Below are 57671 nucleotides of genomic sequence, written 5' to 3'. Positions count from 1 at the left end.
TTCATGTTGATAACTTTTGTGTTATTTTTAGTTTGGTTCTGGTTTTTTGCATCATACCATTATTTACGGCACTCAATTGGTTTACTTGAAATGGCTGTTATATCACATGATGTTAGAGAGTCTGTTGGTATAAAAACTGAAATAAAAACGTTGCCAATCTTAGAACTGACTAATTCTATTAACACAATGTTGTTTAGGATTAGAGAAAAGTATGAAAATCAAAGTTGCGAAAATTCTATTGAAAACATAACTAGACTTCCAAACATAAACTGGGTAGGTAAAAACTCAAATCACGTAAGTGTAGAAGCATTTGTTATATTTGAAATTGAATCAATTAACGGTGAAATTGAGAGTTTAAAATATATTGAGTATGAAGTGTTTATACGTGAATTTATATCTGCATTAAAAAGTGTGCTCGGAGAGGATGTTTTAATAATATATGTTGAACAAGGTAAGTATGCAGTAGGGTTAGATAGTTGTTTTAGAATTGAACATTTTGTTGATCTAATTAAAAGTATTGGTACTTTTCCATTTGAAGTGTCTGGAAATCAAATATATGTGAACTTTTGGTTCGGTTCATCTGCTAAGACTGATATTAGTATGCGTATGGTTGATTTACTTGATGATGCCAAATTGTCATTGTATGAATCTAAACGAACTATGATTAGGCATGTTCATTTTGAATCCTCTATGCGTTATAACAGTCAACTTAAAGTCAGTAATTATAATAGATTAAAGAGTGCGATATTAAATAATGAATTTATGCCATATTTTCAACCGATTATAGACTTAGAAACTAATTCTGTTGTAGGCGCGGAATCGTTGGCTAGATGGATAGACCCTGAACGTGGAGTTTTAGGTCCTATAGAATTTATTTCTTTATCTGAAGATACTGGACTTATAGATCTTATCGGTTTGTCGATTCTAAGAGAATCACTAATTTGGTTTAAAAATAACGCTCAGTATGTAAAAGATGCTAATGAATTTAGTCTTCACGTTAATGTCTCAATAAAACAATTGATGAATAGAAATTTCTCAAAAGACGTTAAGGATATGATTTTTAGTTTAGGTTATTCTTATAAGAACGTTCACTTTGAGTTTACAGAGTCTATTTATATGGAGTCTGAAATGGTCATGAATAACTTAAATGAACTTTCAGATCTAGGAATTAAGTTTTCAATTGATGACTTTGGTACTGGTTATTCATCTTTCTCATATCTACGAGATATTAAGTTTGCGAGCCTAAAAATAGATCGTTCATTTTTATCTTCTGAGAACATTGAAATATTAAGGGCGATGATAACTATGGGTTCTTCGTTAGGGTGTGACATTATTTCTGAAGGTGTCGAGTCCAAAGAGCAGTGTGACATATTAAAAGAATTAGGTTGTAAGATGGCTCAAGGATTTTATTTCGAAAAGCCATTGTCAGGAAAAGAATTTTCCGAATTTATAGAAAACTCAAATTGTACAACATTGTAATTTAGAGTTTGAATCGAATTTAATTTATGTGTTTTTAAGGTTATTAAAGGTTGAGTTGTAATGTTCTCTTATTTGAATAAAAATGAATCAGACTTAAAAATGTCTGAACTTAAACAGTTATTAGATGATAAAGATCGGTTAATTTTAAGTTTGAAAAATGAAATCGAACAAAGTGATTATGTTTTGAAAGAATCTAATAATCAAAATTACATCCAATCATCGATCGTTAGTAACTTAATTAGAACTATGGGGTCATTGAATAGTATAAGAGATAACATTGCTCAATCAGCTAATGGACTCAAAGATTGTTTGGAGAATCACGTTAATGAACGTAGATCTGGATTAGACATATTGAGTGGCTTTAATGTTTCTATTGAGTCACTTATGAATCATTTAGATGAAAATAACGTTGCTATTGACGAATTGAATTTTAGCTCTCAGTTAATTGATAAGTTGGTTATCAACATTACAAGAATTTCAGAGCAGACAAATCTTTTGGCATTGAACGCTACAATAGAAGCGGCTCGAGCAGGAGAACACGGCAAAGGGTTTACTATTGTTGCTGGAGAAATAAGAACCCTAGCATGTAATGCATCTAAGTCAGCTAAACAGATTAATGATGTAGTTGAAACGATTAAAACCAGTTCAAGCTCCACCTCTCGTAGTTTTCGTATAATGGATCAAGAATGTAAAAAACTACACGCAAGTATATTAGAGTTGATGGAAATTGTTAGTTCGCTCATTATTAAAGCTGAAGACTTATTCTCTCTAGTTGAAACTAGTTACAGTTCTATATTTTTGCGACTGGTGCAATTGGATCATGTTGTATGGAAGATTAGTATCTATCAAGCCATTGACAATGGTTGTTTTGATAGCATTAATTTAACTAATCATAAACAATGTCGTTTGGGATGTTGGTACTATGAGGGTAGAGGTAAGCAGTATTTCCACGACTGTAGATCGTATAAGCAGTTAGAAAAACCACACGAAGAAGTCCATCTTTATGGTAAAAAAGCACTATCTTATTTTGCAAATAATGATCAAATAACAGGAATGGAGTATATCCATAAGATGGAGTCAGCAGCTGATATGGTTATGCGTTATTTAGATAAGCTCGAATTGGAAATCAATGCTAAACGCTGAGGGATCCCCTCATAATTTCCCCAAAGCACAACCATGTTTGAATAGATTTTGAGCAAGCAGGGTTGCAGCCGCGAGCAAGTCTTCCCTCGTTATTGTGTAGCCAGAATGCCGCAAAACTTCCATCCCTAAGCGCACTGTTGAGAGTACATTTCGATTTTTGACAGTGTTAGCTTGGAAGTGCTTATCCCAACCTTGTTTCTGACCATGAACTCCAGCAAGCCAAAATGTCAGTTGAAGCATTAGGGCGATTAGCAGCATGATATCAAAGCGCTCTGAGCTGCTAGTTCGGCTATGACGGAGGCCTAAACCGTAGGCTGGGCTTTTCAAGTCTCGGAAGGTTTCTTCAATTTGCATACGCTTCGAGTAGAGCCTAACAAGTTGCTTTGGTGTTCGGATTTCAACGGGCAAGTTAGTCGCTAAAACCCATGGTTCTTTTGTCGAAGCGGAGTAGATTTTAGGTGACGGATGATGACAATTAGTCCGTGTCGAACGCTGATTTTTTCGGCCTTTAGGACGTGATTTATACAGTGCAATTTGACATGAAATTGGGTTGCTCTTAGTCAACCTCTTATAGCCTAAAGTCTTTGAGCGACTTGAGGATATGCTATGTAAGTTGCTGATAGGTTGCCAGTTTTCCGCACCTAAATCTGCATATTGCACTTTCCCTCTGACTCGACTTAACCAGTACCAACCTAGCTTTTCAACGGATTTATACCATGGCACTTTAAAGCCAGCATCACTGACAATGAGCGGTGTAGTGTTACTCGGTAGAATGCTTGCAAGGTCGGCTAGAAATTGGTCATGAGCCTTCTTTGAACATTGCTCTGAAAGCGGAAAGGCTTTCTCATAAAGAGTAATAGAACGACCATGTAGTGCCACCGAAGCCCGCAATACCATAAGCCGTTTTTGCTCACGAATATCAGACCAGTCAACAAGAACAATGGGCATCGAATTACCTGAACAGATAAAGCTGGCATGCCAACGGTATACAGCGAGTCGCTCTTTGTGCAAGTGACGATTACCTAACAATCTGTCGATTCGTTTGATGTTATGTTTTGTTCTGGCTTTCGTTGGCAGGTTACGACCAAGTTCGGTAAGAGTGAGCGTTTTACATTCAAGTAATGCGTGGCAAGCCAGCGTTAAACTGTTGAGTCGTTTTAAGTGCAATTCAGGGCAGAATTGGTAAAGAGAGTCGTGTAAAATATCGAGTTCGCACATCTTGTTGTCTGGTTATTGATTTTTCTCAGAACCATTTGATCACATGACAAGATGTGCATCTACCTTAAATTTATGATTTTTATCAAAATCATTAGGGGATTCCTCAGTGCTAAACGCTAAGACTCATACTTAGTTTTTATCTATATAACTTAGCTAACTATTGTATTTCTAGGACAATCTAATAGAATTAGATGTGATTCATTGAAGGGCATGTGACTTTTCCTATTCCAACGGAAAAACTTCCATTGAGTCAAAGACTTTGATTTTTATAGGTTTCAGTGTAGATAGTTTTCAAATCCCTATCTCTCCGCCACATTCTAAGCCCTAGCAGAAATGCTGGGGCTTTCTCGTTTCTGAGTCTAAGTTTTTATTGCATGTTGTTGCCAATACAGGAAGTCGTACATTTCGATAATGCGTAAATAACGCGTTCGCTATTTCACAACGAAATTAAGGGGTAAACGCATTACCGACTGTAACTAAGATCAATGCGTTGCAGGTTGGCATCAATGTTTTGATCGCCTTTTAGGCGCTGCCACAGAGTTTCTAACTGCTGTAAACCTCTATCAGTTGGATAACGGGTAGGGGATTCGAGCAATTGCCATTGCCCCTCATCATCCATGGTCGCTAAAACAAATTGGAACGCGAGGTTGTTCGCCATACCAAGGCGTAAATCTGTCACGATCAGTTTGCCGTTTTCTTCTCGATAGTTGAGGAAATTATGCGAAAACGCTTTTAGGCCTTGCAGCGTTGGTGGCTTTTCTTCTAATGGCCAAGCTCCCAGAGGTCGAGAGATAAAATCGATATGTTGGTCGTGGTCTAACAGCGAGGCTAAGCCTTCCCAGTACTGGTCACCGTCTCGCACAATCACTCGCCATAACACGGTATTAAACGGTGTAGGCATTATAAGAACATGATCTGCGGGAATGTTTTGTGCGGATAGGTTTTGTTCTACTCGATCGTTAATATTTTGCTGTGCGACATAACCCCAACCCAGATAAAGAGTAGAGATCAACACAACGGCTTGGCACCATTTTCCACCTTGAGTTTTTGCTAGTAGGGCAACGATAATGGCGGCAATTAATGGCAAGGTATAAATAGGGTCAATAATAAAGATATTGCTGACTTCAAAATAGCCTTCGATTGGCCACAGTAGTTGCGTGCCGTAGGTTGTCATCGCATCGAGCAGTGTATGGGTTACCAGCACACTGATGGTCAGTATTGAGACTCGAGTGAAGGTCCAAAAAAGGTCGGGGCGTAGGCGAGTGTAGACCCACGCAAGCAGTAACCCAAAAGGGGGAAGGAGCAGCAGTGAATGGCTAAAACCACGATGTTTAATGGTATTGCTGATCGCATCGCCATAATCGAGTAGTACGTCTAAATCTGGCAATGTGCCAAGCGCTGCGCCCGCAAGTAATACTTTGGCATTGCATTTTTTGCCTGCAATCGCGCCAGCAACGGTTGCGCCAAGTGCGGCTTGGGTTATCGAATCCATGCGTGGTCTTCTCTTAATCGTTTTCTACACAAAAAGTAAAAATAAGGTGGCAGGTTGTGCTCGTCAATCTGTCGAGCAAAGAAGCCTGTTATCTTTACCTGATTTTACGTTGGGAGAACAATGAACCAATTTAATCGTATTGAAATGGTATTAAACCAGTCCTTTCAGTTTTGCTAAACCGTAAGCGGCGGTAGTCACACAGTCTTTTATTTCGCCGTTAATTAGCATCTGTTCAAACTGGTTAATCTCAAATGCTTGGCTGATGAGATCTTCCTCTTCTTGATCAAGTTGAGTGTTAGATTGGGTCAGTTCAGTGGCGAGGTAAATATGACAGGTTTGATTAAGAAAGCCATAGGCGATGAATTGCGAGCCTAGGTAAACCATCGTGTTGGCGATTAGCCCGGTCTCTTCTCTAAGTTCGCCCTTGGCGAGTTCAAGATGATCGGCATTTGGATTTGTTTCCCATGCACCTTGAGGCAGTTCCCAGTAGTTGCCTTGCACGGTATAGCGATACTGGTTAACCAGATGAATCTTGCCATTATTAATGGCGATAATGGCAGTACAATCAGGCTTGTCGACTACGCCATAAATGCCTTGTTTGCCACTTGCGCGTTCAATTTTATCTTCTCTCACGGACATCCAGTTATTTTGGTAAACGACGGTGGATGAAAGTTGTTTGATCGGTGGCATAGGGCGTCCAGTGGTTGTCTTTAATGGGCTTGGTAGTAAAACATATTATTGAATTGGGGGATAAAGGCTATTTTCAGTCTTAGTGATAATTTGTGATCTTGTGTTGCCACTTAGTCTTAGCAAAAAGCCACGACAGCGCAGTCGCATTTAGTCTCTTGGATAGACATCAAGCGCCGCTAGGCGCTTGATATTTTTTTATCTCTAAAGCAGCTATCTCTAAAGTAATTATGTTTAAAACAACCAGTGTGCAGTGCTAACTTACGATGCTTTGGCGGCAGTCATAATCGGCTGATTCTTACGCATCGCATACAAGCCGAATAGCAAGAACCAAGCGCCACTCACCGCAACCCCAATCCATGCAGAATGTGTGTAGCCAATCGCGATGTAGCCCAGTAGGGCGCCGAAGGCCACTGAAGTCGCATATGGTAGCTGAGTTAGGACGTGATCCATATGGTGGCAGCCTGCGCCAGTGGCTGACAAAATACTGGTGCTTGAGATAGGAGAGCTGTGGTCACCAAAGACCGCGCCGGCTAATACCGCAGCAAGCATCGGCAATAGCATTTGGATGTCACTGGCAGCGGCAATATCACCCGCCAATGGTAGCATGATGCCAAACGTGCCCCAACTGGTGCCTGTTGCAAAAGCCATTGCACAAGATAGGACAAATACGACGGCTGGTAGCATTTCAACTGGGATATTACCGTTTGCCATAGAGGCAAGGTACATACCCGTTTTCATGTCACGTACTACTGCACCGATAGTCCATGCAAAGAACAGAATCACAATCGCCGGCATCATGGCACTGATGCCTTGAGGCGCAGCCTGTAGCCACGTTTTTGCACTGAGTTTCAAGCGCAATGCCAGAGCGATAGAAACGACTAAGCTACACATCGCACCATAAACCAGAGAAGAACCGACATTGGTGTTCTCAAATGAGCCGATTACGCTAAATGATAGGCCTTTCTCTGTCAGTACTGCCGCTCCTGAGTCGATCATGAAGTACACGGTCGCCAATGTGAGCGTTAGGATCGGCAGAACCATATCGATCATGCCGCCGTTGCTGTTTTCAGGTGTTTCAATGTCTAGACCGGTTGGGCGACCACGAGATTCATCCCACAATTTACCTTCTAATGCCCATTCTTCATGCTTGCGCATTGGGCCGATGTCGAGCTGAAATGCAATTACGCACAGCACCATCACTAAAGTAAACACCGCGTAGAGGTTCATTGGGATCATTTCGACGAAGGCTGAAATTGGGCTTTGGTCGGTCACGCTATGTGCCGCCATGATGCCGCCGATCAGCGCGATGATGTAAGCGCCCCATGAAGAAATCGGCATCAAAACACACACTGGCGCAGCGGTTGAGTCAAGCAGGTAAGCCAGTTTGGCTCGTGAGATTTGGAAACGGTCGGTTACAGGGCGACAAATCGCACCCACAGAAAGGCTGTGAAAAAAGTCATCAATAAAGAAGATGAACACCATCAAACCGGTTAGAGATTTTGCACTGCGGCGATCTTTACAACGAACCGCCGCCCAGTCTGCGAAGGCTTGAGTCGCGCCAGATACGCTCATCAAGCTGATCAACGCCCCTAACAACAGCATGAAGATGATCATGTTGGCGTTTTCGCCGTTCAATGCCCCATCGGCCCAAACGAGGTTGAGCACCTTATCGAACAAGTAATGCGCGGTTTCAAGTGGGGAATACTGGTTTAACATCAGTGCACCCGCAGTGATGCCAGCTCCGAGCGACAGCAATACGCGACGCGTCGTCACGGCCAGAATGACCGCTAAAACTGGCGGCACAATAGACAATAAAGAGTCTGAATAATTTATGAGGTTCATAATCTCAACACCTACAACAACAAGGTGGAGATCTACCGAAAAGAGGTGTAACGAAGACGTCAGAAGGAATGACAAAGACTTGTTACCCCTTCAGGTAGCGCTCCATAGGAAAAATACTATGGCAGTTCTGTGCCTATTCGACACAGACCCAGCAACTGAGCGTGATAACTGCAGCCACTTCGGCGCTGACTCCTTTCTCCGGCATCATCGGGATCATCCTCCGCACGGGTACTGATAGGCAGCGCGCCTCTACTGATTAAGGGTTTACCGCGACATAATAGCAGCCAAGTGGCGCAAAACAAGCATTATGTATTGCTTGGATAGAACAATAACTGAAAGCGCTGATTGCTGAACTTAGCATAGGAAGAGGATTTGGTGTTCTCTTCAAGTTTGTACTGGTGGGCTTTATTTTAGTCGACAAGAATACTTATGGTGCTTCTTAATCTTCTTCTATGTTTGTTCGGCATATTGAATGATCAATTTTTGAGCTTGGTGTTCATTCAGTTGTATGCGGTTGATAAGCCTTTGTAATTGTTCAGGTCTAGGTGTCTTACTCTGCTTGATTTGTTCTTCTATTTCCCGTGCCTGATTGGCCAAAGTGGGTAAATCAAAACTTAGTGCAATCCCTTTGGTGGCATGCAAGGTGGTCTTGAGTGATGTTAAGTCTTTGGCGATAAAGAAAGTAATCAGATCATCTATTGATGTCTTAAATTCATTTACGAGCCCTTTGAGTAAATTCGCCAAGGCGTCAGGACTTTGTGAAAGAGAGTGAATCACTTCTGAGTGGCTTAATTCTTCTTCTACAAGGCTCAGTTTCTCAATTGTATGGCGCTGAAGTTGGTCTTGACTTAGGTGGCTCTTGGTCTGATAGTCTTTATTTTGATTGGGTAAGCGGTAGCCAAATAGCGCTAGTGCATCGATAAAGTTTTGTTGGCGCAACGGCTTAGTTAATACATGATCGGCACCCGCTTTGATAAAATCATCGTGTGTCTCACTAAAGACATCCGCGGTATAAGCGAACAATAGCGTTTTTATGCCTAATGTATCGCGAATAAAGCGTGTTGCATCGACGCCATTCATCTCGGGCATATGGTTATCCATTAGGATGATGTCATATTGATTTTCTTTAGCTTTCTGTATTGCTATTAGGCCGTTATCCGCAATGTCGACGGTAAAACCGAGTGCTTCACAAAAGCCTTTTGCGACGACTGCGTTTACGTGATGATCTTCGACCAGCAAAATATGCCCGCTGATTTCATTTAAGTGCTTAATAGCAGGTTGTTCGACCTGTTTTGTTGCCGCTTGTTGTTGGCGCCAATGGAGAGGTAAATCAATACAGAATTGAGTACCACTTCCTTCAATACTGTTTACGGTAATGCTACCGCCCATCAAGTCAATCAGTTGTTTTACAATCGCTAATCCAAGGCCTGTACCGCCAAACTTACGTGTCGTTGAGGTATCAGCCTGCTCGAAAGGGTTGAAGATTGATCTTTGTAAGTGCTGTGGAATACCGATACCGGTATCTTTTATCGAGATGATTAGATGCTCTTTTTCTTTCTCGTGTGTGATTTCAATTAAAATATGACCAACGAGGGTAAATTTGACTGCATTACCAACTAAGTTGAATAAAATTTGGCGTAGTCGCGCTGCATCACCAATAAATTCGATATCGTCGGCTATGTTACTTTGAATCAATAAGGTGATATTTTTTTCATCAACAAGTGGTTGAATGGTGCTGCGAACGGGTTCGATAATTTGTGCTAACTTGAAAGGGCTGTTTTCTAACTCCAGTTTGTTTTCTTCCACTTTGGAAAAATCTAGAATGTCATTGAGTAAGGTCATTAAGTGACGACCAGAATCGAGAATTAAATCGATGCGCTGCTTGGTTGAGGTTTCTTTAGTCTCATTGGCAATGATTTGAGAGAGTCCTAAAACACCGTTCATTGGTGTGCGTATCTCGTGACTCATTGTGGAAAGAAAGTCTGTTTTAGCTTTAGCGGCGGCTTGCGATTTTTCACTTTCCTCCTTTAATTTCACTGTGTAGTCACGCATCTTTTTATCATTTTTAACTAAATTTAATGACATGAGTCTAAAGCTGCGACTTAGCTGAGATATTTCATCGATTCCACCTGGTTGCTCAACCAAATCGAGCATTGAGGCACCTTTATCCAGATTGCCGAGAGAGACTTGTTGTGTCGCATCGACGAGTCGATTAATGCGCCGCTTTATACGAGAAGCGACCAAAATAGCCACGATGATTGAAACGCCTGCCGATAAAAAGGTGCCAATAACCAGTGTTAAGCAAGTCTTGTGAGCGGATTCTTCCGATTTGGTGGTTCGAATCGTATTGAGTTGTTTTTCTGTGGAAATAAATTGGTCAATTTTTTCACGAATAGTATCCACTAGATGCTTGCCGGTTTTGCTTTGAATCAAATCAATGACACTTTGCATTGACGCTTGCTGTTCACTGACAAGGCGACGTTGATTGATTTCCGCTTCACCAGCCATTGTTAGCCATTGGCGGTACAATTCATTAATAGCCTTTAGGCGTTCAACTTGTAATGGATTATCAGAGACTTGCTGTGAAAGGGTTTGCCATTTTGAATCCCAAACCTTACGGGCATCCTTATAGGGGGCTAAAAAGTCATCATTTCCGGTAATCAGATAACCTCTTTGACCAGTCTCCATGTCAATGATCAGATTTAACAGTTCATGAGCCCGCGTTATTGCGGTATGGGTATGATTAACCCAGCGTTGATCTTCAACCATTGAGTTAGTGTTGTTGTATACGGTAATGGAGACCAAAACCATCAGTAAAACAGGAAAAGATAGACTCGCTAGTAATCTTTTCTGGATGGTTAGATTATCAAACCAACGTGAAAACCGCATACTCTCTCCATGTGTAAGGCAGGCTCATCAGAATTGTAGGATAAATATATAGTTTTGTTGAAATTTTATGAGTGATTATGTATATCAATAGCGTCCTCTTTATCCTTTAAATATGACTAAACTTGGCTCTAATTAGTGTATTTAGTAGGAGATTTGGTGAAAGTCATTCTATTTAGCTTCGTTGGGGGGAGAAAAAATTAAACAGAGTGCCGATCTCTATGGTTAGTGCTCCCCTTTGGCAGGATAGTTGGGACGAACCTGAACCTTAGTTAGCGATATTAGTAGAAGTATATTGGCAGGTATCACCAATGTTGATGCAGGAACAAAAGAAAAGCCCGCGATAAAGTTAGCGGGCTTAAAGGTTTAGACCAGTCGAATTGTCTATCGTTCGAATGAGTATTGACTCAACCTTCGCTAAGTAATCCCTTAGTTAGGATTGCAGAGTTATTCTCGTGCGAGTAAGTCTTGCAGTGTCGGAAGGGCTGTCATTGCGCCTTTTTGCGTGGTTGCTAACGCACCACAAATATTGCCCCAGCGCACAGCCTTCTCGATAACTTCGGTGTTGCACCAACCAGAATGCTGCGACAATTGTGCTAACACACCACAGACAAATGCGTCTCCCGCTCCTGTGGTATCAATCACATCAACAGAAATGCCACTGATGACGCGTTGCTCACCACTAAAGACCACAAGGGCGCCTTGTGAGCCTAAAGTCACGATCACTAAAGGTATATTATAAAATTCGATGGCGGCTAACCCTTGCGCTAAATCGGCACTGTCGGTTAAAAAGAGCAGCTCTTCTTCGGAAAATTTGACCACGTCCGCTAAAGCTATAGCCTGCATGACAACGTGTTTTATCTCAGAGGGATCTCGCCAAACTTCATTACGCAAGTTTGGGTCAAAACAAACAAATCCGCTTGCAGCTTTGATGGCAGACAGTGCGTATAGAGTCGCGCTTCGGCTCGGTTCATTTGCCAAAGAGATTGAGCAGGTATGCAACCATTCTCCTGCTGAAAAAACGGGAATATCCGACTTTTCGACAAACTGGTCGGCACTTGGTTTGACCATAAAAGTGAATGTGCGCTCTCCGGTGTTATCCAAATCGACTAATACCGTTGAAGTGCGTTGCGCTGTATCTAGCTGAAGGTGAGATACATCGATCCCCTCAGCGCTTAATGTTTCACGCATAAATACACCAAATGGATCTTGCCCAACTCGACCAAAGAAGGCGCAATCACCACCTAAGCGCGCAATACCCACGGCTACATTGGCAGGCGCACCACCGGGGCATTTTAAATAGGTCGTTGATGTCTCAGGTATCAAATCGACGACGGCATCACCTGTTAGCCAAACTTTATTCATCTTATTCTTCACTTTAATAAAGCAGCCCAAAAGCGACGTTTTGGGCCGAAACAATGTCGTTAAAACAATAGCTTATAATAGGAGTTATTGGCTGTTAGTTTGATCTCTTAATGGGATTATAAATGCGCGTTAACATAAATGAGGTCGCAAATGCGCTTACGATCACCGCTAAGTAGCCAAGTACTGCTGTAAGGGAATTTGAGTAGAGCAAGATACCTGGGATAAAGGTAATGCCCATACCCGTTGCGCTGATATTTAGCACGTAAGTGACTAATCCACCAACCGCGCCACCAATCATGCCGAAGAAAAACACTTTGCCATATTGCAGGTTTACCCCAAACAATAGTGGTTCAGTAATACCAAACAGAGTCGACATGGATGCGCCATACGCATTGCTCTTTTTCTGTTTGTTCTTTAACAGTGTCGCGACCGCGATTGCAGCCCCAAATTGACCTGCCATTGAAGCCGTGCCAAGCGGTTGTAGTGGGTTTAAGCCCGTGTCATTCAACAAACCGATTTCAATCACCCCCAGAGCATGATGGAGGCCAGTAATGACAATCATCTGTTGGAATGCACCATATAGGATGTAACCAAAACCGAGTGGTAAGTCTAACGCCATGCGAACAAGCGATGTGCAGCCATGCTCAATGCTTTGCAGTAGAGGACCAAAGCCAAATAGGATCACTACAATCGCAATCGTAATGGTCATAAACGGGGTAATAATTAGGTCCATACTGGTTGGAACAAATGTGCGCAGCTTTCGCTCTAGATAAGAGGTGAACCAACCGGCGAAGATGGCGGGTAAAACCGTACCTTGATAGCCCACCAATGGGAAAGAGAACCCAAACAAAGTGACCATCATTGGTTCTGCGCCACCACTGGCAACCGCCCATGCGTTTGGCAGTTGTGGGGCGACCATCATCAAGCCAACCACGATAGCGATAACAGGGTTACCACCAAATTTCTTCGAGGCAGAAAAAGCAATCAACACCGGTAAGAAGGCAAACGCAGTGTCCGTTAGCATGCTAAATAGGGCTAATAATTCTGGTGAGAACTCAACACCGGAATGCAGCAGCATGCCACGCAAGCCCATTAGCAAGCCCGTTGTCACGAGCGCTGGAATAAGTGGAACCAGAATGTCTGCGAGCGTGCGAACCACTTTTTGGCTGGTGGTCATATCAGAAAATGCGTCTTGCTTAAAATCGGTGCCTTCTGTGGCACCGCCAAGCTTTTGTTTCAATGCATTATAGACGTGAGTGACCTTGCCAGTACCTATAATGAATTGGTGTTGGCCTGATTGATAAAAGTAACCACTGATCTGCTCGATGGATTTGGCTTCGTCAACATTGACTTTGTCATTGTCTTTCAAAATTAAGCGTAAGCGTGTTGCACAGTGCTCTGCGTTTTTAATGTTACTAATGCCGCCGATACTATTAAGTACTGAGGGATCCCCTCATAATTTCCCCAAAGCACAACCATGTTTGAATAGATTTTGAGCAAGCAGGGTTGCAGCCGCGAGCAAGTCTTCCCTCGTTATTGTGTAGCCAGAATGCCGCAAAACTTCCATCCCTAAGCGCACTGTTGAGAGTACATTTCGATTTTTGACAGTGTTAGCTTGGAAGTGCTTATCCCAACCTTGTTTCTGACCATGAACTCCAGCAAGCCAAAATGTCAGTTGAAGCATTAGGGCGATTAGCAGCATGATATCAAAGCGCTCTGAGCTGCTAGTTCGGCTATGACGGAGGCCTAAACCGTAGGCTGGGCTTTTCAAGTCTCGGAAGGTTTCTTCAATTTGCATACGCTTCGAGTAGAGCCTAACAAGTTGCTTTGGTGTTCGGATTTCAACGGGCAAGTTAGTCGCTAAAACCCATGGTTCTTTTGTCGAAGCGGAGTAGATTTTAGGTGACGGATGATGACAATTAGTCCGTGTCGAACGCTGATTTTTTCGGCCTTTAGGACGTGATTTATACAGTGCAATTTGACATGAAATTGGGTTGCTCTTAGTCAACCTCTTATAGCCTAAAGTCTTTGAGCGACTTGAGGATATGCTATGTAAGTTGCTGATAGGTTGCCAGTTTTCCGCACCTAAATCTGCATATTGCACTTTCCCTCTGACTCGACTTAACCAGTACCAACCTAGCTTTTCAACGGATTTATACCATGGCACTTTAAAGCCAGCATCACTGACAATGAGCGGTGTAGTGTTACTCGGTAGAATGCTTGCAAGGTCGGCTAGAAATTGGTCATGAGCCTTCTTTGAACATTGCTCTGAAAGCGGAAAGGCTTTCTCATAAAGAGTAATAGAACGACCATGTAGTGCCACCGAAGCCCGCAATACCATAAGCCGTTTTTGCTCACGAATATCAGACCAGTCAACAAGAACAATGGGCATCGAATTACCTGAACAGATAAAGCTGGCATGCCAACGGTATACAGCGAGTCGCTCTTTGTGCAAGTGACGATTACCTAACAATCTGTCGATTCGTTTGATGTTATGTTTTGTTCTGGCTTTCGTTGGCAGGTTACGACCAAGTTCGGTAAGAGTGAGCGTTTTACATTCAAGTAATGCGTGGCAAGCCAGCGTTAAACTGTTGAGTCGTTTTAAGTGCAATTCAGGGCAGAATTGGTAAAGAGAGTCGTGTAAAATATCGAGTTCGCACATCTTGTTGTCTGGTTATTGATTTTTCTCAGAACCATTTGATCACATGACAAGATGTGCATCTACCTTAAATTTATGATTTTTATCAAAATCATTAGGGGATTCCTCAGTATTAAGTATCTCATTGGTAATTGCATCATAGTTCATAGTGTTTACCTAAATCTTATTAATATATTGTAGGGTTGCTTTTATCTCAGCAGTTTCATCAAACGTTATTTTTAAATATTGATTTCCGTTTGATGGGAAAAATAGTGACGTAAATACATTTCGTCCTTGGTCTGAAAATAGTTCGATAATACTTTGGTCACAGGATAGGGTTAGAGCACTGCTTTTTTGAGTTAATGTACAAGAACGAATAGAACCAAATTCATATTCTTTTGAATTATGATTGTAATTGGTTCGATCCATTACAAGCTTGTTGTTTTCATTGTCGACAGTGAAAATAAATTCATGGTCAAAATCATCAAAAATAATAATCGATAGATTTGATGTTTGAGCGTAATCAATGTCGAGTGAAAATGACAAAGACTCCAATCTAATCACTTCACCACTTGCTAGTTCTGAACTTGCCAAACTTGGCTCGGCATTGTGTTCATTCATCGGCACTAGGGTTTGATGAAGCTTATTATCTTGAATCGATAATTTTCTTGGTGCAGTTAAGCAGTTAACCCAACCATATTGCTCTGATGGCAAATTATTATCTGTGCCAGCCCAGGCGATTAACGTTGGTTCAATGGGCGAATTGGCCATTGTTTGCGGTGCATAGAAATCAAATCCACGGTCAAGCTCATCCCAGTGAGTAACGGTGAAAGTGAGTGATGCCCAATCAATCTTGCCAATGCAGTACACAACGTTATAGCGGTTGTGGAATTTTTCTTGCTTTGGTGAAATGCCTTGCGGAGAAAAAATCAGAACATCTTGGCCATCAACCTCAAGTAAATCAGGGCACTCGAACATAAATGCTTCATTAAAGTCGGCATCAATATCGATTGATAACTCACCTTTTAAAGACCAATCAATCAAGTTATTTGAGCAATAGATAATGATTGAACCTTTTAAATCTTTTTCTCGCTGTGCGCCAAGTAGCATGTAATAAAGATCGTCTTTCTTAACGATTTTAGGGTCTCTTACATGGCCGGTATAACCTTTCGGGAACGACGAGATAATCGGATTATGGGACGATTTTTCGACGCGATTATCTTTATGCAAAGCCGCAAGGCATTGATTCGCATCACGCTCATTACCGTGTTTTACGTTGCCGGTATAAAATAAATATGCTGAATTATCTTCAATAAAGGCCGCACCGGAATAAGCCCCATGTGATTCGTATTGTTCAATCGGTGTTATTTTACTTCCATGCTCTTGCCATGAATATAAATCATGTGAGGTTAGATGCATCCAATGTTTCATGCCGTGAATAGTGCCAAATGGATACCATTGGTAAAATAAGTGATATTCATTGTTGAAATAACAAAATCCATTTGGATCGTTTAATAGCCCATGAGGAGGAGTGACGTGAAAGATTGGACGATATACGCTGTTGCAGCGAATTTTGTCAAAATTTTCATTTTCTTCTCTGGTAGCACTATTAATTGTTTTGTATTTTTCTAAATCCACTGTGATACCCGATAACTAATTTGTTTGGGTGATAATAGGCATTCCTTATCGCTTTAGAAACCAGTTGCCAGAATCTATCGTTAAGTAAGTTATCATTACCGTGGGTTGGTGATACATCTGTGATGTAACACAAAATTTTGTTACATCATTCATCGTATGATGAGCACCATTATCCGAAATCCCATCATGAGTTAGAGAATGACTATCAGAGATATTGCTAAAGAATCGGGTGTTTCAATTGCCACAGTATCTCGAGTGATCAATAACAGCGGTAAGGTCTCTGACGCCGCCCGACACTCAGTAGAGGCCGCGATTGCAAAGTTTGATTACCAAAAACCAGAGCCAAAGAAGAGAAAGGCCACTAAGCTGTTTGGTGTTATTGTGCGCAACATGAGCAATCCATTTTTTTCTAAATTAATTGATGTATTAGAAGAAGAGGCTTATAGGCACGGGCGCAGCATTTTACTGTTCAATAGCCGCAACAACTTAAAACTGGAACAGACCTTTTTAGAAGAGTGCAAGCATCATCGTGTAGATGGTGTGTTTCTGATTCCACGTTCGTTAAAAGAGCAACACATTGCGCCTTTGCAAAATCCCCCTTTCCCAGTAATTTTGCTTACGGCGACGTCTCCTTTGTGCTTGAGTATTGGCACTCATCACCAACATGGTGGTCGTTTGGTTGCTCAACACTTTATTAAGCGGGGTTATCAACGCATTGGGTTTATTGGCAGTACAAACCAGCAATCAGACCGATTTATCGGTTTCAAAAGTGCCTTGTTAGATAGCAACAGAATGCTGAGCGATAAATGCATTCTTACGCCTTATACAACGCAATCCCTTCAACAATTCGTTGAGCAACAGATACTGCAGTCAGAGGTCCCTTTAGAAGCCATTTTCTGCTCTGATGATATTTCTGCCAGTCATCTCCACAACCAACTGAATCACACCCAAATGAGTAAGCGTGTTGAGATTGTGGGATTTGATGATACCTATATTGCGCAATCTCTTGGTTTTTCGAGTGTTCATCAGCCAATGCACCAGATAGCATTGCGTGGTTTTGAATTGATGCTTGATGCGCTTAAAAATGGTTACCACGAGCAGAGGATTGCTAATAAAGCAGTTGAGCATTTGTTAGAACCGACATTAGTACTGCGTTCTTCCCCAACGATTGCGATACAAGATCGTCTTTACGAGATCCTTAAAGAGCCGTAATAAGCGAGGGTAATCTGCTGATATTTCACTTTGCACTTCTGTCTGAGTCTCGCTGTTATATCGACTCTTATGGGAGCAATTCAGCTGCAGTATGTCTTTTAAAAAGCGCAATGCGCAACCAGTGGTGAACCAGCCAGATCACCATTGCGGTTAATGTTACTGCGACAAAAATAGAACTGAAGCGATATAGGATCGAGAATAGGGCATCTTTTTGCTCGGGAACCAAAGAGGTTGTTAAAGGGACTGAGAGTGCCGACATCGCTGAAAACGCAATGGCGGCTTTCACTTGCCCTTTGGTTAGCCAAAGGCAGAATGGCCCCATCGCGATGGTAAAGGCGAGCCAGAATAATAAGCCATTGCTAAACCAATGCCCCAAAATTAGTTGAACCCCCAAGCCTGCGATGCAGCCAAGCGCCGTACCTATGATACGAATTTTCGCCATGCCCATCGCTCCCGCTAATGTCATCGGTGTGAGAATAATTAAGATGGAAGCCTGTGCTGAGAGAGAATCATATAAATCCGCTACTTGAAATAATACAAAGGCGACCATCGCAACCACCCAACCCATGGCGACTTGGCTGATGTAATCAATATCACTTTTAATCGGGGTTGTGACTTCTTCTTGGGAAGGGGAGTTTGTCTTTTCGGGAAACAACCAATACGCCAAGGCGCAAACAATGATGTTGCTGGCTGCGATAACCCAAAGATTGACGTTAAACTCTTCAATATCAATAAAGCCATAGCTGGCAAAATTGAGCACAATCGATCCTACTAGCAGTCCCATATAGCCAAATAAATAGGTTTGCGGCTTCATCATGGCGATGCATTTGAATAGCATCATGACCCCAACTGCGACGGTCATGATCAATGGGTGAAACTGCAAATACTCTAAAATGAAGGTGGCTTGCAGTGTTGTCCATACTGCTGAAAATAAGATGCTGAGCACCATCGGTAGATGGAATTTGTCCATGCGGCCAAGTACAAACAGGGGCAGCATGATGGCAAAAAAGCCATAAGACCAATTGAATAACATGCTCAGAGCAAGGCCTGCTGAGCAACCAAACCAAATACGTAACACCTTCATTTGTTCGCCTTTACCTGCTTAGTAAACATAATGAAGCCAGCTAGCTAGATGAACTTGCGCTTCTGCCATTGCTTGCCAAAAAATGCTATTGCTCGGATACAAGACCACGGTAGCGCGAGAACCAATAAAGAGGGCTGTAGGCAGTGATTGTTCGCTGGTTAAATTCACGCGAGTTCGTTGTGCATCACGTACCCAGCGGTTATTTACTTCCACTTTGGTTAATGCCCCATTTGGTGTCTGTTGTGCCGCGGCGACGCCATAATCTCGGCTGGTGAGTGCAAAGTTATACACTTGGCTAGGTAGTGCATCAAAGGCGATCAATGCTGCATATTGTTCTGTTACTTGGGCCACCGATTTTTCGCGAAAATCTGCAGCGACCCACATGGAACCGGTTGGAATAAAGGTCAGTAGCGGCATATTGGTATTAGCGGTCGTCCCTTCTTCCAACTGTACGTTGGTCACCACACCATCGCTTGGTGCGACGATTGACGTGTTGGCAAGATCAAGCTGCGCTTTAGCGACCTCATTTAAGGCAAGTTGTACCGGAGTGCTTTGTCCTTTGCCATTGCCTAATTGAGTTTCGATCACTTTTAAGGCTTGTTGTTCTGCTTTTAAAACGGCTCGTGTTACTTGATCTTGGGCGAAAGCGCTATCAAGACTGGATTGTGAGATGATGTTTTTCTTCGATAGAGTTTGTAAGCGTAAGTACTCATGATGAGCGTTATTAAAGGTTGCGCTGGCGCGAGCAATATTGGCCAGTGCCGCATCACGTTGAGAATACAAACTGGCTTCTTTTTCATAAGCCGATTGTAGGGATAACTGAGCTCGCTCGAGTGCAATTTCATATTTGCGAGGATCGATGGTAAACAGCGCTTCGCCTTTCTTAACCGTTTGGTTGTTGGTGACCGTTACTGAGGTGACTTTCCCATATACTTCTGGCGCAATCTGAACAACGTAGCCTTGTACGCGTGCTTCTGTAGTGAGTGGGACATATCGATCAGCAACGATGATGTATAAAAATAGAACAATAAATAGGACAATTAGTATGCGCATCCAATGCTTGAATTTCTGATCAGCCGTCATGGTATTTCTGTGGTTAGGGAGGTGGGGGTGAATTATAGAGATCGGCGTCACATTTCGGTAGAATCATAAATACCACATGAATGAGCTAAAAGTAGGACAATGAAAGCCAGTATTGATGATATCTACCTATTTACCCAAACGGTTCTCCATGGTGGGATCAGCGCGGCTGCTGAAAAAAATCAGCTACAACGCTCAAAAGTTAGCCGACGCTTACAAGAATTGGAAAAAGCGATGGGATGTCAGTTGTTGATACGGACCACTCGTACCATTGAATTAACCGAACATGGTAAGCGGTTGTTCGAACTGATGGCGCAGCCGATTGAGCATATTCAGCAAGGGGTTCGCTTGATGAGCCAATATCAACATAAGTTGGGCGGTAAGGTACGCTTGGCGATTCCTGCGGCATTGATGGCATCACCAACGCTTACCGCGATCATCGATGAATATACGTCAAGTTTTCCTGATATCAGTGTGGAAATTGAAAGCCATCAAGAAAGTGTTGATTTAAAGCGGCAGGCGTTTGATATTCAGTTATTACCAAGCATGGTGAAGGTCAATGATGATAGCTATGTACAGTTCAGCTTACTGCCTTATCGAAGCCACTTTGTTGTGGCTAAAAGCTATTTTGACCATCACCCTGCGATTAACTCGATCGAGGACTTAGCCGGCCATCGTTTACTGACCAATCGATATAACGCCGATTTACTCGATCCGTCGCTACCCATCGCATTGCGTTCTGATGATCTCAATTTATTGCGTTCGATGGCGATAGCTGGCAACGGCATCGCTTTTCTTCCCCATGTGCACGCCAAGCCAGCCTTAGCTGAAGGGCTGCTGGTGGAAGTTCTGCCTAATTACCGTCATCCACAACAGCACTTAACCTTAATTTACCCTTCCGCGATGTTCTTACCCAACAAGGTCAAAGTTCTGATTGAGCTTTTTCGGGAGAAGTTTGGGTAATAATTATCATTTGCAACCAGTTGGCGGTTTATTTATGCTTTTGTCCAGACTCCAATGGAATATGAGTAGCAGATGAGCGGAGATGCCTTCTTTGAGCAACTTTTTAAACGATCACAGCAGTTAACCCCCTACTTGCATGGGGCAATAAAGCCTTGTGTAAAAAATGACGATGTTGAATTGTCTTTAATCCATATTGAGCAATCAAGTTCAGAATTAATTCATGATCTTTACCTGAGTTTGAAACATGCTCATCCTGAAGCTGGTGCACCTTATTGGCTAACTCGAACTTGGACATTGCTCTGTTGGCAGCCAATTTATGTTGCTTTCATTGCCATTTACGGTTGCCGAGGATTGCCAAAATTGACAACAATGGCTCAGCAAGTGGTGCCGAATTTTGTAACTGGGTATCAATTTTCATCCAATGAGTATAGTCAAGGGAGTGAGCGAGAGTTGATTGCTCGTGCTGGGCAAGATCTCAATGTTCTGTTTGATTATTTCCGGCAAGAGATGACTCATTGGACACGTATTCGCCCTGGTTTTACACAACATCTATTTGCTGATGCTGTCCTTGCTTGCATCGTCAAACTGCACCAATTTGCTCCTCATTTATCTTCAAAGTACCTGTTTGAGCAAGCGCGATACTGGCTAGCAGCTTGTGATTTGCCTGAAAAACTGATCAATTCTCTTTCTTATGATGTTGATATCCACCAACTTAGCTTAGTGCGAACCAGTTGCTGTTTAGTGATAAAATGCCAAGGGCGAAAGCTGTGTTCTGATTGCCCAAGACATCCCAGTAATACCCGCTAAATATGTTTTTTTACATGATGTTTTCTCTGTGTACCACAAAGTACGCGGTTGTAAGGATCAGCAGTGCGAATACGATACATAGGTAGATAGGGTATAGCGGTTGTTGTGTTGCTGTGAACGCTAATAAGGCCGCGAGCCCATAGCCCATAGTGTGGAACATCGATATGTCTCCTGCCACCGCGCCAGTATTTTGCGAGTGTTTTTCCGTGGCAAGTGCTGTGTATGCGGGAACAAGTAATGCTGCGCCACTAGATGCGATAGCCATAGCAGCGGCAAACATCCAGACACTGGGGAACAAGAAAATTATGAACCCAACCATCAAGTTTAATGCACCAATGCGATACATTATCAAGGGGGGGATTTTGTATTTCAGAGCGCCCATTTGCGTGATGAGTGTACAAGCAGCACTGAGTATCAATAGCATACCAATAGCATCACTGATTTGCCCTGTTGCCAAGTCAGCGATGGATGCTATTAAGGGCGTAAAACTGTATTGCAGTAAAGCAATTGAAGTACAAAGCAGTAAACCGCTGAGCAAGAAAGGCAGTAGCGTTTTTTGTGGTAACCAGGACTGCGATTTGCTTTGTATAGTCGTGCTATCACTGTTTTGTGGATTGGTTATAAAAAGTATGGCTAGTAGAGCGAGACAAGGAAGGGCGATCATCACCATTAAAGGCGAAAAAGGTGAGATCTTTAAAGCGACAATGGCGATCAATGGACCAAGTAATCTACCGAGGCTCAATCCGACGCTTACTGAAGTGATTGCTTGCAGTCGTTCAGCGTCACTATGTAAGTTGATTGCCCAGTTCTGACAGGCTGGCACCAGACCTGAAACCGTTAATCCATAAAGAACTCGAGCAATAAGTAACCCGATAAAGCAATCGGTTACAGAGATATCTTTACTGCTGTTGATTGAAAAATAACTGAGTATTGAAAAACTTACCGCCATGCCCGACAAAGCGAGAATGATGACTTTCTTTGGGCCATATTGATCGCTATACCGTCCCCAGTAAGGGGCTGATGGCAAAAAGATAAAACTTCCGATTGCGATAAGAACCGACCAAGTAGACAAACTTAAAGGGGACTGCTCAACCAGAAAAGGTAAAGAAACCAGTAAGCCGTTTTGGCCTAACCCCATCAAAGTAGAGATCAGGCCAATTGTGATCAAGTGAAATTTTTTATTTTGTTTTACGGGCATAAGGTTGTCGATGTAACAAAAGATTAGATAGCGCCAAGACGAGAAAACCCCCTTAATAGTAATGAGATTGACTATGATATCAATTATCATTTGATTTATATTGTGTTAACATTAACGTCTCTTTGTTTATAACTCAACGTCATATTTCATCATGTACCAACTTACCAATGCATCGTTCGACATTGACGGTAAGAAGATTCTTGCTCCGACGACCCTCACTTTTCAACCACACAAGATAACGACTTTGCTTGGGCACAACGGTTGTGGAAAATCCACACTAATCAAACTTTTAAGCCGTCAGAATTCCCCAACTGAGGGGGAGGTCTATTTTGATCGACGACGCATTTCCACTTACAGCGACCTTGAGTTTGCTCATCGAGTTGCTTATTTGCCACAACATCCGCCCATCACTGATGGTGTAACAGTTCGTGAGTTGGCTTGTTTTGGTCGTTACCCCTGGAAAGGGGCTTTTGGGCGTTATAGCCACCAAGATTACGCGATTGTCGATGAAGCGATTGAAAAAGTGGGCTTGTACCATTTTGCGGATCGATTTGTCGCCACGCTTTCTGGTGGTGAAAGACAAAGAGCATGGGTTGCAATGCTGCTTGCTCAGCAGAGCCAGTGTATTTTGCTGGATGAGCCTACTTCTGCGTTAGATGTGGCTCATCAACATGATCTATTAGCGCTAATAAGAACGCTTAATCAATCTTTGGGGCTAACAGTCATTATGGTTCTTCATGACGTTAACATGGCGGCTAAATTTAGCGATCAGCTAATTGCACTCCATTCGGGAAAGGTGATTGCCGTGGGCCCACCAGAAGAATTAATGACACCAGAAGTACTCAAGCAAATCTACGGGATGGAACTTGCGCTATTTAAGCACCCTGAAACAGGGCAACCAATCAGCTATATCCCATAAAATAAAAGGAATTTGTTGTGCTAAAACTCATTATGCTACTGCTCGCTACATTCACTTGTCATAGCAATGCCCTTGAGATTCGTCATGAAATGGGAACCGCTACTTTTGAGGTTCCGCCAAAAAAAGTGATCGCTTTAGATTGGGCGTTGACTGAAACCGTATTGAGCTTGGGTGTACCGCTTGAAGGGGCCGCTGATGCGAAAGGCTATCAAAAATGGGTGGTGGAGCCTGTATTACCGATTACCGTTACCGATGTGGGTTCGCGTCGAGAGCCTAATTTGGAGTTACTGACAGAGCTAGATCCTGATGTCATTTTGATTAGTCAGCATATGGCAGCAGCTTACCACCGATTGACAAAAATCGCGCCAGTATTGGTTTACACACTCTATAGTGAGCAGAAGCAACCACTGCAGTCAGCTATATCTGTCACACGATCATTAGGGAAACTGTTTGCCCAAGATCAACGTGCCGAGCAAGTGATTGCAGAGACGAAACAACGTTTAAGTGAGAATGGAATAAACATACGCGCAGCAGGGAAATCAGATAAACCTCTGTTATTTGCACGTTTTATCAATGACAAGACATTGCGTATTCATAGCCAAGGTTCATTGGTACAAAGCACATTAGAGGTAATGAAGCTGGAAAATGCTTGGCATGAGCAGACCAATATGTGGGGTTTTAGTACGACGGGAATGGTTAAATTGGCTGAGCACCAACAAGTCAATCTGATGCTTTTTGGTCCAATCAAAGAAGACGACCGTCAACAACTTACTCAGTCTTCGCTTTGGCAAGTGATGGCATTTACTCGCACTGATTCGGTATACGAACTGCCTGCTATCTGGACGTTTGGTGGTTTGATTTCTGCTCAAAGGTTGAGTGATCACATTGCTTTTCAATTGACTGATCAGCAATCAATTCCTCAGAGAGTGGAACAAACACTCGTTCAGATAAGCTCGAAATACGAGACGGATTAATCATGTCAGCACTCCAGCTCTCGCCGTTATCAATTCGCAGAATCAACCATAAAGGCACTGCGCTCGTCGTTGCATCTGTGTTGATGATTATTGTACTGCTTCAAGTTACGGCTCCATATGCACAAGGTGTAGGCTTGATTTGGGATGCGATTTTTCACTTTGACGTTACCAACTATCAGCATCTGATTACCCGTCTTACTTATTTACCTCGGCTTATGGTCGCGCTTCAATGTGGCTTTGCGCTTGCCGTTGCAGGCTGTGTTATGCAGTTTGTGTTACGCAATCCAATTGCTTCGCCAACGACGCTGGGTGTAGCGGCTGGCTCAGAGTTAGGCATGATCATTGGGATACTATTATTGCCGCCAAGTCTCGGTATTTCGGGGTTCATTCCCGCCTTCGTAGGAGGATGTTTAGCGACAGCTCTGGTATTTGGTTTGAGCTCAACTCGGGGGTATTCCCCTTTACACATGGTGCTTGCGGGTATGGTTGTGAGTCTGTTTTTAGGTTCACTCAATACCATGCTTTTGATGTTGCATGAGCAACAATTGACCAGTCTATTTGTTTGGGGCGCGGGTGTTCTGAACCAAAATGATTGGTCGAGTGTACAGGCATTAATACCTTTAATTTTAGTGCCAACTGCGTTGTTGTTGCTATTACAGCGACCGTTGGCTGCTCTTCAGTTTGGCGACAATGTGGCTACCTCTCTAGGTATTAATATTAAGCAAACTAAACTGATTTGTTTGTCGTTAGCGATCTTTATAACCGCTGCTGTGGTGAGTGAAGTTGGTTTGATAGGTTTTGTGGGTATTGTGGCTCCTGCGATAACGAGAATGCTGGGTGTAAGAGGATTGGGTAAACAGATCGTTGTCAGTGGTTTTGTGGGGGGAGGGATGTTACTGATGGTTGATTTGCTTGTGCAGCCTATTTCTGGGTTTGGTGGTGAGTTGTTACCGACAGGAGCAATGACGGCATTGCTTGGTGCTCCTTTTCTATTGTGGTTATTGCAACGCACAAAATTACATTCAGAACTCAAGCATCGTACTGAACCAACAGAACATTACAAGCTGGTTAAGCCGCGTAATATTCTGCTTTTGCTCTCTTTGGTACTGGTCGTAGTTTGCGTGCTTGCTGCGCTACTGGGTAAAAATCAATTTGGTTGGCGCATGGAGTTAAATCTTGCATTGATTAACTTGCGTGTTCCTCGGATATTGATTGCTTTGTTGGCGGGGATAGGGTTGGCGTTTGCTGGGATCATTATTCAACGAATTTCAAGTAACCCAATGGCGAGCCCTGAGGTTTTGGGTATTAGCTCTGGCGCGGCACTTGCAATTGTCATCGGTACGATTTTTGGCACCGCTGTAGACAGAGAGCAACAAATGCTGCTCGGTACTCTCGGGGCGACTTTAGTGACGATTTTGGTTTGGTTAATCGGGAGAAAGCACAACTTTGCGCCCACTCAGACTCTATTGGTTGGTATTGCGCTTAGCGCGGGTATCGATGCATTACTCCGCATCGCAATGACTTCAGGAACGGATAATACAACGGCTTTGATCACATGGCTCTCCGGTTCGACTTATCTCGTCGCGGTCGAAGATGTTATTTTACTCGCAATTGGTGTGATGATCGTCGGTATGATCGCTTTGTTACTGAACCGCTGGATTGACCTGATTGGTTTGGGGGATGTGGTTACACGAGGTATAGGCATGAATACCGTCATGATACGGTTGGTATTGTTATTGCTGGTGGCTGCGCTCACGACATTGTGCACGATTGTTATTGGTCCCCTTAGCTTTATTGGTCTCTTAGCTCCTCATATGGCTCGATCACTTCATCAATACCGAGCGATTTCACAGATGTGTACGGCAGCCTTGTTAGGTGCCATTATCATGGTGCTAGCAGATTGGACCGGACGGACATTATGGTTCCCTTGGCAATTTCCCGCAGGGTTATTAGCATCGATATTGGGAGGTGGGTATTTCTTGTATTTGATGAGACGCTAAGTCGACATCGTTTTAAATTTTGCCTGAAATTGTTGCGTTCACTTTAGTGCCTATTTGCCGAATACTATTATGCAACGAGTTAAATCGTATTTAGTACAGCGATAAAGCGGTGTAGATCAAAAATATAATTGCATTTTGGTTGCAAAAACACAATTTATGGCATTGATGTGAATCTATGGTTACCATAAAAGCAAGATCAAATACACGAATGAGTTTCATGGACACAACAGCAATTACTCAGTTGCAGAAAGATTTGTTATTCAAGGTGATCACAATGCTAAAAGCCGATGATGCTAGAGCAGGGACAAGCTTGAATGAATCTTCGCTTGCACAACAATTTGAAGTATCGAGGACCCCTTTACGTGCCGTACTAAAACATTTGTCGGAACAAGGAATCACGAAGGCTGTTCCTTATAAAGGTTTTGTGTTGCAAGTAGACGCGAGCAGTATCGATACCACAGAGGGTACGAGCAGCGAGCAATCTCGCCAGGAGCAGTTGTATCTTCGAATCTTGATGGACCTGTTCTTTGGTGAACTGGGGAGCACATTCTCTGAAAAAGAGCTTCAGGACCGTTATGAGGCTAATCGTGGTGAGGTTCAGCATGTTTTACGTTTACTCGAAAATGATGCAATTTTTCGCCGCAGTCCTGGTTACAAGTGGCAACTCGATGGCGTACTTAATACGTTAGAAAGACACACTGAGAGCTATCGTTGTCGATTGATTTTCGAACCAGCAGGCTTACTAGAAACAACGTGGCAGCTTGATCGTTCAGCGCTTGAACGTTGCAAAGAACATCATCTACGAGCCATTGCCGCTCCTCAATTAGTAACAGCAAGTGCACTTTTTCGTCTTAGTGCAGAGTTTCATGAATTGCTCGCTGCTTGCTCGGAAAACCGTTTTTTATTGGCGACGATGCAACAACATAATCGCCTGCGTAAAGCGACTGATCTGGTTTCAATGCACATCCAGTCCTCGGTGAGTAAATCCTGCCAGCGTCGTTTAGAGATCATTGAACAAGTGCTATCAGGCAACAACCAAGCTGCTGCGGCAAAGTTAGCGCAGTTATTGGAAAATGATGTTCGTGTGATGACGCGTACTTATAACGATGTAATGAATACATCGCAGAAGCAACGTGAACATCTAATTAATACCCTTCTGAGTAAAAACCATTGATGTGAAAGGCAGTTTATAAGTGGCTGCCAATCCTATCTAAATTCCTTTATTAAGATATAAATCCTCGTAATTTTCTCGCATCAAAGATTCCGCTTAGGAATACCGCAAGACAGTCAACGATATGGTCTTTTTTGCTATTCGATCGAAAAGAAAAAACTCATCAGAAAATAAATAGCAATGACATATTGTTTTTTCACCGCAAAAACACAATAATAATGATTCGTATTTGTATTAAGTGTAAAGGGAAGATTTCACTCTTTGATTATCGTAATTAAGGTTCACACGCAACATATGTTGCGGCGAATTAGAAAGTTAACCCGTTTGATAAGACGTCAGTGTTCTCATCTTTATAGATTGAATAAAGATGGTTGCTGTTTACTTAGAAAGAAGTCCTAGCGCAAGAACTTGTGCTCCTTTGACTGACTAACATAGAGAAGAAAATGAAACTCGAAAAAGGAAATTTCAAACGTTCCACTGTTGCTCTCGCGATTATTGCAGCCAGCACAGTGTTTCCAACTCAAGCTCAAGAATATACGACTGAAGATAAAATGGTCGTCGTTTCTAGTCGCACCCCCAAAGCAATTAGTGATATCCCTGGTACGGTTTGGTATATCGATTCGGCCCAAATCGAACAAGAATATCGCGGCGGCAAGTCATTGGGCGAAATTCTTGCTGCGAGTATTCCTTCGTTAGATGTCAGCAGTGGTGCGCGTACTAATTACGGTCAGAATCTGCGTGGGCGCAAAATGTTGGTGATGATTGACGGAGTCTCATTGCAGTCTTCTCGTCAGATCAGTCGTCAATTAGATTCAATCGACCCGTTTAATATTGATCGTATTGAGGTGTTATCGGGTGCTACATCAATTTATGGCGCGGGTGCATCCGGTGGTGTGATCAATATTGTTACCAAAAAGGCGCAAAGCGAAGAGCTCGAATTTGAATCGTTTGTTGGTGGAACATCGGGCTTCAATTCGAGTGAGGATTTTGACTATAAAATCGCACAATCTCTCGCGGGTGGAAATGATACGTTCAAAGCGCGCACCTCAGTGGTATACACTGAAACACAAGGCTTTTATGACGGTAGTGGCACGATTGTAACACCGGATATTTCTCAGGGTTCTCAACAGTTTAATACGACGCTAGATTTTTTGACCACCGTTGATATCAATCTCTCGCCAAATAAAAACATCAACTTGTTAGCGCAATATTATGATAGCCAGCAGGACTCACCTTACGGGCTTTATATCATAAACCATAAGTTTATTGATGTTAGAAAAGGGTTCGATTCTGATCGTGAGCACGGTACGAAACGCATGATGTTGAGCGCCTCGTACGTAGATCAGCAGTTCTTGGGTCATCAACTGATAGCTGAAGCCTCTTACCGTCAAGAAGATCAAACTTATACCCCATATTATCAATCATCCGGTCAACAACAGACGGACGTCGTTTCGCTAAAAGTAGCGCTGGCAAAAAGCTTTGAACAACTTAATGTTGTTTACGGTGTTGATGCCTACCAAGATAAATTGGATAGTAATCAGGCACTGTATAACCCGACAATGGCAAACAATTCTGGCAATCTAGTCAATAAAACCTACGCAAAAACAGGTCGTTATCCCGGAGTGGAAGTTAGCTCTATTGCCGGGTTTGTGCAAGCCGACTATGCGATTACAGAGGATTGGTCTGTTGAAGGTGGTTTTCGTTATCAATACATGGCGAACAAGATTGACGATTTTGTAGGCTACAAGCAGCAAAAGAAAATTGCGACCGGCAGTGGCACTTCAGCAGATGCCGTACCGGGTGGTGAAACTAATTACAGCGTTGGTTTATTTAACTTAGGTACCATTTATCATCTCAACGAGGGTTCTCAGTTGTGGGCAAACTTTTCACAAGGTTTTGATCTGGCTGATCCCGCTAAATATTATGGACAGGGTGATTATACATTAGTGGGTGACCACTGGCAGCTTAACGATAGTATTAACGTCAGCGACTCCAAAATGTCAGGAATTAAGACCAACAGTTTTGAGTTAGGTTACCGCCTTGATACTGATGCGTTGAACTTGCAAGCAGCGGCGTATTTGTCTCTGTCTGATAAGTCAATTAAGTACGATAAAAATACCTTGTTGATTGAAGATGTTAATGACGAAAAGCGTGTGTATGGCGTAGAGGCGATGGTTTCTTATTGGCTTAATAATAACGTTCAACTGGGGGCTTCTGGCCACTATGTGGTATCTGAGTTGAAAGGAGAAGATGGATGGGACGATTTTACCGCGGGTGAATCAAGCACTTCCAAAGCAAATGCGTGGGCAGGTTGGTACGGTTCAGATTTAGCCATGAAAGTGCAAAGCCAGACAATGTTTAATTACGAAGATGATGCGCAGAATGAGCTAGAAGGATATACCGTGTTTGACTTAGTCGGTACTTATCAATTGCCAGTCGGTAGCTTGGGTTTTGGAATTCAGAACCTATTTGATAAAGATTACACAACGATTTGGGGACAACGAGCTCAAATCGTTTACGGTGCTCATTATGATGCCGCAGCATATGACTACAAGGGCCGAGGTCGTACTTACACGCTTAACTACCAAATTAAGTACTAGTTCTGATTGTTTAATTTGTTTAAAAAGAGCCACGTGAGTGGCTCTTTTTATTTGGGCTATGTTAGCTCAATCTCCGGGCACAAATTCCCATTTTGCTACGGGGCGTAAGATAAGCATCACGGAGTCTTGATGGAATAGAGTGGCATAGTCGGAAGCGATGGCTTCAACGTCTGTGATTTGTTGCTCGGATAATACAATGGTAACGATCTTGGCTCGCTCTGGTTGCCCCTGCCAAAATCCCATTGAATCGGCGATATTAAAACCATCAAAACGGGGCGTGATGTGATTCTCTATAAAGTTGTTCCATTCACTTAATGAAATAGCGTGGCCACTGGGGATCGACATGCCAAAGAAGAGTTGAGCATGGAATATCTGTGTTTTCTGCCGACTCACGGCAACAAGGCTCTCCAATTTATACCATAAGCGATTCAGCCCTTTTCGTGTTGTAGAGGCTTGCTTCTCGATAGGAAATGCAGTGCTTTCGATTCGTTTGAGTGAGTTTTTGAGTTGCAGGCTCACGCTAGATACCCCTCAAATTGCCACGTTGACGTCCACATTCCATTTCCCATTGCACACCGTATTGGTCGCGCCAATAGAAAAATGACATCGGAAATGGTGAGAGCAGCATAGGTGGTGTTGTTTCATCATCGCTATGTCCGTCTGGGTAGCGCACAATTTCAACGCCAGGTTGGTCTTTTAAATAATTGAACGCTGCCATAATATCGCTCACTTCGAGTGCGGTATGACGAATACCGCCCATATCATTGGTATTTTTGACCGTTATTGATTGTTCGCCTTTTGGAGTGTGGTAACACATTAGCTCTAAATACAATCCTGCATTTGGGTGGTGTAGGAAACGAATATCCACATCGACTTTGCCATCTAAAAAGCCAGCGTCTTTAGCAAATGAGGCGAGTGTAAGGTGAGGGTAGTCCATGATGGTACCATCAGAGTCGAAAGCTTGTTCGAAGCCAAGTGTTCGTTTGTAAAATGCGGTCGCCTTTTCGACATCATCAACCACAATATTAAGATGGGAGACCGACGTGACGTACTTGGAGGGGTCATTTGGGCTAATGATATTATTGATCAGCGATTGTGAAAAACTCTGTTTAGCCTCCTCTACAAGGTCGGTGCACACCATGGCGGTAAAGCGGCTTTCTACATTGTCACTGGCGATTAAATAGGGCTTGTAACTATTGCTCTGTCCAAATTGGTGTGATTTCGTATCATCTTCAGCAATGGTAATGTCTACGCCGACTTGCTGAGATTGGAATTGATTTGGGTTAATAATATAGCTAGCTGCAAGCGCATCGAATGGGTTAAATCCCTGCGCACCAAAATCCTCGCACCACATGTTTAACCACGGTTGGCTATGCTGGTTTAGATAGCGCCCAACATTCGGATTCGCCTTTAGCGCATCGAGATCCTTGCTCGTTAACCAAAATTTATTGGCTAGCTCAAAAGGAATGAAGACAAGTGGAATATCATTTTCTAACAGAATACGAAGCGCATCAGGGTCCAGATCGAAGTTAAGGTCGCGAAATGGGGTGGTTTGTTTTGACCCAGCAATAAAGTGACAGTTGGTACTACTGCGACTAGCAACCAGCACGACTTGTTCAATACGTTCGATGAGCTCAGGATGTAGCAAAACCAAAGAAGCAATGTTAGTGGCAGGGCCAATTGCCGCGATCGTTAATGAGCCTGTTTGTAGAGCTTTGGCGAGTGCGTTGGTTGCCTCGTTGGGTTGTACGTCATTGATATTAAGAGGCTGATGTGCGCCTTTGGTCACTGGGAGAGCGATTGGACCAAATCGATTGGAGACGATTTTGGCTAATTTGAATGCGCTATCGGTATCGGTGTTACCGAACACGCTACTGACCCCAACCACTTTTAAATTTGGCGCATTAAACAGACTGAGCATGGCGTAAGCATCGTCAACATCACAAGGTGTACCCGTTTCAGAGGCAAGACCAATTGAGATATCGGTATCAATCCAAACGCGTTTCTTGTCTAGAGCATCGAGGATCGTTTTTGTTACTAGCTTAACTGACGCAGGGTTTTGTCCAGTGATAAGTCCCTTTTCACAGACCACAAAGGAGGCATTTGGTTGCTTAGCATCGAATCGAGCGCCACTTTTTACCAATTCATCTTCGATATGGTAAGGAAGTGCTTGGATATATTCTGGCGGGGTGAGTTGCTCTTCTGCATCGGTAAATGAGGTTAATTTGAGTCCCTCAACGAGTGGTGAACCATTTGGCTTTTTCGCTGAAAGTAAACCCGTTGGGCCATGGCAAACTGAACCAATCAGTTTGTTGTCGGCATAAAACTCACTGGCGATTCTCGCCAGTCCTTTACTTTCCTTGAAGTCCCATAGTGTTCCGTGACCACCACACAGAAATAGAGTGGTATATCCACCAGTGCGAATGGTTTCAACGCAAGGGGTATTTTCCAGCAGACTCATTGCAACCTTGGATTGAATGAATCGAGTCACCTCTGGGCTAACAAATTCACCTTGTTTACTCAGTGGATCGGGAAGGGCATCACCACCTTGAATTGAGGCAATAGTTATCTCGTAGCCGGCATCATAAAACCCCCAAAAAGGGGTGGCGAGCTCATCAAACCAAAATCCAGTTTTCTTTCCTGTATCACCCAGTTCAGTGTGGCTTGTGACAATTAATAGCGCTTTTTTTGCGTGACGGTTATTACTCACTCCTTGAGTAGAATACATTGGGATACTTCCTTTAATGCTTATTATATTTTAATGATGACTTGGTTTCGTCCATTGTGTTTGGCTTCATACAACGCCTGATCGACCCGATTTAGAACCGTGTCTATAGAGTCTTTCAGCTGACAAGATGTCACACCGACACTCACGCTGACGTTACCTGCTTCCAATAAGTCAATTTTTGCCATATTGCTTCGGATTCTTTCAGCGCGTTCGGCGGCGAGTTCAATATTGGTTGAGCAGAGTACAATGAACTCTTCGCCTCCCCAGCGTCCTTGGATATCACCCGGTTGGGTTGAATTAATGATGGTATCGGCAACACTAACAAGTACCTTGTCGCCCATGTTATGGCCGTAGGTGTCATTAATGGCTTTAAAGTGGTCGACATCCAACATCAGAACGCAAATGGTCTGGCTGCTCTCTGTCAGAGAATCGATAGCTTGATCTATATGTTCTTCCACATAGCGTCGGTTATAAAGGCCGGTAAGTTGGTCTGTCGTGGAAAGCTTGTAGAGAGAAGCATTTTGCTCTGTTAATGTGTCGTTTGCGTCATGCAGCGCTTGAGTACGCTCTTGAACAATAGCTTCTAGATTTTGGTTTAAACGGGCAAGATCTTGATAAATAGTAGCATTTTCGAGCGAGATGGCCGCCTGAGAGGCAATGATTTTCAATGTCTGTACTCTGTCGGCGTGGAAAGCATCGGCCATGTGATGATTCTCCAGATAGAGCATACCAGACATTTTTTTGCCGCGTAGAATCGGTACGCATAATACCGAAATACCTTCTTTTGCTGCTAAGTATGGGCAGCGGTCAAATTGTTCGTCATGATTGGTCGGGGTGTAAACCACGGCTTCACCAATGTTCACCACATAACGAATGACGGCACGTGAAAATATGACATCCGTAATACCTGGTGAGGGAGAATTTGAGTGCAGAGGCGAATCTTCAGAGCAACTTACTCTGCTACCGACGTTATTCCCAAAGGTTAAGTCTTCTACGATCAATTCGTCAGAGTCGTATGAGGATTCAATTTGATGGGTCACAAGAAACTCGCCGTTTTTCTCCAAAAGCAGTAATCCACGCGTTGCTCCTGCATTTTCAACCGCTAAACTAAGCAGTTCTTCCGCGAGTTTCTCAATATGGATATGTTGCGAAACGGCTTGTGAAGCTTTCACGACGGAAGCCATATCCAGCGTGGCTGAGAAGTCTTCTGTCCCTAATGTTGAACTAATCTCGGTACCTAGTGGTTGGGGGGGCTTATCTCTTGCAGATTGAAGATCAGGATAGTGTTCAATGAGCGAATTAACCTTACCGGTGGCTCCCCATTGCTCGTAGCCTGCTAAGGCGCGGCTGAAATAGGTATTGGCTTGATACGTTTTGTTCTGCTGTTGCCAAAATAGTCCCGTGAGTTCGTCGGCTAAAGCCGCATCGAGAAGAAATCGTGATTCGAGGGCGTTATCTCTTGCCTGTTCAAAGTAGTCAATGGCTAGCATCGGCTGATTATTAAGCCTTGCGATTTCAGCTTTTAACAACAGATACTTATGTCGATAGTTAGTAGGGCAGAGATCGGCCCAAAGCTCAAACTTAGCCAAAATGCCACTTATCGACGTTAGTAAATCCTCCTGTTCTTGACCGATTAACGAACTGCAATTGGCAGTCAGGTGTAGCCCAGTATAGAGGTAACTATCGACCAAAATAATCTGTGCTTGTACGGTATTCTCTATGACGGGAAGCCATTCAAGCAACTGACTTGTTGGTTGAATTTCCCGCGCAAGTAGTGTGGCTCGTAAAACCGAGTAGACAGTGTGACCAAAAAAGAAAGGGGCGTCTTTAAAAGCGGCCAAGGTGTCAGCGGTCGAAAACTGGTCATCGTCGAGAGAGGAGAATCGGTGGGTTTCTCCTTTTAGATGGCGTAGAGGCTGATTGACAATGATGTTGAGTAAATCAGCCATGTCATTCAATCGGTTTGAAGAAAGGTAGCTTAAACTATCTTCAGCTTGTGATTCGACAGCCTTTAAGTGCGCGCCTGATGCCAATAATAAGTGAGGAAGTTGTAGAAACACCCAGCCAGCATAGGGAGAACCCGATTCCTGTGACAATTTTGACGCTTCAAACCAATAGTGATAGCTCGAATTTAGTGGCGCCAACCAGTGATTAATTCCCAACGAAAAGACATGATAAGTGTAGTTTTTGAATGCTGGATTTTGATACTTATCTGCTAATTTTATCGCTAAGCTGCCAATCGCGTGGCCTTGTTGATACTCACCACTAGAGCATAAAACGGTCGCGTAGTTGATGTAACCAACAGATGTAATAGGGCAGTTTCCTCCTTCAATTGAAATCCGAGCGCTAATGGCAGCCGCAACGGCAATGAGTGGTCCTCTCCCAAGTAGATAGGCGTCACCGAATAGGTCAAACAACAATTCTTGAGTGAGCATGAACTCAGCATCATCGATTTCAGGCTGTATAAATAGCGCGTCTAGTTCGGTTTGTTGGAGTTGTGCTTCTATTTGCTGTTTTTCACTTGCAAACAGCGCCAGTAGCGCTTCATCATTGTCTGGTAAATGAATGCCAAGCAGTGAAAGAGCTTCGCATTCAAACTCGACAGATTTTTGATATAAGCCTTGGTGATGGTACTGTTTTGCTTGAATTGTCGCGAGGCGAAGCTTATCTCTTTTGTTTTTTAACGTCTCTCTAAGCTGCTTGTACAATGTTTCAGCTTTCTCAAATTTCGCCACTAAATAACACGCTTGGGCATAAGCTAAATTCACTTCAACAGAAATGTCATCAGCGACGTTTTCACGGTTAATCGCGACTAATTGATATGCATTATCTAAACAGGAGTAAGCAACACTATACGCCGCTGACTGATTGGCTTTTTTACCTGCTCTTAGATTCAGTTCTATCAGCGTTAATTGCTGCTGACTGTTGGCATTACTGCATCCTTGATTGAGATGTTCAACAGCATCAAACAGTTTATAGTCACAGTGTTGCTGTTCAATTTGGCTAAGTAAACATTGACCGATTTTCCAGTGTAAATTGACTTGTTGTTGGTCAGAAACGCTGGTGTAGGCGGCTTGTTGAATGCGGTCGTGAACGAAGCGAAGCGTTATATCGGGTAATTGGCCTTTTGTTGCAATGGTATGGAGCTCAAAATCATCGTCTAAAGGTAGTAAGAGCCCTTGAGTCACGGTAGGTAATAAGGCACTAGCGACCGAGCTTGTTGGGGATTGAGCTAAATTCGCCAGTAATTTGAGGCTAAAGGTATTGCCGATACAACTGGCTAGTTGCAGCAGCTCAAACGTGCTCATCTCCAATTTGTTCATATAACTTTGTAGCATCGAAACGGAGTTTTCAGCCTTAGCTAATTTGGCGACTTGCTCTCTATGCCAGTTCCACCTTTTCTGCTTGTAATCAAAATACAAGAGTCCCTTATGATGAATAGTTGCCAGCATGGTTTTGAAAATCAATGGATTACCATTGGTTTTTTCAAATAACATCTGGTTGAGTTGCTTTGCATCTGATGGGGGTAACTCGACCGCGTCATTGAGGATGTTGTGCAGAGTCGATGCAGAAAGTGCAGACAATTCAATACTGCTTATGTTCGGACAACTTGCCTTGATCCCCGGCATTGCGATTGCGAGAGGGTGAGTCTCGGCAACTTCATTGTTGCGATATGCGCCGATAATCATCAGGGAAGAGTGGCTGAGTGTCGGCGCCATTGCTTCTAGCAGTGTCAGGCTTGGAGGATCAATCCATTGCAGATCATCAATAAACAGGACAATAGGTTTACCAGCAGCTCCAAGACTGGTCAGTAGATTTTGAAAGGCAGTATTGAAGCGAATCGATGCGGCTTCCATAGAGAGTTCTTGTGGAGATGGTTGTTCTCCAATTAGCCAAGCTAGCTCAGGTAGAGCATCGATCACGACTTGTGCGTTGGCCCCTATACCACTAAGGATCTTTTGCCGCCAAAATTGCACGATTTCGCCATCTTCCGCCATAACTTGTTTTATAAAGCCTGACAGCGCTTGTAAGATAGCAGAGTAGGGTTGGTGACGCAGAACTTGGTCATATTTTCCGCTGGTGATATAGCCGCCTTGTGCGGTGAGTGGGCGGTAGAGCTCACGAATTAGTGAGGTTTTGCCAATGCCGGAGTGACCGGAAACAAATAGGAATTGTCCATGACCAAGGCTAGTTTGGTGGAATGCATCGAGAAGTTGTTTGGTTTCTTCTTCTCGCCCATAGAGTTTTTCTGGAATTAAGAACCAGTCATGTTGCTCTTGGCTAGCGAGCTCAAAATCCTCAATATCGCCGTCTTGCATCCAACTATTCAAGCAACGCTCTAAATCTGCATCAACCCCTTCCGCGCTTTGGTAGCGAGCATCGGGAGCTTTCTTCATCAGTTTTTTGACTATTTTTGAAACCACGCGAGGAACGCTTGGCTGAATTTGATAAATGGGCGTCGGCTCTAAAGCAATATGACTATGAATAAGTTCATTGTTATCTTTTGTCTCAAACGGTAAACGTCCGGTAAAGAGTTCATACAGTAAGACGCCTAATGAATAAAAATCGGTGCGAAAATCAAGCCCGCGATTCATGCGTCCTGTTTGTTCAGGAGACATGTAAGCTCTTGACCCTTCGAGGAACTTAGGGTTGATTACGGTTCGAGACCTATTTGGAAACTCAAGTGAAGAGCAAAAATCGATGAGGGTGACATTACCGCTATCACGGTTAATGAGCACATTGCCTGCTGAAATGTCCCGATGGCAAAAGCCTTGTTGATGTAATAAGGCAATCAGTTTGGTTACTTTGGTGCTGATTTTGAGCGCGCCCGAGAAAGAGATGGTGTTGTGCTTAATATAATCACGTAAAGATTCTCCTTCGACCCATTCTCTGACCAGAAAAGCGCTATTTTTGGCTTCAATATAGTCGAGTGCCAATGGTAATCCATTGCCGTCGAGCGACGAAAGAATCAGATGTTCGCGCTTTAAAGCCGTTAATTGATGAGGGGTTGGAAAGGCACTGGCGGGTGTTTTAAGTGCAACGCTAACCTGATCTTCCGTTCTTTTGGCACGGTAGACGTAATTTTGATGACCTCGATAAACGAGCTCTATCTGTGAGAATCCCTCTAACAGCATGCTTTTCTCATCCTTGACAGTTTGCTTCTAATTCCAACGACCGATAAATTTTGTTTGTTATTATTTTGATTTACCACCTTAATCGATATGTTTAATATCATCAATAATCGACATTCCGTTAACAAATATTTATCTAATTGATCGCATTTTTGTGATTTATTCTTTGCCGTTGCTTAGGAATGACGGCTTGTTAGTTCGAGAAGAAAATCTGTTATGTGGGGGGATAAATCGCAGGCATTTGCAGTGAACGCAAGCTAATGAGATGCTCACTGCAAATAGAGGAAATATTTAGACTATCGGTGTAATTTATGCTGCCTAATTATGCATGTTTTTTGGTGACTTCTCTCTTGTGACCCACCAACAAAGCAGTGAGCCGAGAGTGACCATAGCCACACCTTGCCAAAAGCTTTGGCTTAAAGCGACACCGAGCAATATGGATGAAAATAGAGCAGAAAAAATTGGGGTGAAGTAAGAGAGTGTCGCGAGAAATACCATGTTCCCACCCACGATGGCAATATTCCACAACCCGTATCCGCCGGCCATAAGAAAGGCCGCTGAGGCAAGATAGCTAAGGCCTTGCCAAGAAAAGCTGATTGCGGGCTCATCACTGGCCGCATACTTCATCCATAGCGATAGCGCCGTCGCAATAAAAAACACCGTAATGGCATTGTGTTTTGATTGCTGTCTTTTGGTTAGGTTGCAATAGCAGGCCCAAATAATGGCGCCGTTAAAGGCCATTAGGTAGACCAATGGGTTAGTAGCGATATTGGCACTAAGCTGCTTAAGCGATAAACCATTATCACCACTGACGGTCCAAGCCACGCCAATAAAGGCGAGAGTAATGGCGGGATAAAGTAGCCAGTTTGGTTTTTTGTTGCTCCCTAGAACCGCAAATAATACCGTTAAAGCAGGCCATAGATAGTTGACGATGGAAACTTCGATTGCTTGGGCTCGAGAGTTTGAATAACCCAGTGACAGTGCTAGGAATATTTCATAGCAGACAAAAAGTGCGCCGCCCATCAGTAGATAGCGAGTGGAAAAGTACGATAGTTTTGGAATTCCCACTACGCAGAGCAGAAATAGCGAACTAACAGAGTAAAGTAGTGCACTGCCACCAATTGGGCCGAAGCTTTCCGTGACAAGTCGCGTACTGGCAAGTAAGCAGCTCCAAAATAAAATAGCAAGACAGCCGTAGATAGTGAAACGGATTTGAGATGAAGCCTTCAATGTTAGAGCCTAATAGCGAGTAATCGTTGGATAGCGCATAGAGTAACGTAAAATTTGAGAGGCTCAATATAAATTGCATTCATCAAGACACTATATCCTCTTGGCTGGTGTTTATGGAGTAGCGTCAATAACGAGCTTGAATGAAATATAAGAATCCAGCCGACATCAGGTATGGAATGTCGCTAAACTAAGCTTTTGTCGTTGAGCTAATATATTTAACAGGATAACCGCAACACAATGGGGTGGTTAAACGATTTATAGTGAACGTTTGGTGCTTGTTTGTCACAAGCTGAACGCGGCAACCTTCATAACAGTGAAAAGATAGGCCTAGTATGCAATCAACTCAATTACCTGCAGATTTTCCACATCATCTATTTGAACAAAAGTGTTACATCAACGGTCAGTGGGTAGAGGGCGATGATGGAGATTGTGCGGTATTGAACCCATCGTCAGGGCAACTGATTGGTCATGTTCCTAATTTGGGTGAAAAGTACGCCAAGCAGTGTATTGACGGAGCCCAGCAGGCGTTTAGCCAATGGAAACTGACCACGGCTGATCAGCGAGCGCTCTTATTACGCCATTGGTATGACTTGATTATCAAACACAGCAATGAATTGGCGATGATTTTAACCCTTGAGCAAGGCAAACCTTACACAGAGGCTCAAGGAGAGATCGCTTACGCGGCCAGCTTTGTGCTTTGGTATAGCGAAGAAGCTCGCCGTGCTTATGGTGAAGTGATCCCAAGTCATCGCAGTGATGGAAAAATCATTGTAACCAAAGAACCGATTGGTGTGGTCGCGGCGATTACACCATGGAATTTTCCAGCCGCAATGATCACACGTAAATGCGCGCCCGCATTTGCCGCGGGGTGCTCGGTTGTGTTGAAGCCTGCACCAGAAACGCCATTTACGGCGTTGGCATTGGCGAAGCTTGCCGAGGAAGCTGGATTCCCAGTTGGACTGTTGAATGTCATTACCGGTGATGCAATCGCGATTGGCTCGGTATTAACCAGCGATAAGCGTGTACGTAAGGTATCGTTTACTGGATCGACTCACGTCGGTAAAATTTTGATGAATCAATCGGCCACGACGATCAAAAAGATGGCGCTTGAGCTTGGTGGTAATGCGCCATTCATCGTATTCGACGATGCTGATCTTGATGCGGCCGTTGACGGTATCATGGTGGCGAAATTCCGCAATGCGGGGCAAACTTGTGTGTGTGCTAACCGCATTTTTGTGCAAGATTCTGTCTATGATCAGTTGGCAGCAAAACTGGTCGAAAGAGTACAAACATTGAAAGTCGGAGATGGTTTTGGTGAAAACGTCTCTATTGGTCCGTTGATAAACGCAGCAGCCGTGGAGAAGGTTAAGCGCCATGTCGACAATGCGATCGGGTTAGGTGCAAAATTGCTTTGTGGTCAGTTGCCTGCAGACGATTCTTTGTTGGTTGAACCTTTTGTTTTAAGCGATGTGTCTGATGCAATGTTGGTCGCGAGCGAAGAAACATTTGGCCCACTCGCTCCACTGTTTCGCTTTACCGATGAGGCTGAAGTCATAGAGCGTGCTAATCAAACGGAATCAGGTCTTGCCGCTTACGTATATACACAATCATTAGGTCGTTCATGGCGAGTCTCTGATGCGCTAGAGGTTGGAATGGTTGGGATTAATGAAGGATTGATCTCAACAGCCGCCGCCCCTTTTGGTGGAGTTAAAGAGTCGGGCTTGGGTCGAGAAGGTTCTCGCCATGGCATGGAAGAGTTTTTGGAAATGAAGTACCGCTTAATGGGCGGGCTCCATCAATGATATACCCAGCTTATTTGCAACAGGGATGATTTGTTGTTTATTTATTCGTCAAATTGGTGAAATTGTTAGCTGTGCACGAGTAAAATAAAACACCATTACCTACTATGGCTAGGTGAGGCATCGTTGATGCAATGATCTTTTAGGTTTCAAGCATTGAATTGCTCGAATACAACAATACGTTTCGCCATATTCAGTGCTTGTGCTTATTCGTAAGTAAAACATAAATACTGACCAATGGAATTGCGATTAAGCAGCATTACAAGGAGATGGACATGAAACATTTGGCAATGGCGGTTGTCGTCAAACAAGGGAAAGTCTTGGTGCAAAAACGCTACCGCGTTGAAAAAGGTATGGTGTTGGAATTTCCAGGCGGAGAAGTTGGGGAAGAGGAAAGTGGCACTAATGCTGCAGCGCGAGAACTTGCCGAAGAAACCGGATTGTCGGATCTCAAGCATGCCGGCACTTACACCAAGGTCAATGATTATGGTGGTCGTATCTACTTCGTGGTTTTTCGTGCTAATCCAAATGATGAGCCTCAAGTTATCGAGCCGGCTCGTCAACAACAATTTATGTGGTTTGAACCGACCAAAATCCCGTTGGATGATTTCTATCAAGCCGATGTTGAGTTTATCACGTCACAGCTCAAGCAATATGCATTGTCGCCAACGTTAGTCTAAATGTGATTATTGCTTCGTGGGTCAGTGTTTTTGAGAGGCCTTGAAAAGAAAAAAGCCAATCACAATAGGTGTGATTGGCTAAATTTAGTGTGAACAAATTAGGTTCACTAACAACGTCAGTTGGCTAGGTGACCCTCGGCTTAAAAAGGGTCACTTCTAATAATGCATGATGCGTGCCACTTTTTAATGTGCCTTTTTGTTCATATGCTCGCGTTTTTCCATCAATTACCATGGTTATTTTTGCATATTGCAAATGCATTTTGCTAATTAACCAAAAATGCTATTGATAATCCAGATATTAACTGGTCTTTCATCGAACTAAATTGAGTAGAAAAAATACAATTGGGACTTCATACGGATAATGATGCCACGTATCGCATCGAGAAAGTTAAGAAAACCGATTGGTTTCTCTGCACTGACCCACGCTAATCCAACAGAGCCGACAGGAATATCATAATCTTGCGGTTCTTCAATTTTCAATCGAACAAAGTGATGCTTGTTTTGCAGATTATTACCTGTCGTTGCACGAACCGATTGATCCAGCCCGAGTAGATTACTTTGTGCTTCACCAGTTGCTTCAACGATACCTTCAACATGCGCTGAAAAGATTTTTCCTGGGTAAACAGAGGAGGAATACTCCGCTGCTTGGCCTGGTTTAATGTTACGAATGGCTTGATGATTAACACGCATGAGTACGTATTTTTCGTTCGTGTACATTTGTAGACGGGGCACCATCGAGACTCGCTGACCTTCGCGTAAAATGAAGTTAGTGACAAATCCATCCGTCGGAGCGTGCACTTTGGTGCTATCTAAATCCCATTTGGCTTTCGCGACATTCTGTTGTGCAGAGTGCCAATCAGCAGTGCGGCTTTCAATCGATAACTCACTTTTGACGATGGCGACTTGTGCTTTTTCTAGTTCGACCTGTTTGGTCAATATTTGTGACTTAATGGTTTCAATATAATGACCCGCTTTGATTACCGCAGTGTTTTGCTTATCGATATCACTCTCGGTAATGGTGTTCTGCACAACGCTATTTTGTTTCTGGTAACGAGTGAGAGTCTTTTTTTGCAGTTGGTAATCTGCTCTAGCTGTTGCCAGCTGGGCTTCACTGGTGTGTAGATCTTGTTTAATCGACTGATAGCTTGCTTGCGCTGTTTTAACGTCTTGCTTGGCCACGTTGAGTGCTATTTGGGCTGCTTGTTCTGCGACTTGCGCTTGGCTGTAGGCGATTTGGTATTGGGTATCATCAATTTCATAGATCAATTGTCCTTTTTCAATGGTTTGATTAGGTTGAATATAAATTTGAGTGACTTTGCCTTTGACATTCGGAGAGTCAGGACGCAATTGGATGTGTGGTGACTGCACTAGCGAACCTCCGGAAAGGTCCATCGGTGCGTAGTTAATCAGTCCAACCCAAACGAACATCAGCCACCCACCACCACCTAAATAAGCAAAAGATTTGGTGTAGGTGTTCCAAGGCATACCGATAAAACGCAATAAATAGATGAAAAGAGCCCAGACCGCTAAACCTTCTAGCATGTTTTATCCTCATTATTGGTTGTATGTGATGGTGCATGACGCCATGTATCGCGCAAATTGATGATCGCTTTTTCCATATCGACAAATGCTAAAATGACCGCAACGACCCATACCCAATGCCAAATAAACCCAATCCACGTGAGTGCAGTTATTAAGCCAATTTGATGATGTTCTTTACTGTGAGCTTTGCTTATTGGGAGTTCATGAAAGCGCCAAAAACCATAAGCGGCGGCGGCAACGGTGCCGACAAGTACAATGGTAGCGACAACATGCAATGCAGTATCAGCGCCGGAGCCAACAAATGGCACACTTAATAAACTCATTTTTTACCTCTCTGTTATTTCTCAGAAAGGATTGTGATCTATATTTGATTAATTCCTTAAAATATGACAGATTCAATCAATTATGGTTGGTTATTGACTAAATCTGAGATGAATAAAGTAAGATTCATACGCGCACTCGGCTTGAAAAGTGTGCATAATCAAGTGCGACGACGTTATGGGCTAGAGCCTAATGCTCTGGCAATTCCAGAATCGGCGCTCAATAACCCAATGACACTGATCCCAATATCTGAAGTTAATTTATGGTATCAAACGTTAGAAAAAGTAACGGGTAACGTCGATATCGTACTCGAAGTGGCGAGTGATATTAAGCCTGATGAGCTGGGGGCGGTTTCTCGTTGGCTTCTATCAGGGATCGATCTTGCTTCCGCTATTCGTCGTTTAAATTACGGCATCGGAAGTCTGCAATCAGGGGCTTTCCTTTCCGGTACGCAAAGCGGCCACATTATTAAATGGGTTTATCAAAATCCGTTTATCGATCCTCATAACAAAGTTCATGATGGTATGCGAGCTGCGATATTTATGACTAAATTAATTCGTCATTATGTTGGAGAGCAGTTTTCGCCAATGCGAATCATGATGCCAGGCATACGACAAAATGACGCTAAATATAAGCAATATTTTGGCTGTGATATTGGTTGGAATCACTCAAAAACAGAAGTGTGGTTTCATTCCGATCTGCGTATGGCGACGCAATCGATGCGCCCATACCGTAGCAATCAATCGTTAGCGATGAATTTTACCGACCTCGATGAATTTCTAAACATGCCAGAACCGGATGATGAGATAAAGGTTATCTATGAGGTGATTAATTATAGCTGCCATTACGGTTTTCCAACCGTAGAGAAGGTATCAAAATTAGTTGGTTTGTCATCACAGCAGTTCCAACGACGCTTGCATGCACTGGGAATGAACTTTACCAATGTGATGGGCTATGTGATGAGTAACATTGCGGTTGATATGATGGTGAAAGGTGCGACAGTTGATGAGGTTGCCGCACGCCTTGGATACCTAAATGTCGCAAGCTTTAATCGTATGTTCAAAAAGCAGCGAGCATTAACCCCTAAGCAGTTTATTCAGCGTTTACAAGAGCTAAACTAAACATTACTTATTACTTATAGGCTCGGGTTGGGATATTTCGTTGGGATTGATTTTGTACATCAATAGCGCAAATAAGCCAACCGCATACAACATTGACCAACCTAATAACGCGAGCATGATAGCACAGATAATTAGGGCAATTATCGCCAGTAATCGCGCGAACCCTTGCAGCAGTTTTACCGCGGCGAGCATAGCCATGAGATAGACCAAAATAAATACACCATTGGCGAGCTTAACAAAAAATTCTAAGTCTAATTGGGTGAGCTCGCCAACGATGCATGAGAGCAGTAATACACCTCCGACCGTGAACGTTGCATTAGCCGGTACGCCTTTAGTAGACAGATTGGCAAGACGACTACTTGGTGTGTACTCTCGCGCTTGCGCCCAAACCATACGAGCAAGACTTTGCGTGTATAAGTTGATGCTGGCAAAGCACGCGACAAAACCTAATGCACTGATCCACGGTTTGAGTGTGTCATTAAACAGCAGTTGTGCAAGGTAGGGAATTGACCCCGTATCAAACTCGGTACTGCCGTAGGCATGGTATTTTATAACGACCACCGAGCAAGCCCAATAAGCGGCTCCGGCGATGCCACAGCCGACCAAGATAGCGATTGGAAAATCACGCTGAGGGTTTTTAAATTCTTCTCCCATATGAGCAAACGCTTCAATCCCAACAAAACACCAAAACATCACCGCTAGCGCACTACCAATCATTGGCCAGTCTGACGGCGAGATTGTCGGCATAACAAGATCTTGTGGGGAAATACTGCCAAACCACCATAATGCGGCGACAAGCATAAAAATACCCAGAGCAATGAGAGTTTGTAGTTGGCCTGAAGACTTTGTGCCGGACAAATTGACGATGACGAGTAAGAAAACGGTGAAGGTTTGAGCCAAAAGGGGGCTATTGAGTTGTGTGGGTAACAATGGTTGTAGAAAACCTGCGGCTAGTGCAATCGCCGCTGGGACACCGACCGGAATAACACTCAGAAACAACCAAGCAATGCTTTTTTCTAGGCGGCGATTAAACGCCTGACGGACGAAAAATGCAGTGCCTCCTGCGCTGGGATATCGCTTACCTAATTGAGCAAAGGTGAGGGCGATGGGGCAGATACCAACCAGTAAGAGTAGCCACGACCACAGTGATAGTGGGCCTGCGATCCCCGCAGCAAGTGCTGGCACCATAAAAAGACCTGTGCCAAGTAATGTGGTTGATAACTGCCCTATGCCGGAGATAAGGGTTATTTCCTTTTTCAATTGTGCCATCACTTGCTCATTGACTCCGTGTTGTGGGCAAAGCAGAAACAGATAACCTTGGGATAGAAAGGTTATTTGAAGATGATGAAATAGCTTACTCGGTATTACCACTAAGATCACTGCGCAAACTGTTCGTCTTTGGTGTCACTTTGACGTATTTTTCGATAAAAAAAGCCACAATGACCGTTAGATTACACAGAAAGATCGGATATTATCATTTTAATTCAACACGGATTAGTTGGGCTATTACTAGGAATCATATGGATCAGTTTGACGAAAAAATTCTTACCCTGCTGAAATCGAACGCACGTTCACCCATTAGTGAACTGGCGAGACAAGTGAACCTTTCGCGTTCGGCGGTGACGGCGAGAATCCAAAAGCTCGAAAAGGACGGCATGATATTGGGTTACCATGCCAATATTAAAAAAGTGGATAATCAGCCGAAGATTAAAGCCTATTTGGCTTTGAAGTTTGACACCTCTAGTTCGACCAAACACTGTGAGTCTTACGCGGCGCAGTTTTATCAGATTGATGGGATCAAATGGAGCCACGCGATCAGTGGGGAGACGGATATGATGCTTTATGTTGAAACTGAAACGATGGAAAGTCTTAACAATATTCGCAATCAACTGCACGCCATTCCTGAATTACGTCATTTGACGACTCACACTGTATTAACCGAGTTCTTCAATACTTTACGCCATGATTAATCATATTAACTTAAACCTGCTGCGCTCATTGCAAGTCCTACTTGAAGAGTGTCATGTTAGTCGAGCTGCGCAGCGACTTAATATCACTCAATCGGCAGTCAGTCGACAACTCGCTCAATTACGCACCTTATGTGATGATCCTCTATTGGTCAGAAATGGTAATGTATTGGTTGCGACGCCAAGAGCTCAAGTATTATTGAGTCGCGTTAATTCACTATTAACGCAGGCGGATGAATTGTTTAGTGACATACCGTTTGTACCTGATATTTGGCAGCAAGAGTTTGTGTTTTCCTCAAGTGATTATGTGGCGCAGTTTATCGTCCCTGAAGTGGTTTCCTTGCTTAGCCAGCAAGCCCCGCTTGTCGATTTGACTTATCGACTATGGCAGCCTGATTACCTGACACAAATACAATCGACGGGCATTGATCTCGCGTCGACGATGCTAGCACAACCACCGGAACAGCTTTCAAGTATCCTGATCGGTCAGGACAACTCAGTTTGCCTAATGCGCGAGCATCACCCTTTAATGGCAAAATCGCTTTGGTGCAGTGATGATATTGTTGGCTTTCCCCATCTAAAGGTTACTGGGGGAGGAGATAAAGATAGCCACGCCGATTTCGCTTTATCTGCATTGGGGCTCAAACGTCGTATCGCCGTAAAAGTGCCTTTTTTCTCCGCGGCGGTTAATGCACTACAAAGCAGCGATCTATTGATGATTGTGCCAGAGCACATTGCGATCAATTTGGCTAAGCAAGCTCCATTGTCTTACCGTTCTTTACCTTTTGAAACGACAGCTCATCTTTATTGGCTAATGTGGCATCCTAAGTTTGATCAGGATAAAGCCCATACGTGGATGCGTAATAATGTATTGCAAGTGATGCAACATTCGCCGTTTTCAATAGGTATGATCTGAAATCATGTGGAATATGAAAAAGTTTGATTTCATTGCATGATGAATTGGGCGTAGTGTAAACGTACTTTAAACTTATCTAAGAAAATTCGATGACATTAACAATCTGGCTTTCGCTTTTTACTGTCTGCCTATTAGGAGCCATGTCACCTGGGCCAAGTTTAGCGATGGTCGCAAAGCATAGCCTTGCAGGGGGGCGCAGTAACGGCCTTGCCACCGCATGGGCGCATGCGTTTGGTATTGGTATTTATGCGTTCATCACCTTAATTGGTTTGGCGGTCGTATTGCAGCAATCCCCACTGCTGTTCAAAACTATTAGCTATGCGGGAGCGGCTTATTTAGCCTATTTAGGCGTCAATGCGCTTCGTTCTAAAGGCGGTGTTGCCGCCAAACTGCAGTCGGGTGAGCAAACAAGCTTATGGCAATCTGCGAAAGAAGGTTTCTTGATTTCTATCTTAAGCCCTAAGATTTCGCTTTTCTTCATTGCTCTATTTAGCCAATTTATCTCAGTTGGTAGTGATTTCAGCAGCAAAGCCGTGATTGTGATTACCCCTCTTGTGGTGGATGGTTTGTGGTACACCCTAGTGACGTGTTTGCTTTCTAGCTCTCGCTTTATTGATAAAATAAGGACTAAGGCACAGTTGATCGATCGTCTTTCTGGCATCATCCTGCTTTTGTTAGCCGTGCGAGTGGTCTTTACCCTTAACTAAATACACTTTACCTCGCGATAAGGATTAAGCACAAAATTAGGCCTATTATGATTAGACTTGCGGTTATAGGTACCAATTGGATTACCAAACAATTTATCGAAGCAGCACTATTTACTAAGAAGTACCAGTTAAGCGCAGTTTATTCCCGTTCTATGGATTCGGCGCGCTTTTTCGCACAACAATTTCAAGCCGCAGACATTGCCCCGTTACTGTTTGATGATTTGTCTGCTCTTGCTGCGAGTTCCGCAGTTGATGCGGTCTATATCGCCAGCCCTAACTCGTTTCATGCCGAGCAAGCGATTCAATTATTGCATTCGGGCAAGCATGTGATTTGTGAAAAGCCGTTAGCGGCGAACTATGCACTGGCACAACGTATGTTTGAGACTGCTGAACAGAACCAAGTTGTCTTGTGTGAAGCGTTTATGTCTCCTCACACGCCAAACTTTAAAACATTAGAAGCCGAGTTACCTCGCATAGGTCGATTAACCAAGGCGTTTATTAGTTATTGCCAATACTCGTCACGTTATCCGAAATATCTAGCCGGTGAGAATCCCAATACCTTTAATCCCGCTTTCGCAAATGGCTCGATGGTTGATATTGGATTTTATTGTCTTGCTTCGGCGGTCACGCTATTTGGTGAACCGCGGCAAGTGAGTGCTCAAGCGCAACTGCTACCTTCCGGAGTGGATGGCAGCGGTAGTGTTATTTTGGCTTATGACGGGTTTGAAGTGGTGCTACAGCATTCGAAAACCAGTGACTCGCTATTGCCGAGCGAATTCCAAGGCGAAGATGGCGTGTTGCATATGTCAATGATATCGATTGGCAAACAAATCACCAAAACGCTTCGTGGCCAAGCAACAGAAGACCTTTCTGTAGAGCAACATAGTAACCCGATGATCTATGAAGCGCTCGATTTTGCTGAGAAGATCGTCAATAATCACATCGACCCAGAGGCGAAACAACGCTCGCTGGTGGTTGCTAAGTTATTAACGGAAATTCGTCGCCAAACCGGGGTGGTTTTTCCCCAAGATTGATGAGAGATAGAAATGCAAGCTGAAGTAAAGTGGGTTGAAGATTTTAAGTTCCTAGGTCAATCGCAGTCAGGCCACTCGGTCGTCATGGATGGTAATGGTGGTGCGACAGCGCCGAGCCCAATGGAAATGGTATTGATGGCTGCTGGTGGCTGTAGTTCAGTCGATGTTGTTGATGGTTTAAAAGAAGCAGGCCAAAAGGTGACGGCATGCACTGCAAAATTAACAACAGAACGTTGTGAAACGGCACCGCGTATATTTACACAGGTTAATATACATTTCGAAATTTCAGGCGATAACATAGACCCTCAGGTTGCCGCTAAAGTTGCCGCCGACTCACTAGAGAAATATTGCTCGGTTTGCCTGATGCTAGGTAAAGGGGTTGAAATGAGCCATAGCTGGGAAATTATCTAACTCATTTCTTTTACCGATTATCATTGAGTCGAGTATTACGCTCGGCTCTTTATCTTGTTTAGTGATTTGACTAAAGCATGACTGGCTAATTGGTTAGGGCAATGAGTTGTCGCTCGACTCACGGCAAAATTTCTATTGGGGTACCTTGTTTTACCAGTCGTAGTAATTCATCCATTTCTTCATTGGTTAGCGCAATGCAACCATCTGTCCAATCAAAGCTCTGCACAAATGCACTCGAACGGGCCTCACCATTCTTTTGACCGTGAATTTTAATGTCACCGCCGGGATTAACACTCAGGCTATTGGCGATAGCCATATCGTTTAGATTTGGGTAGTCGATGTGTATTGAGCGGTAAAACTGCGAGTTTTCCATCACATGACCAAGACTATAGTTGCCTTCAGGTGTACGTTGGTCGCCTTCTTCTTTTTTATGACCGATTGGCTGTTTTCCGAGTGCGATACGAAATTCGCGGATAACTTCGCCATCTTTGAATAGGTATAAGCGACGTTTTGATTTATCAACGCTGACTTTATCGACACTGACATTATCGGTAGCGACTTGATTGGCCGTCAATTCATTTGCAGGCGCATCAATGATGAGCGTAAGTTGTGCTAGTGATGGCGTTGAAGCAACGAAAGCGAGTAAGAGAATCCATCGTTTCATTGAAAAGCATAATTCCAGTTGAGGTCAATACATGGAGTTTAGCCGTTATAGGTTCACTGTCTACAATATCTTGGTCGAAGGATGGCTGAAAGAGTGGTTTTTATCGCTGTCCTTTTCTAAGCATTAAGAATGAAATAGCGGCTTAATGTTCCCGCACGAGTTTTAGACGATGCATGAAACTAATGTAAAAAATGGACAGAAGATCAAAAAAATGCAATTAGAATCATGTATATGATATTTATACGCAACTAAGTGCGAGGTAGTTAACACGACGTCTCGAATTCTATTTGCTCATCGTGAGGTCAGTGATAATTTTGTAATGCGAAATTACCATTCAAGCGAAAGAAAGGATCTCAATGTTTGCGCGCGCATTGCTAAAAAACATCATGTCAGCAAGAAATCATCGCTTTCTTGCGCATTCACTCTTTCAGTACATTGATGAACTGCTCGAACCGCAGTCTGCTAGTATTGTTTCTGAACCCCATTCGAGCGAGCAACCTCTGAGTTTATACGAGCAAGGTGATCCCACTACTCTTAATAACTATCCTGATACTTTTTGGTCTTGGGTCGCTCAATTTGATACCTCTGATGGTCTTATTCCTTTAGCGATGGCAACCTGCCAGTGGGAAGGAAATAGTATCATCAATCATGATAGCTACATTTTCATGATCGACAATTTTTCAGAAGCGCGCACCTATCTGATTTTGGAAAATGTCGAAGCAGATAAAATGCAGCAAGCCAGTCTGGAAAACTCACTTGATTTATTACAAGTCATTGCCTCTCGTTGGCAATGTGTCCGTGCCGAATTAGAAGCTGCGAGTGAATACAAACAGCGGGACATTAAAGAAGCTAAGTATCTTGATGTTATCCAGCAGCGCGAAAAATTCATTGAAGATATGAAGTTAGTACAGCGCATTTCGGTTGAGATATCTAACCCAGAAACCATTGATGATTTGCACCGTATTGCGGTTGAGGCGATTCGCGAACAATTAGGTTTTGACCGTGCGGCATTTATGCTACTTGATATTAAGAAGCGCTGTTTTAGTGGTACTTTTGGTACGGATGAGAATGGAAAAACAGTTGAATTGCAACACACTCAATATGATCTTCATCAGCTAGAAGAAGCTTATATCAATGCACTCTTTGAAGGGCAAGATGGGTTAGTTGTGCTTGAAGATGCCCCTCTTTACAACGATGGTGCAGTGATTGGTCAAGGTTGGAACGGTATGCTGATCTTGCGCGATGGCGATGACATCATCGGCTGGGTTGCTCTTGATAACTACATTAATCGTTCGCCTATTACCTCTTATCAAAAACAGATGTTGGAGTCATTTGGCTCGCTGTTAGCGCAGATCTACATTCGCAAGCGTCAGGAACAGAATGTGAGAATGTTGCACGCCAGTATGGTTGAGCTTTCACGTTGCGTGACGGTGCGTGATGTTTGTAAATCTGCGGTAACATTTGGTATTAATCGTTTAGGCATCGATCGCCTAGCGGTCTTCTTGACCGATGAGAATTGTTCTTACATGCAAGGTACTTGGGGAACTGACATCCAAGGCAACGTGGTCGATGAATCTTATTACCGATCTGAATTAGTTGATCGTTCTATCGTGAACAACGCGCGATCGAATCCGAATGAAGTGGTGTTTGAAGAGTCGGTGCCGATTTATCATGATTATCACATCGTTGGTTTCGGCTGGACGGCAATGACGATGTTAACCAGTAGCAGCGGTGAGCCGGTAGCTTTTATCGCCGCCGATAACTTGATCCGACGTATTCCTTTGACCCATCAGCAACGTGAAATGATACGGATGTTTGCCTCTAACCTGACTGAAGTATTGTCACGAACTCGCGCTCAAGAAGCGGTGCATGTGCTCAATGAAACATTGGAGCAAGAGGTTAAAGAGCGGACGAAAGAACTACAAAAAGCCAATGAGCAACTTGAACTGATGGCGAAGATGGATCCTCTTACTCGCCTTGGTAATCGTCGTATGCTCGAATCATTGCTAGAGGATATCTGTGTTGATGATAAAGGCCGTGGCGCAACTTATGGCCTAATTCTAGTGGATATTGATCATTTCGGTTTGTACAACAATTATTATGGTCATATGCAGGGTGATATCGCACTGATGCGCGTTGGTAGTATTTTGCAGTATCACGCCCAACTCTCTAATGAAGTATTTTGTCGCATTGGTGGCGAAGAGTTTGCATTATTAGTCGTTAATCAGAATGAGCAGCAGGTTGTTGCACTGGCAGAACGAATTCGTTCCAGCATAGAAGAAGAGGCTATACCTCATGCTGATAACGAGGGACGCAGCGTGTTAACAGTCTCTGTTGGTTACACCGTCACAAACGTGGCGGGTGATGAGTTTAACTTTGATGCACTCTATGGGCAGGCTGACCAAGCGCTTTATCAAGCCAAAGGCAGTGGACGTAACATCATTCGCGGTTACAAAATGCCATTAGAAGCCGTTGAATAATAAAAAAGCAGCCGTATGGCTGCTTTTTTATGGAATGATTGAAAAGATATCGCTTGGTGCAAATCCATTCTGTTTCAGTACGGCGATCGCTTCATCTCTATTTTCAGCAGAAACTAATAATTCCGCTATTTTGTCGCCATCAAAATAGAGAATTCGATATTGCTGGCTTAAATGCTCTTTTTTTACTGCAGACATACTACCCCTCATTGAATTACCGCCTAATACTAATCCCCTATAGTGTAGATGGATACTGCGATAAGCGGCAAAACTATACTGGTCTGAAAGATGATGCAATAATCAATCTGTTGCAGAGCTTTTGTTTGTCTAAAGTTTGGCCAATTGAGGCGGTTGCCACTTTTTCATTGGTGTTTGTTTCGCCAGTTGGTTGATCAGTTTGATGAGTTGAGCATTGCTCCACACCGAATCGCCTCCCCCATAGATATGGTTGTTCATCGCTTCAAGCTCAGTTTTGATTTTGTCGATGAGAGGGGAGTCCTGACATTCTTGCTCCGCTAGCCAGACTCCAATTAGGTGCTGAATACGAGGCGCATCTTGTTGCTCAATGGCAATGAGTATGGCTTTAGTTGTGTCGTGCTCGATACTCGAAAGGTGGGGTGCCTCGTTGTGTCGACTTAATCTCGTTTTGATATGCCAAGCAAGAGTACTTATCCATAAAAGGGCAAAGAGCGCAGTTAGGTAAGGCCAATAACCGCGATTATACTCAACCACGACGCTGTGCGTAGGCAGAGAAGGAGGGGTGACCACGGCAGGAGCCGCGCTTAACTCATTCGGTTCTATTGTCAGGGATAGTGCATTAAGCGAAGTGACGACTTTACGGTCACTTGCGGTATTCCACCATTCAAGATCAATGTTTGGTAAGAGATACTGGCCAGATTTTTGGGCAATCAATACTTGTTTTACCGTCATCTTAACATTGCCATCAGAGAGTTGAGTATACTGAGGCTTTTCAGCGTATTGACGAACAGCAGAAGGGTAATTGACGATAAATTGTGGGAATCGTTCTGGCGCTAAACCCTCTACAGTCAAAGTCAATTCGCGAGTAATCGAGTCACCCACTGTAACCTTGAGTTCGCTGTTGCTTTTATCTTTTGCGACTGTCGAGAGCACATTGCCATCGGCATCTAACCAACGTTGTGTTAAATCCAGCGACGGGGTCGGGATCCACTGCTTACCAAAACCTTGAGGTTTTGCTTTGACCTCCAATGGGAAGGCTTCTGGTGCAATGTTGATAGGAATGAGTTTGGTACTGCCAGTACGGTTACTGCCGTGTACCAGAGTAGCTGAAAAACCAAGGCTATTTAAAGTGTAGTGACCAGCTTGTTCGGCTGTGACCAAAAATCGTTGTTCAAAGACCGTCACTTCAACACCGTTAATAACTTGTGTTGTCTGCTTGGCTTTTCCCTGTTCAGTAACAGATAGGCCCGGGCTGTTATTGAGCGCAGCGGGGGCGATAAAGTTTGGATTTTGTAATCGACGTAGGTCAGCTTTAAAGATTAGGCGAGTGTTCAACTCTGCGCTTTGATCAGGATAAAGCGTTGAGCGAGATAACTGGCTTTGAATCTCAACGAGATCATTTTGCTTTGGCAAGTCCGTATCAGCATTTACCGTCATCTCTATCGGCTGTGAATAGCTACCCTCTATTTCGAAGGCTGGTATCGTCAATTGACCGAGCGATTTGGCCTTTAGGGCGATCGTCCATTCGCTTGAACTACGGCGTTTGCCGTTAGTAAAGTTCAATGAGCTTGCAAAGCTTGGTTGCCCAAGAAAAAAATTCGCTTCTAGTGGTTTGAAATCAATGGCGTCAGCATCTACTTTCTCATCAAAAATAAGGCGCAACTGAAAGACTTCGGCTTGAGTCACTTGATTGCTTTTAACCACCGCCCAAAGGTTTGCAGCAAAAGCGTTACTGGTAAAGGCTAGGAGACTCACGAGAGTCATCATCAATGCCAAGAGAGTGCGATGTTTGAATATTACCATTGTTTGTTCGACTCTTTAGGTGGTTGTTTTTGTTGTGCTTGTAGCAGGATCTGAGCACGGATCAGTTGGCTAGGATCTCTAGCGGCTTCCACTTGTTCCAGTTTCCGAAAGGCGGCGTCTTCGCGAAGGTTCTGATCTGGTGTTGATGAATTGGCTTGTGCCATGCCTTCACTCTGTTTCTGTTTCTGTTTTAGCAAATCGTTTTCCGAATTAACCTGCGGATCTTTTTCATTACTGTTATTGGCATTGTCTTGGGAGTGCGATGCCTTTGGTTTAGATTGTTTTTCCGCTTGCTTACTCTTAGCTTGATCGCCATTCTCGGCTTGCTGAGACTGCTGAGACTGCTGAGACTGCTGAGACTGCTGAGACTGCTGAGACTGCTGAGACTGCTCATTCTCTGATTGCTCTTGACTCGATGGTTGTGATTCTTGACCATTTTGTTGCTGTTGCTGTTGCTGTTGCTGTTGCTGTTGCTGTTGCTGTTGCTGTTGCTGTTGCTGTTGCTGTTGCTGTTGCTGTTGCTGTTGCTGTTGCTGTTGCTGTTGCTGTTGCTGTTCGAGCACTTTTTTCACTGTCTCTAAGTTGCGTAATGCGTCTTGATAATTAGGTTCTGTCGCCAATACCTGCTCATACTTATCAATGGCTTGCTGGTATTGCTTCGCTTGCGCGAGTGAGTTCGCCAAGTTGTATTGGCTGTCAATATCATCAAAAGATTGCAGAGATTTAATCGCGTTCTCATAGTCACCGGCTTGATATTGCGCGGCCCCTTTCCAGCGTTGATCTTTAAATAAATCTGCCGCTTGTTGATATTCTTCTTGTTCAAATAACCGATGAGCCTGCTGATCATCGGTGAGAAAAGGGTTAGCTTGTGCGGCTGGGGACGGCATTAACAAAGGCAGCGCAATAAGCACAGCGAAGACACTTCCTCGACGAAATAGAAATAAAGCAGGGATAACCAGTACGAGAGTTAACCAATAGCCGCTGTTTTGTCGGTCACGAACATGATTGTCTGAAGCGCTTTTCTCTGCGCTTTCAATTTGGTTGGTCATGGTTGCAATAGCATTGATATCGCTGTTGTCTGGCTGAACTGAAACAAAAATACCGTTGCCTAATCGCGCAGCTTGCTGCATGTTGCCGAAATCTGTTTTAGCGACCACCGTATTCCCAGTGTTATTTTCGAGTAGGCTACCATTAGGCAAAGGAATTGGCGCGCCAGATGCAGAACCTACCCCTAAGATACTAAGACGCCACGGTGAATCTTGGATAAGCGCATCGATAGCTTGAGTCTCGTGATTGTCGAGATCGTCACTGATTAACACAATGTCGCCGTGAGCAAAACCTGCATTCACTAAGGTGTCTATCGCCAGTTTAACCCCAGAGGCGGCATCGGCACCTTGATAAGGCATGATGGCCGGCGAGAGGCTAGGGATGAGGCTAATTAGCGTATTACTGTCGTTGGTAAGTGGGCTAACTAAGTAGGCATCCGCAGAATAGACCACTAAGCCCGTTGATCCTTCACGCCATTGTTTGAGCAAATCCATCGCTTTGTAGCGCGCTTGGCTCAGTCTATTTGGTTGGATATCGTTGGCATACATCGAGAGTGACATGTCTAAAATCAACACTCGGGCACTATTGCTGGTAAAGCTAGGTTTTTCGATTTGGTTAAAGCTAGGCCCTGCAAGAGCAATAAAAGCCAGCACTCCAGATAGAGCGATAGCATAGTATTTTAGCTTTGACGCTTTGGCTGCTTGCATATTGAGAGCTTGGGCAAGGTGCGGAGCAATCAGGCTTTGAGTGCGTCGACGAGAAAATAGCCAATAAGTTAAGACCAACCAGCCGGCAACCCCTATTAGCCAGATAGGGTATAGGAAAACAAATTCAGACATGATTTCTCCTAATTACAAGCAACAAGGCACTCAGCAATAGTGCTAAGGCCAATGGATAGCGAAACCATTCTTGTTGTGGACGCCAAGTTTGAGTGGCTTGGCTAATGGGTTCCAGTTGGTTGATGGTGTCGTAAATATTTGCGAGATCGTCGCTATTCCGCGCACGGAAGTACTGACCACCCGTTAGTTGAGCAATCTGTTTTAAACTCGCCTCATCAAGGTCTTGTGCAGTATTGACAGTACGTGTCATGAACAATTGGCGCACTTCCATTTCACCGGCGCCAACCCCTACGGTATAAATGGTCACGCCGTACTTTTTCGCAATCTTAGCCGCTTCAATAGGGTCAAGAACCCCAGCAGTATTAGTGCCATCACTGAGTAAAATCATCACTCGTTGTTTGGCTTCACTATCAACAAAATTCTTGGTCGCCAAACCAATGCCTTCGCCGATCGCCGTGTTCGATCCAATTAAACGCAGTACTGACATATTGAGTTGGTTACTCAATGCATTGCGATCGAGCGTTAGTGGTGTCTGTAGATAAGCGTGATCAGCAAAGAAGATCAGCCCCAAACGGTCACCTTCTCGCTGGCTAATAAAGTCACTCAATACCTGTTTAACCGCAGTCAGGCGATCAATGTAATCGCCTTGATAGAGC

42 protein-coding genes, 1 pseudogene and 1 riboswitch (2 of these 44 cut by a window edge) are annotated in these 57671 nt (G+C 43.6%); of the genes and pseudogenes, 19 read left to right on the top strand and 24 right to left on the bottom strand.

Annotated features, from left to right (window positions below; genetic code table 11):
• Together RJD38_RS21080 and RJD38_RS21075 are read left to right on the top strand one after the other, a co-directional pair.
• Positions 1–1479, top strand: partial view of an EAL domain-containing protein gene (locus RJD38_RS21080; RefSeq protein ID WP_367971581.1) — the 3' portion only. 111 nt of this gene lie to the left of the window's left edge; the window shows 1479 of its 1590 coding nt (coding positions 112–1590); its start codon lies beyond the left edge, outside the window; its stop codon occupies positions 1477–1479.
• 99 nt (positions 1480–1578) lie between these two features.
• Positions 1579–2622, top strand: coding sequence for a methyl-accepting chemotaxis protein (locus RJD38_RS21075; protein ID WP_367971580.1), 1044 nt, complete (start codon positions 1579–1581; stop codon positions 2620–2622).
• A 9-nt stretch (positions 2623–2631) separates the two neighbouring features.
• Here the strand turns inward: RJD38_RS21075 and RJD38_RS21070 are convergent, their stop codons facing one another.
• From RJD38_RS21070 to RJD38_RS21030, 9 genes are all read right to left on the bottom strand, one after another.
• A complete protein-coding gene (locus tag RJD38_RS21070) occupies positions 2632–3840 on the bottom strand; it encodes an IS4 family transposase (protein WP_032073033.1) in 1209 nt (402 codons plus the stop codon).
• 463 nt (positions 3841–4303) lie between these two features.
• Positions 4304–5332, bottom strand: coding sequence for a metal-dependent hydrolase (locus RJD38_RS21065; RefSeq protein ID WP_367971579.1), 1029 nt, complete (start codon positions 5330–5332; stop codon positions 4304–4306).
• Between the two features lie 150 nt (positions 5333–5482).
• Positions 5483–6022 (bottom strand): NUDIX domain-containing protein, encoded by a 540-nt coding sequence (locus RJD38_RS21060; RefSeq protein ID WP_367971578.1) that lies wholly within the window; start codon positions 6020–6022, stop codon positions 5483–5485.
• Positions 6023–6280: 258 nt separating this feature from the next.
• A complete protein-coding gene (locus RJD38_RS21055) occupies positions 6281–7864 on the bottom strand; it encodes a Na+/H+ antiporter NhaC family protein (protein ID WP_367971577.1) in 1584 nt (527 codons plus the stop codon).
• Between the two features lie 87 nt (positions 7865–7951).
• A riboswitch (Lysine riboswitch) is annotated at positions 7952–8124 on the bottom strand.
• A gap of 190 nt (positions 8125–8314) precedes the next feature.
• Positions 8315–10753, bottom strand: coding sequence for a CHASE3 domain-containing protein (locus RJD38_RS21050; protein ID WP_367971576.1), 2439 nt, complete (start codon positions 10751–10753; stop codon positions 8315–8317).
• A 444-nt stretch (positions 10754–11197) separates the two neighbouring features.
• The gene (locus tag RJD38_RS21045) at positions 11198–12115 is read right to left on the bottom strand and encodes an aminoimidazole riboside kinase (RefSeq protein ID WP_367971575.1); all 918 of its coding nucleotides are present in this window, start codon (positions 12113–12115) and stop codon (positions 11198–11200) included.
• A gap of 94 nt (positions 12116–12209) precedes the next feature.
• Positions 12210–13544 carry a PTS transporter subunit EIIC gene (locus RJD38_RS21040; protein ID WP_367971680.1) on the bottom strand — a complete coding sequence of 445 codons (1335 nt, stop codon included), beginning with the start codon at positions 13542–13544 and terminating at the stop codon, positions 12210–12212.
• 24 nt (positions 13545–13568) lie between these two features.
• Positions 13569–14777: an IS4 family transposase gene (locus tag RJD38_RS21035; RefSeq protein WP_032073033.1), complete on the bottom strand. Its 1209-nt coding sequence runs from the start codon at positions 14775–14777 to the stop codon at positions 13569–13571.
• Between the two features lie 153 nt (positions 14778–14930).
• A complete protein-coding gene (locus RJD38_RS21030; protein WP_367971574.1) occupies positions 14931–16391 on the bottom strand; it encodes a glycoside hydrolase family 32 protein in 1461 nt (486 codons plus the stop codon).
• Positions 16392–16589: 198 nt separating this feature from the next.
• Between RJD38_RS21030 and RJD38_RS21025 the strand changes: the two genes are divergently transcribed.
• Entirely contained in the window at positions 16590–17603 is a 1014-nt protein-coding gene (locus tag RJD38_RS21025) for a LacI family DNA-binding transcriptional regulator (RefSeq protein WP_367971573.1), read from the top strand.
• Between the two features lie 67 nt (positions 17604–17670).
• Here RJD38_RS21025 and RJD38_RS21020 read toward each other — a convergent pair whose 3' ends face one another.
• Together RJD38_RS21020 and RJD38_RS21015 are read right to left on the bottom strand one after the other, a co-directional pair.
• Complete coding sequence (locus tag RJD38_RS21020; RefSeq protein WP_367971572.1) at positions 17671–18687, bottom strand: DUF2955 domain-containing protein; 1017 nt, start codon at positions 18685–18687, stop codon at positions 17671–17673.
• A gap of 18 nt (positions 18688–18705) precedes the next feature.
• Positions 18706–19770 carry an HlyD family secretion protein gene (locus RJD38_RS21015; RefSeq protein ID WP_367971571.1) on the bottom strand — a complete coding sequence of 355 codons (1065 nt, stop codon included), beginning with the start codon at positions 19768–19770 and terminating at the stop codon, positions 18706–18708.
• Positions 19771–19869: 99 nt separating this feature from the next.
• On the opposite strand from RJD38_RS21015, the gene RJD38_RS21010 reads away from it, so the two are divergent.
• Positions 19870–20730: a LysR family transcriptional regulator gene (locus tag RJD38_RS21010; RefSeq protein ID WP_367971570.1), complete on the top strand. Its 861-nt coding sequence runs from the start codon at positions 19870–19872 to the stop codon at positions 20728–20730.
• Between the two features lie 72 nt (positions 20731–20802).
• Positions 20803–21537 (top strand): siderophore ferric iron reductase, encoded by a 735-nt coding sequence (locus RJD38_RS21005; RefSeq protein ID WP_367971569.1) that lies wholly within the window; start codon positions 20803–20805, stop codon positions 21535–21537.
• A gap of 10 nt (positions 21538–21547) precedes the next feature.
• On the opposite strand, the gene RJD38_RS21000 is transcribed toward RJD38_RS21005, so the two are convergent.
• Entirely contained in the window at positions 21548–22735 is a 1188-nt protein-coding gene (locus RJD38_RS21000) for an MFS transporter (protein WP_367971568.1), read from the bottom strand.
• A 151-nt stretch (positions 22736–22886) separates the two neighbouring features.
• Between RJD38_RS21000 and RJD38_RS20995 the strand changes: the two genes are divergently transcribed.
• From RJD38_RS20995 to RJD38_RS20975, 5 genes and pseudogenes are all read left to right on the top strand, one after another.
• Entirely contained in the window at positions 22887–23654 is a 768-nt protein-coding gene (locus RJD38_RS20995; RefSeq protein WP_367971567.1) for an ABC transporter ATP-binding protein, read from the top strand.
• A gap of 32 nt (positions 23655–23686) precedes the next feature.
• A pseudogene (locus RJD38_RS20990) lies at positions 23687–24562 on the top strand (iron-siderophore ABC transporter substrate-binding protein); the annotation flags it as partial.
• A gap of 68 nt (positions 24563–24630) precedes the next feature.
• On the top strand, positions 24631–26628 hold the full coding sequence (gene fhuB / locus RJD38_RS20985) for a Fe(3+)-hydroxamate ABC transporter permease FhuB (RefSeq protein WP_367971566.1): 1998 nt from the start codon (positions 24631–24633) through the stop codon (positions 26626–26628).
• Positions 26629–26845: 217 nt separating this feature from the next.
• Positions 26846–27802, top strand: a complete 957-nt coding sequence (locus RJD38_RS20980; protein ID WP_367971679.1) for a GntR family transcriptional regulator — start codon at positions 26846–26848, stop codon at positions 27800–27802.
• Between the two features lie 440 nt (positions 27803–28242).
• Positions 28243–30399 (top strand): TonB-dependent receptor, encoded by a 2157-nt coding sequence (locus tag RJD38_RS20975; RefSeq protein WP_367971565.1) that lies wholly within the window; start codon positions 28243–28245, stop codon positions 30397–30399.
• A gap of 66 nt (positions 30400–30465) precedes the next feature.
• On the opposite strand, the gene RJD38_RS20970 is transcribed toward RJD38_RS20975, so the two are convergent.
• From RJD38_RS20970 to yddG, 4 genes are all read right to left on the bottom strand, one after another.
• On the bottom strand, positions 30466–30918 hold the full coding sequence (locus RJD38_RS20970; protein WP_367971564.1) for a DUF3574 domain-containing protein: 453 nt from the start codon (positions 30916–30918) through the stop codon (positions 30466–30468).
• Position 30919: 1 nt separating this feature from the next.
• Positions 30920–33127 (bottom strand): nucleoside hydrolase, encoded by a 2208-nt coding sequence (locus RJD38_RS20965; RefSeq protein WP_367971563.1) that lies wholly within the window; start codon positions 33125–33127, stop codon positions 30920–30922.
• Between the two features lie 23 nt (positions 33128–33150).
• On the bottom strand, positions 33151–38262 hold the full coding sequence (locus RJD38_RS20960; protein ID WP_367971562.1) for a diguanylate cyclase: 5112 nt from the start codon (positions 38260–38262) through the stop codon (positions 33151–33153).
• A 315-nt stretch (positions 38263–38577) separates the two neighbouring features.
• Positions 38578–39489: an aromatic amino acid DMT transporter YddG gene (yddG, locus tag RJD38_RS20955; RefSeq protein WP_367971561.1), complete on the bottom strand. Its 912-nt coding sequence runs from the start codon at positions 39487–39489 to the stop codon at positions 38578–38580.
• Between the two features lie 332 nt (positions 39490–39821).
• Here yddG and RJD38_RS20950 point away from each other — a divergent pair, with 332 nt between their 5' ends.
• Both RJD38_RS20950 and RJD38_RS20945 read left to right on the top strand, forming a co-directional pair.
• Positions 39822–41291, top strand: a complete 1470-nt coding sequence (locus RJD38_RS20950; protein ID WP_367971560.1) for an NAD-dependent succinate-semialdehyde dehydrogenase — start codon at positions 39822–39824, stop codon at positions 41289–41291.
• Between the two features lie 272 nt (positions 41292–41563).
• Positions 41564–41968: an NUDIX hydrolase gene (locus RJD38_RS20945; RefSeq protein WP_367971559.1), complete on the top strand. Its 405-nt coding sequence runs from the start codon at positions 41564–41566 to the stop codon at positions 41966–41968.
• Between the two features lie 318 nt (positions 41969–42286).
• Here the strand turns inward: RJD38_RS20945 and RJD38_RS20940 are convergent, their stop codons facing one another.
• Both RJD38_RS20940 and RJD38_RS20935 read right to left on the bottom strand, forming a co-directional pair.
• A complete protein-coding gene (locus RJD38_RS20940) occupies positions 42287–43510 on the bottom strand; it encodes an HlyD family secretion protein (RefSeq protein ID WP_367971558.1) in 1224 nt (407 codons plus the stop codon).
• Positions 43504–43833 (bottom strand): hypothetical protein, encoded by a 330-nt coding sequence (locus RJD38_RS20935; RefSeq protein WP_009386505.1) that lies wholly within the window; start codon positions 43831–43833, stop codon positions 43504–43506. The genes RJD38_RS20940 and RJD38_RS20935 overlap by 7 nt, the downstream gene beginning before the upstream one ends.
• A gap of 108 nt (positions 43834–43941) precedes the next feature.
• On the opposite strand from RJD38_RS20935, the gene RJD38_RS20930 reads away from it, so the two are divergent.
• Complete coding sequence (locus RJD38_RS20930; protein WP_367971557.1) at positions 43942–44952, top strand: AraC family transcriptional regulator; 1011 nt, start codon at positions 43942–43944, stop codon at positions 44950–44952.
• Positions 44953–44955: 3 nt separating this feature from the next.
• Here the strand turns inward: RJD38_RS20930 and yjeH are convergent, their stop codons facing one another.
• On the bottom strand, positions 44956–46221 hold the full coding sequence (yjeH, locus tag RJD38_RS20925) for an L-methionine/branched-chain amino acid transporter (RefSeq protein ID WP_367971678.1): 1266 nt from the start codon (positions 46219–46221) through the stop codon (positions 44956–44958).
• 251 nt (positions 46222–46472) lie between these two features.
• Between yjeH and RJD38_RS20920 the strand changes: the two genes are divergently transcribed.
• The 5 genes from RJD38_RS20920 (at position 46473) to RJD38_RS20900 (ending at position 49987) form a co-directional block, all read left to right on the top strand.
• The gene (locus tag RJD38_RS20920) at positions 46473–46922 is read left to right on the top strand and encodes an Lrp/AsnC family transcriptional regulator (protein ID WP_065431897.1); all 450 of its coding nucleotides are present in this window, start codon (positions 46473–46475) and stop codon (positions 46920–46922) included.
• The gene (locus RJD38_RS20915; RefSeq protein ID WP_367971556.1) at positions 46915–47835 is read left to right on the top strand and encodes a LysR family transcriptional regulator; all 921 of its coding nucleotides are present in this window, start codon (positions 46915–46917) and stop codon (positions 47833–47835) included. Before RJD38_RS20920 ends, RJD38_RS20915 begins: the two co-directional genes overlap by 8 nt.
• Positions 47836–47924: 89 nt before the next feature.
• The gene (locus RJD38_RS20910) at positions 47925–48542 is read left to right on the top strand and encodes a LysE family translocator (protein WP_367971555.1); all 618 of its coding nucleotides are present in this window, start codon (positions 47925–47927) and stop codon (positions 48540–48542) included.
• Between the two features lie 47 nt (positions 48543–48589).
• Positions 48590–49576, top strand: a complete 987-nt coding sequence (locus RJD38_RS20905; RefSeq protein WP_367971554.1) for a Gfo/Idh/MocA family protein — start codon at positions 48590–48592, stop codon at positions 49574–49576.
• A gap of 12 nt (positions 49577–49588) precedes the next feature.
• Positions 49589–49987, top strand: coding sequence for an OsmC family protein (locus RJD38_RS20900; RefSeq protein WP_367971553.1), 399 nt, complete (start codon positions 49589–49591; stop codon positions 49985–49987).
• Between the two features lie 118 nt (positions 49988–50105).
• Here the strand turns inward: RJD38_RS20900 and RJD38_RS20895 are convergent, their stop codons facing one another.
• A complete protein-coding gene (locus tag RJD38_RS20895) occupies positions 50106–50651 on the bottom strand; it encodes a L,D-transpeptidase family protein (RefSeq protein ID WP_367971552.1) in 546 nt (181 codons plus the stop codon).
• Positions 50652–51007: 356 nt separating this feature from the next.
• On the opposite strand from RJD38_RS20895, the gene RJD38_RS20890 reads away from it, so the two are divergent.
• Positions 51008–53131, top strand: coding sequence for a GGDEF domain-containing protein (locus RJD38_RS20890; protein ID WP_367971551.1), 2124 nt, complete (start codon positions 51008–51010; stop codon positions 53129–53131).
• A gap of 27 nt (positions 53132–53158) precedes the next feature.
• Here RJD38_RS20890 and RJD38_RS20885 read toward each other — a convergent pair whose 3' ends face one another.
• The 4 genes from RJD38_RS20885 to RJD38_RS20870 all read right to left on the bottom strand — a co-directional run.
• Positions 53159–53326, bottom strand: a complete 168-nt coding sequence (locus RJD38_RS20885) for a hypothetical protein (protein WP_367971550.1) — start codon at positions 53324–53326, stop codon at positions 53159–53161.
• A 129-nt stretch (positions 53327–53455) separates the two neighbouring features.
• Positions 53456–55129: a BatD family protein gene (locus RJD38_RS20880; protein ID WP_367971549.1), complete on the bottom strand. Its 1674-nt coding sequence runs from the start codon at positions 55127–55129 to the stop codon at positions 53456–53458.
• A complete protein-coding gene (locus RJD38_RS20875) occupies positions 55123–57015 on the bottom strand; it encodes a VWA domain-containing protein (RefSeq protein ID WP_367971548.1) in 1893 nt (630 codons plus the stop codon). The genes RJD38_RS20880 and RJD38_RS20875 overlap by 7 nt, the downstream gene beginning before the upstream one ends.
• On the bottom strand, positions 57008–57671 hold the 3' portion of the coding sequence (locus tag RJD38_RS20870) for a vWA domain-containing protein (protein ID WP_367971547.1). It continues 305 nt past the right edge of the window; 664 of the gene's 969 nt are visible here — the last part of the coding sequence; the start codon falls outside the window, past its right edge; it ends in the stop codon at positions 57008–57010. Before RJD38_RS20870 ends, RJD38_RS20875 begins: the two co-directional genes overlap by 8 nt.

The sequence above is a fragment of the Vibrio scophthalmi genome (assembly GCF_040869025.1).
Taxonomy (GTDB): Bacteria; Pseudomonadota; Gammaproteobacteria; order Enterobacterales; family Vibrionaceae; genus Vibrio; species Vibrio scophthalmi.
The sequence above is the reverse complement of the archived record's forward strand: the minus strand, read 5'-3'. Positions and strand labels throughout refer to the sequence as shown.

Bases quoted from the DNA above. Each gene is read 5' to 3' on its own strand.
- RJD38_RS21035 (WP_032073033.1), bottom strand. From the start codon at position 14,777: ATGTGCGAACTCGATATTTTACACGACTCTCTTTACCAATTCTGCCCT.
- RJD38_RS21075 (WP_367971580.1), top strand. From the start codon at position 1,579: ATGTCTGAACTTAAACAGTTATTAGATGATAAAGATCGGTTAATTTTA.
- RJD38_RS20950 (WP_367971560.1), top strand. From the start codon at position 39,822: ATGCAATCAACTCAATTACCTGCAGATTTTCCACATCATCTATTTGAA.
- RJD38_RS20930 (WP_367971557.1), top strand. From the start codon at position 43,942: ATGAATAAAGTAAGATTCATACGCGCACTCGGCTTGAAAAGTGTGCAT.
- RJD38_RS20875 (WP_367971548.1), bottom strand. From the start codon at position 57,015: ATGTCTGAATTTGTTTTCCTATACCCTATCTGGCTAATAGGGGTTGCC.
- RJD38_RS20900 (WP_367971553.1), top strand. From the start codon at position 49,589: ATGCAAGCTGAAGTAAAGTGGGTTGAAGATTTTAAGTTCCTAGGTCAA.
- RJD38_RS21060 (WP_367971578.1), bottom strand. From the start codon at position 6,022: ATGCCACCGATCAAACAACTTTCATCCACCGTCGTTTACCAAAATAAC.
- RJD38_RS21045 (WP_367971575.1), bottom strand. From the start codon at position 12,115: ATGAATAAAGTTTGGCTAACAGGTGATGCCGTCGTCGATTTGATACCT.
- RJD38_RS21065 (WP_367971579.1), bottom strand. From the start codon at position 5,332: ATGGATTCGATAACCCAAGCCGCACTTGGCGCAACCGTTGCTGGCGCG.
- RJD38_RS20895 (WP_367971552.1), bottom strand. From the start codon at position 50,651: ATGAAACGATGGATTCTCTTACTCGCTTTCGTTGCTTCAACGCCATCA.
- RJD38_RS20940 (WP_367971558.1), bottom strand. From the start codon at position 43,510: ATGCTAGAAGGTTTAGCGGTCTGGGCTCTTTTCATCTATTTATTGCGT.
- RJD38_RS21020 (WP_367971572.1), bottom strand. From the start codon at position 18,687: ATGAAGGTGTTACGTATTTGGTTTGGTTGCTCAGCAGGCCTTGCTCTG.
- RJD38_RS21010 (WP_367971570.1), top strand. From the start codon at position 19,870: ATGAAAGCCAGTATTGATGATATCTACCTATTTACCCAAACGGTTCTC.
- RJD38_RS21025 (WP_367971573.1), top strand. From the start codon at position 16,590: ATGACTATCAGAGATATTGCTAAAGAATCGGGTGTTTCAATTGCCACA.
- yjeH (WP_367971678.1), bottom strand. From the start codon at position 46,221: ATGGCACAATTGAAAAAGGAAATAACCCTTATCTCCGGCATAGGGCAG.
- RJD38_RS21070 (WP_032073033.1), bottom strand. From the start codon at position 3,840: ATGTGCGAACTCGATATTTTACACGACTCTCTTTACCAATTCTGCCCT.
- RJD38_RS20975 (WP_367971565.1), top strand. From the start codon at position 28,243: ATGAAACTCGAAAAAGGAAATTTCAAACGTTCCACTGTTGCTCTCGCG.
- RJD38_RS20880 (WP_367971549.1), bottom strand. From the start codon at position 55,129: ATGGTAATATTCAAACATCGCACTCTCTTGGCATTGATGATGACTCTC.
- RJD38_RS21005 (WP_367971569.1), top strand. From the start codon at position 20,803: ATGAGCGGAGATGCCTTCTTTGAGCAACTTTTTAAACGATCACAGCAG.
- RJD38_RS20890 (WP_367971551.1), top strand. From the start codon at position 51,008: ATGTTTGCGCGCGCATTGCTAAAAAACATCATGTCAGCAAGAAATCAT.
- RJD38_RS20915 (WP_367971556.1), top strand. From the start codon at position 46,915: ATGATTAATCATATTAACTTAAACCTGCTGCGCTCATTGCAAGTCCTA.
- fhuB (WP_367971566.1), top strand. From the start codon at position 24,631: ATGTCAGCACTCCAGCTCTCGCCGTTATCAATTCGCAGAATCAACCAT.
- RJD38_RS20960 (WP_367971562.1), bottom strand. From the start codon at position 38,262: ATGCTGTTAGAGGGATTCTCACAGATAGAGCTCGTTTATCGAGGTCAT.
- RJD38_RS21050 (WP_367971576.1), bottom strand. From the start codon at position 10,753: ATGCGGTTTTCACGTTGGTTTGATAATCTAACCATCCAGAAAAGATTA.
- RJD38_RS20920 (WP_065431897.1), top strand. From the start codon at position 46,473: ATGGATCAGTTTGACGAAAAAATTCTTACCCTGCTGAAATCGAACGCA.
- RJD38_RS20945 (WP_367971559.1), top strand. From the start codon at position 41,564: ATGAAACATTTGGCAATGGCGGTTGTCGTCAAACAAGGGAAAGTCTTG.
- RJD38_RS20965 (WP_367971563.1), bottom strand. From the start codon at position 33,127: ATGTATTCTACTCAAGGAGTGAGTAATAACCGTCACGCAAAAAAAGCG.
- RJD38_RS21000 (WP_367971568.1), bottom strand. From the start codon at position 22,735: ATGCCCGTAAAACAAAATAAAAAATTTCACTTGATCACAATTGGCCTG.
- RJD38_RS20995 (WP_367971567.1), top strand. From the start codon at position 22,887: ATGTACCAACTTACCAATGCATCGTTCGACATTGACGGTAAGAAGATT.
- RJD38_RS21015 (WP_367971571.1), bottom strand. From the start codon at position 19,770: ATGACGGCTGATCAGAAATTCAAGCATTGGATGCGCATACTAATTGTC.
- RJD38_RS20980 (WP_367971679.1), top strand. From the start codon at position 26,846: ATGGACACAACAGCAATTACTCAGTTGCAGAAAGATTTGTTATTCAAG.
- RJD38_RS20885 (WP_367971550.1), bottom strand. From the start codon at position 53,326: ATGTCTGCAGTAAAAAAAGAGCATTTAAGCCAGCAATATCGAATTCTC.
- RJD38_RS20910 (WP_367971555.1), top strand. From the start codon at position 47,925: ATGACATTAACAATCTGGCTTTCGCTTTTTACTGTCTGCCTATTAGGA.
- RJD38_RS20905 (WP_367971554.1), top strand. From the start codon at position 48,590: ATGATTAGACTTGCGGTTATAGGTACCAATTGGATTACCAAACAATTT.
- RJD38_RS21055 (WP_367971577.1), bottom strand. From the start codon at position 7,864: ATGAACCTCATAAATTATTCAGACTCTTTATTGTCTATTGTGCCGCCA.
- RJD38_RS20935 (WP_009386505.1), bottom strand. From the start codon at position 43,833: ATGAGTTTATTAAGTGTGCCATTTGTTGGCTCCGGCGCTGATACTGCA.